The organism is Spirochaetota bacterium (assembly GCA_034190085.1).
In the GTDB taxonomy this organism is placed as follows: domain Bacteria; phylum Spirochaetota; class UBA4802; order UBA4802; family JAFGDQ01; genus JAXHTS01.
Window position 1 is genome coordinate 1 of sequence record JAXHTS010000030.1, and the last position, 57,671, is coordinate 57,671.

The 57,671-nt window shown below is 36.8% G+C and carries 47 protein-coding genes (1 of these 47 running past the window's edge); 7 read left to right on the forward strand and 40 right to left on the reverse strand.

Translation table 11 applies throughout. From position 1 onward, the window contains the following. Nucleotides 1-219: 219 nt before the first annotated feature. Both SVZ03_05440 and SVZ03_05445 read right to left on the reverse strand, forming a co-directional pair. Complete coding sequence (locus SVZ03_05440) at nucleotides 220-1,284, reverse strand: tetratricopeptide repeat protein (GenBank protein MDY6933653.1); 1,065 nt, start codon at nucleotides 1,282-1,284, stop codon at nucleotides 220-222. A 1-nt stretch (nucleotide 1,285) separates the two neighbouring features. Continuing rightward, the gene (locus tag SVZ03_05445) at nucleotides 1,286-2,431 is read right to left on the reverse strand and encodes a peptidoglycan DD-metalloendopeptidase family protein (protein MDY6933654.1); all 1,146 of its coding nucleotides are present in this window, start codon (nucleotides 2,429-2,431) and stop codon (nucleotides 1,286-1,288) included. Nucleotides 2,432-2,649: 218 nt separating this feature from the next. On the opposite strand from SVZ03_05445, the gene SVZ03_05450 reads away from it, so the two are divergent. Together SVZ03_05450 and SVZ03_05455 are read left to right on the forward strand one after the other, a co-directional pair. Continuing rightward, entirely contained in the window at nucleotides 2,650-3,660 is a 1,011-nt protein-coding gene (locus SVZ03_05450; protein MDY6933655.1) for an aspartate-semialdehyde dehydrogenase, read from the forward strand. Between the two features lie 336 nt (nucleotides 3,661-3,996). Beyond that, a complete protein-coding gene (locus tag SVZ03_05455) occupies nucleotides 3,997-5,721 on the forward strand; it encodes a FapA family protein (protein MDY6933656.1) in 1,725 nt (574 codons plus the stop codon). Between the two features lie 26 nt (nucleotides 5,722-5,747). On the opposite strand, the gene SVZ03_05460 is transcribed toward SVZ03_05455, so the two are convergent. From SVZ03_05460 to SVZ03_05525, 14 genes are all read right to left on the reverse strand, one after another. Further along, nucleotides 5,748-6,314 carry an ATP-binding protein gene (locus tag SVZ03_05460; GenBank protein MDY6933657.1) on the reverse strand — a complete coding sequence of 189 codons (567 nt, stop codon included), beginning with the start codon at nucleotides 6,312-6,314 and terminating at the stop codon, nucleotides 5,748-5,750. Next, nucleotides 6,283-7,059 carry a PHP domain-containing protein gene (locus SVZ03_05465; protein ID MDY6933658.1) on the reverse strand — a complete coding sequence of 259 codons (777 nt, stop codon included), beginning with the start codon at nucleotides 7,057-7,059 and terminating at the stop codon, nucleotides 6,283-6,285. The genes SVZ03_05460 and SVZ03_05465 overlap by 32 nt, the downstream gene beginning before the upstream one ends. 71 nt (nucleotides 7,060-7,130) lie before the next feature. After that, complete coding sequence (locus SVZ03_05470) at nucleotides 7,131-7,472, reverse strand: DRTGG domain-containing protein (protein ID MDY6933659.1); 342 nt, start codon at nucleotides 7,470-7,472, stop codon at nucleotides 7,131-7,133. Beyond that, nucleotides 7,450-8,385, reverse strand: coding sequence for a CBS domain-containing protein (locus SVZ03_05475; protein MDY6933660.1), 936 nt, complete (start codon nucleotides 8,383-8,385; stop codon nucleotides 7,450-7,452). The genes SVZ03_05470 and SVZ03_05475 overlap by 23 nt, the downstream gene beginning before the upstream one ends. Nucleotides 8,386-8,482: 97 nt before the next feature. Next, nucleotides 8,483-9,253, reverse strand: coding sequence for a carbon monoxide dehydrogenase accessory protein CooC (locus SVZ03_05480; protein MDY6933661.1), 771 nt, complete (start codon nucleotides 9,251-9,253; stop codon nucleotides 8,483-8,485). Nucleotides 9,254-9,523: 270 nt separating this feature from the next. Beyond that, the gene (locus SVZ03_05485; GenBank protein MDY6933662.1) at nucleotides 9,524-10,501 is read right to left on the reverse strand and encodes a dihydropteroate synthase; all 978 of its coding nucleotides are present in this window, start codon (nucleotides 10,499-10,501) and stop codon (nucleotides 9,524-9,526) included. Continuing rightward, complete coding sequence (gene acsC / locus SVZ03_05490; protein MDY6933663.1) at nucleotides 10,432-11,778, reverse strand: acetyl-CoA decarbonylase/synthase complex subunit gamma; 1,347 nt, start codon at nucleotides 11,776-11,778, stop codon at nucleotides 10,432-10,434. The genes SVZ03_05485 and acsC overlap by 70 nt, the downstream gene beginning before the upstream one ends. Before the next feature lie 125 nt (nucleotides 11,779-11,903). Continuing rightward, nucleotides 11,904-14,108 carry an acetyl-CoA decarbonylase/synthase complex subunit alpha/beta gene (gene acsB, locus SVZ03_05495; protein MDY6933664.1) on the reverse strand — a complete coding sequence of 735 codons (2,205 nt, stop codon included), beginning with the start codon at nucleotides 14,106-14,108 and terminating at the stop codon, nucleotides 11,904-11,906. A 58-nt stretch (nucleotides 14,109-14,166) separates the two neighbouring features. Further along, the gene (cooS, locus tag SVZ03_05500; GenBank protein MDY6933665.1) at nucleotides 14,167-16,110 is read right to left on the reverse strand and encodes an anaerobic carbon-monoxide dehydrogenase catalytic subunit; all 1,944 of its coding nucleotides are present in this window, start codon (nucleotides 16,108-16,110) and stop codon (nucleotides 14,167-14,169) included. A gap of 26 nt (nucleotides 16,111-16,136) precedes the next feature. Beyond that, nucleotides 16,137-17,084, reverse strand: a complete 948-nt coding sequence (locus tag SVZ03_05505; GenBank protein MDY6933666.1) for an acetyl-CoA decarbonylase/synthase complex subunit delta — start codon at nucleotides 17,082-17,084, stop codon at nucleotides 16,137-16,139. A 40-nt stretch (nucleotides 17,085-17,124) separates the two neighbouring features. Then, a complete protein-coding gene (locus SVZ03_05510) occupies nucleotides 17,125-17,343 on the reverse strand; it encodes a hypothetical protein (GenBank protein ID MDY6933667.1) in 219 nt (72 codons plus the stop codon). 69 nt (nucleotides 17,344-17,412) lie between these two features. Further along, entirely contained in the window at nucleotides 17,413-18,300 is an 888-nt protein-coding gene (gene folD, locus SVZ03_05515; protein ID MDY6933668.1) for a bifunctional methylenetetrahydrofolate dehydrogenase/methenyltetrahydrofolate cyclohydrolase FolD, read from the reverse strand. 57 nt (nucleotides 18,301-18,357) lie between these two features. Next, nucleotides 18,358-19,113 carry an AAA family ATPase gene (locus SVZ03_05520; protein MDY6933669.1) on the reverse strand — a complete coding sequence of 252 codons (756 nt, stop codon included), beginning with the start codon at nucleotides 19,111-19,113 and terminating at the stop codon, nucleotides 18,358-18,360. A gap of 383 nt (nucleotides 19,114-19,496) precedes the next feature. Continuing rightward, complete coding sequence (locus SVZ03_05525) at nucleotides 19,497-21,263, reverse strand: formate--tetrahydrofolate ligase (GenBank protein MDY6933670.1); 1,767 nt, start codon at nucleotides 21,261-21,263, stop codon at nucleotides 19,497-19,499. Nucleotides 21,264-21,809: 546 nt separating this feature from the next. On the opposite strand from SVZ03_05525, the gene SVZ03_05530 reads away from it, so the two are divergent. Further along, a complete protein-coding gene (locus SVZ03_05530; protein MDY6933671.1) occupies nucleotides 21,810-23,204 on the forward strand; it encodes a CoA-binding protein in 1,395 nt (464 codons plus the stop codon). A gap of 50 nt (nucleotides 23,205-23,254) precedes the next feature. Here the strand turns inward: SVZ03_05530 and SVZ03_05535 are convergent, their stop codons facing one another. The 7 genes from SVZ03_05535 to SVZ03_05565 all read right to left on the reverse strand — a co-directional run bounded on the left by SVZ03_05535 (nucleotide 23,255) and on the right by SVZ03_05565 (nucleotide 31,693). Continuing rightward, nucleotides 23,255-24,484 (reverse strand): CoA transferase, encoded by a 1,230-nt coding sequence (locus SVZ03_05535; GenBank protein ID MDY6933672.1) that lies wholly within the window; start codon nucleotides 24,482-24,484, stop codon nucleotides 23,255-23,257. Nucleotides 24,485-24,552: 68 nt separating this feature from the next. Further along, a complete protein-coding gene (locus SVZ03_05540; GenBank protein MDY6933673.1) occupies nucleotides 24,553-25,773 on the reverse strand; it encodes a CoA transferase in 1,221 nt (406 codons plus the stop codon). Between the two features lie 164 nt (nucleotides 25,774-25,937). After that, nucleotides 25,938-26,993, reverse strand: coding sequence for an OmpA family protein (locus tag SVZ03_05545; GenBank protein ID MDY6933674.1), 1,056 nt, complete (start codon nucleotides 26,991-26,993; stop codon nucleotides 25,938-25,940). After that, a complete protein-coding gene (locus tag SVZ03_05550) occupies nucleotides 26,990-27,655 on the reverse strand; it encodes a hypothetical protein (protein ID MDY6933675.1) in 666 nt (221 codons plus the stop codon). Before SVZ03_05550 ends, SVZ03_05545 begins: the two co-directional genes overlap by 4 nt. A gap of 238 nt (nucleotides 27,656-27,893) precedes the next feature. After that, nucleotides 27,894-29,342, reverse strand: coding sequence for a hypothetical protein (locus SVZ03_05555; protein ID MDY6933676.1), 1,449 nt, complete (start codon nucleotides 29,340-29,342; stop codon nucleotides 27,894-27,896). Between the two features lie 89 nt (nucleotides 29,343-29,431). After that, nucleotides 29,432-30,157: an outer-membrane lipoprotein carrier protein LolA gene (locus SVZ03_05560; GenBank protein ID MDY6933677.1), complete on the reverse strand. Its 726-nt coding sequence runs from the start codon at nucleotides 30,155-30,157 to the stop codon at nucleotides 29,432-29,434. A 141-nt stretch (nucleotides 30,158-30,298) separates the two neighbouring features. Next, nucleotides 30,299-31,693, reverse strand: a complete 1,395-nt coding sequence (locus SVZ03_05565) for an aspartate ammonia-lyase (GenBank protein MDY6933678.1) — start codon at nucleotides 31,691-31,693, stop codon at nucleotides 30,299-30,301. A gap of 921 nt (nucleotides 31,694-32,614) precedes the next feature. Between SVZ03_05565 and SVZ03_05570 the strand changes: the two genes are divergently transcribed. Then, nucleotides 32,615-33,613: an adenylate/guanylate cyclase domain-containing protein gene (locus SVZ03_05570; GenBank protein MDY6933679.1), complete on the forward strand. Its 999-nt coding sequence runs from the start codon at nucleotides 32,615-32,617 to the stop codon at nucleotides 33,611-33,613. A gap of 130 nt (nucleotides 33,614-33,743) precedes the next feature. On the opposite strand, the gene SVZ03_05575 is transcribed toward SVZ03_05570, so the two are convergent. After that, nucleotides 33,744-34,745 (reverse strand): hypothetical protein, encoded by a 1,002-nt coding sequence (locus SVZ03_05575; protein ID MDY6933680.1) that lies wholly within the window; start codon nucleotides 34,743-34,745, stop codon nucleotides 33,744-33,746. Nucleotides 34,746-34,987: 242 nt separating this feature from the next. Then, complete coding sequence (locus SVZ03_05580; protein MDY6933681.1) at nucleotides 34,988-35,239, reverse strand: acyl carrier protein; 252 nt, start codon at nucleotides 35,237-35,239, stop codon at nucleotides 34,988-34,990. A gap of 367 nt (nucleotides 35,240-35,606) precedes the next feature. On the opposite strand from SVZ03_05580, the gene SVZ03_05585 reads away from it, so the two are divergent. Next, complete coding sequence (locus SVZ03_05585; GenBank protein MDY6933682.1) at nucleotides 35,607-37,517, forward strand: nucleoside-diphosphate sugar epimerase/dehydratase; 1,911 nt, start codon at nucleotides 35,607-35,609, stop codon at nucleotides 37,515-37,517. Between the two features lie 24 nt (nucleotides 37,518-37,541). Here the strand turns inward: SVZ03_05585 and SVZ03_05590 are convergent, their stop codons facing one another. Further along, the gene (locus SVZ03_05590; GenBank protein MDY6933683.1) at nucleotides 37,542-37,814 is read right to left on the reverse strand and encodes a hypothetical protein; all 273 of its coding nucleotides are present in this window, start codon (nucleotides 37,812-37,814) and stop codon (nucleotides 37,542-37,544) included. A 482-nt stretch (nucleotides 37,815-38,296) separates the two neighbouring features. Here SVZ03_05590 and SVZ03_05595 point away from each other — a divergent pair, with 482 nt between their 5' ends. Next, nucleotides 38,297-39,361: a 3-isopropylmalate dehydrogenase gene (locus SVZ03_05595; protein MDY6933684.1), complete on the forward strand. Its 1,065-nt coding sequence runs from the start codon at nucleotides 38,297-38,299 to the stop codon at nucleotides 39,359-39,361. 150 nt (nucleotides 39,362-39,511) lie between these two features. Here SVZ03_05595 and SVZ03_05600 read toward each other — a convergent pair whose 3' ends face one another. Both SVZ03_05600 and SVZ03_05605 read right to left on the reverse strand, forming a co-directional pair. Beyond that, nucleotides 39,512-41,437 carry an aldehyde ferredoxin oxidoreductase N-terminal domain-containing protein gene (locus SVZ03_05600; protein MDY6933685.1) on the reverse strand — a complete coding sequence of 642 codons (1,926 nt, stop codon included), beginning with the start codon at nucleotides 41,435-41,437 and terminating at the stop codon, nucleotides 39,512-39,514. A gap of 345 nt (nucleotides 41,438-41,782) precedes the next feature. Continuing rightward, complete coding sequence (locus tag SVZ03_05605; protein ID MDY6933686.1) at nucleotides 41,783-42,988, reverse strand: hypothetical protein; 1,206 nt, start codon at nucleotides 42,986-42,988, stop codon at nucleotides 41,783-41,785. A gap of 459 nt (nucleotides 42,989-43,447) precedes the next feature. Here SVZ03_05605 and SVZ03_05610 point away from each other — a divergent pair, with 459 nt between their 5' ends. Then, nucleotides 43,448-45,145 (forward strand): methyl-accepting chemotaxis protein, encoded by a 1,698-nt coding sequence (locus SVZ03_05610; protein ID MDY6933687.1) that lies wholly within the window; start codon nucleotides 43,448-43,450, stop codon nucleotides 45,143-45,145. A gap of 21 nt (nucleotides 45,146-45,166) precedes the next feature. Here the strand turns inward: SVZ03_05610 and SVZ03_05615 are convergent, their stop codons facing one another. From SVZ03_05615 to SVZ03_05670, 12 genes are all read right to left on the reverse strand, one after another. Continuing rightward, entirely contained in the window at nucleotides 45,167-46,423 is a 1,257-nt protein-coding gene (locus tag SVZ03_05615; protein MDY6933688.1) for a glutamate-5-semialdehyde dehydrogenase, read from the reverse strand. Nucleotides 46,424-46,497: 74 nt separating this feature from the next. After that, nucleotides 46,498-47,649, reverse strand: coding sequence for a glutamate 5-kinase (gene proB, locus SVZ03_05620; GenBank protein MDY6933689.1), 1,152 nt, complete (start codon nucleotides 47,647-47,649; stop codon nucleotides 46,498-46,500). Nucleotides 47,650-47,884: 235 nt separating this feature from the next. Then, on the reverse strand, nucleotides 47,885-48,406 hold the full coding sequence (locus tag SVZ03_05625; GenBank protein ID MDY6933690.1) for an adenine phosphoribosyltransferase: 522 nt from the start codon (nucleotides 48,404-48,406) through the stop codon (nucleotides 47,885-47,887). A 21-nt stretch (nucleotides 48,407-48,427) separates the two neighbouring features. Continuing rightward, complete coding sequence (metK, locus tag SVZ03_05630) at nucleotides 48,428-49,582, reverse strand: methionine adenosyltransferase (GenBank protein MDY6933691.1); 1,155 nt, start codon at nucleotides 49,580-49,582, stop codon at nucleotides 48,428-48,430. Between the two features lie 344 nt (nucleotides 49,583-49,926). Next, nucleotides 49,927-51,120 (reverse strand): bifunctional glutamate N-acetyltransferase/amino-acid acetyltransferase ArgJ, encoded by a 1,194-nt coding sequence (argJ, locus tag SVZ03_05635; GenBank protein ID MDY6933692.1) that lies wholly within the window; start codon nucleotides 51,118-51,120, stop codon nucleotides 49,927-49,929. Between the two features lie 95 nt (nucleotides 51,121-51,215). Continuing rightward, nucleotides 51,216-51,746, reverse strand: a complete 531-nt coding sequence (locus SVZ03_05640; protein MDY6933693.1) for a molecular chaperone Tir — start codon at nucleotides 51,744-51,746, stop codon at nucleotides 51,216-51,218. A 411-nt stretch (nucleotides 51,747-52,157) separates the two neighbouring features. Then, nucleotides 52,158-53,681 (reverse strand): response regulator, encoded by a 1,524-nt coding sequence (locus tag SVZ03_05645; GenBank protein MDY6933694.1) that lies wholly within the window; start codon nucleotides 53,679-53,681, stop codon nucleotides 52,158-52,160. Between the two features lie 123 nt (nucleotides 53,682-53,804). Further along, the gene (locus SVZ03_05650; GenBank protein MDY6933695.1) at nucleotides 53,805-54,191 is read right to left on the reverse strand and encodes a response regulator; all 387 of its coding nucleotides are present in this window, start codon (nucleotides 54,189-54,191) and stop codon (nucleotides 53,805-53,807) included. A gap of 38 nt (nucleotides 54,192-54,229) precedes the next feature. After that, nucleotides 54,230-55,153 carry a methylenetetrahydrofolate reductase gene (locus SVZ03_05655; GenBank protein ID MDY6933696.1) on the reverse strand — a complete coding sequence of 308 codons (924 nt, stop codon included), beginning with the start codon at nucleotides 55,151-55,153 and terminating at the stop codon, nucleotides 54,230-54,232. Next, nucleotides 55,150-55,818 carry a methylenetetrahydrofolate reductase C-terminal domain-containing protein gene (locus SVZ03_05660; protein ID MDY6933697.1) on the reverse strand — a complete coding sequence of 223 codons (669 nt, stop codon included), beginning with the start codon at nucleotides 55,816-55,818 and terminating at the stop codon, nucleotides 55,150-55,152. The genes SVZ03_05655 and SVZ03_05660 overlap by 4 nt, the downstream gene beginning before the upstream one ends. Nucleotides 55,819-55,861: 43 nt before the next feature. Further along, nucleotides 55,862-56,317 (reverse strand): hydrogenase iron-sulfur subunit, encoded by a 456-nt coding sequence (locus SVZ03_05665; protein ID MDY6933698.1) that lies wholly within the window; start codon nucleotides 56,315-56,317, stop codon nucleotides 55,862-55,864. Then, nucleotides 56,310-57,671, reverse strand: partial view of an FAD-dependent oxidoreductase gene (locus SVZ03_05670; GenBank protein MDY6933699.1) — the end only. The gene runs 3,129 nt beyond the window's last position; 1,362 of the gene's 4,491 nt are visible here — the last part of the coding sequence; its start codon lies beyond the right edge, outside the window; it ends in the stop codon at nucleotides 56,310-56,312. The genes SVZ03_05665 and SVZ03_05670 overlap by 8 nt, the downstream gene beginning before the upstream one ends.

The following is a 57,671-nucleotide window of genomic DNA, read 5'->3' on the forward strand; positions in this document are numbered from 1 at the left end:
TGATTCGTCGGAGACTTCGGTGCATGAAGAAAAAGCGTATTTCGGTCAAAGACAACTTGAGAATCCCTAACAGATTCTTTCAAAAAAAAGGACTTGTCTCACTTTACTCATTTGTATCAAAGAACGAATATCAAGCGGTGGCGAAAGCCACTGTCTTACCCACTCATTACACTAATACTATCATTGTTTCTGAAATCACTTTGAGCTTGTTATAATTAATTATTCTGAGATGCTTATGATAAACTTAGCTCTTTTATTAAGAGGGTCAATTCTTAATGCCTGTTCTGCATATTGCCTAGCCTTTTTGTTGTTTCTATGCTTATAATACAATTCCGCCAGGGCAATATATGCATCAATGTTATTGGGATCGAGATCAATTACCTTAAGAAATTGATTCTTGGCATCAATATCATTGGGTTCAGGATTCTTATAATAAAACATCCCAAGATACAGGTTAACCTCCTTGGAATTGGGATATATTCTTAATGCCTCCTTAGAATATTTAATTCCATCATTTATATAGTTTAGTCTTATCTCTTTTGGAAGACTTTGGTAATAAACCTCTTTATATCTAGTCTCCACCAATCCCTTTAGCAATAAATATTTGTCCTCATTGTCGTATAATCTGCCTATCCACCTATAGGCCTCATGAAATTCTTTATAAGCAAAATTTAACATATTGTTATTAAGATAGATATACCCTAGTGAAAGATGAGCTTCCGGATTACCGCTGTCATGTTTCAATGTTTTATTATAATGACTAATGGCTTTTCCAGTTTGTCCAATATCTGAATAATAATCACCCCTGGCATTGTGTGCAAAAGCGTATTTAGAATAATCTGCTTCACGTCTATGGACGACTCTATCTCCAATATTCGCAAGAATTAGATTCCCATCTCCAACCAAAAGGAAACCAAAGGTTTTGCTATAAAATATAGATAAAACTGTTATTCTAGCGATAATAAGATTTTTTTCGTTAATAATGTACAAAATATCGTTTATCTTTATTCCTTCGGAAGAGTAAAGCCTTACTGTTGCTCTAGTATTCTCATGTATTTTACTCTGGGGCATCTTTTCTTTTGATTTCAAACTAGTGCCAATCATTATTACCTTTCCGATAAGAACAGAATTCCATCCTCGAATATCATCTTTAGTGTAAAATATTTTTAATTTACGATTATTGCCTTTGTCAATTAAAGCGGCAGCGTAGGATGTATTGATGTTAATTAAGCGCAATGCCAATAATGAAGATAGAGTTACAAGCAGCCATTTATATGAAACCATTTTATCTAAGAAACCTCAGAGGATTGAGTGGTGTAAGATATTTCCTTATTTCAAAATGTAGATGAGGTCCGGTTACGGCCCCGGATGCACCGGAAAATGCAATTGTTTCCCCCTTATATACTTTATCATTGGTTTTTACAATATTCTTTTTATTATGTGCATATACTGTAATATAATTATTATCGTGTCTCACAACAATAACCCTACCATATTTATTCTTCCACCCACTGAATATAACCTTTCCCATTGCAGAAGCCCTTACTGGTGTGCCAATTGGCGCTCTAATATCTATACCGCAATGAAATCTTTTTTTCTTGGTTATGGGATCCATCCTTTTGCCAAATGCTGAAGTAATTCTTCCATTTATTGGCCAATAAAATTTTTTTGGTTTGGCTCGTCGCTTATTTAAGTATCTTTCTGATCTCCTATTTTTATTGCTTAATAAAATTGGTTGAACAGCATCCGGTATAAAGATGGTTTGGCCGATCTTTATTATATTATTTTTGATTTTATTAGTATTTATTATCTTTTGAACATCTACCTTGTATTTTTTTGATATTTTAAGTAAATAATCACCCTTCTTTACTCTATATTTGAGACAATTTTTATTGGGTATAAGAAGGTTTTTGCCTGCAATTATTCTATTAGCATCCTTAATATTGTTAACCCTGATTATTAACCTGTGATCAGTTTTATATTTCCTCGATATCGACCAAAGATTCTCATCATTCTTTATTTTATGAGATGTCAGATGCCATTTTTTATCCTTTTTCCTTAATTGTTCAATCAGGTCTTTTCCTTTATCAATTTTACATTTTTTAACTCTTCTATAATTACGATCCTTTTTAATTTGCTTTTTCTGATTATATTTTTCTTCTTCATCTTGATCAATAAAGCTGTCATCAAATGTGTTATCATAGATTATTGAGCCTATTTGAATGTCAACCTTATCCCCATTATTTGATGATTCATTAGTCTTATGTAATCCATCAATTATTATAGAGTTTTCAACCCTTTCAATCTCCTCTTTTGGATAAAAAATTTTCAATTCATTAGGATTACCTGAAACCAGGCTATTATATATAGCTATTGTAACTATCAATACAAAAATGGTAATAGTTGATATGATGTATATTTTCTTCCCCATGTGTATTAAATCGGATAAAATATCCTTTATCTTTAATGGATGAGTTATGATCCGTCACAATCATAGAAGCATAAAATAATAAGTGCTTGACTTTTTTTGTGTATATCAGTGGTTTTATTTCTGAACTCATTCTAATATAAACAATGATGAATAGGTTGAGATGAGGTTATAATTATACCATATTTAATCAGATACAGTTGAAAGAAGTAGGTGAACTCATGAAAAAATATAATGTCGTTATTCTAGGTGCTACAGGGGCTGTAGGCATTGAGTTTAGAAAGATATTGATTGAGAGAAAATTTCCAATTAACAATATCCGCTTCCTTGGCTCATCATCAGTAGGGAAAGCGATTGATTTTGGCAATAGAAAGGTTGAGGTAGAACCTGTCAAAGATGACTCATTCAAGGGATTTGATATTGGGCTATTCTCCGCTGGGGCAACAATAAGTAAGCAGATAGCGAGAAATGCTGCTGACTCAGGTTGTGTTGTTGTGGATAATAGTTCAGCCTGGAGGATGGAACCTGATGTACCCTTGGTTGTCCCAGAAGTCAACCCAGATGATATTAAATGGCATAAGGGTATTATTGCGAATCCGAATTGCTCCACAATTCAGATGGTTTTGCCCCTTAAACCAATCCATGATGCAGTGAAGATTAAGAGAGTGGTAGTAAGCACCTATCAGGCTGTATCCGGTACTGGCGTTAAAGCTATTGATGAATTAACTAAACAGACTAAAGACATCCTTGAAGGCAAAGAACCACGGAAGTCAGTTTACCCTCATCAGATTGCCTTTAATGCCCTACCCTTCATTGATGTTTTTATGCCGAATGGTTATACAAAAGAAGAGATGAAGATGGTAGATGAAACAAAAAAGATTTTGGGAGATGACTCTATAAAAATTACTGCAACCACAGTAAGGGTACCTGTATATTATTGTCATTCCGAATCGGTAAACATTGAGACTGAAAGAAGATTGGAACCTGAATATGCCAAAGAGCTGTTGAGCAACACAAAGGGTATTTCGATCATTGATGATCCAGCCCATGATCATTACCCCCTAGCTGTCGACGCTGCAGGCAAGGATGATGTCTATGTAGGTAGAATCAGAAGGGATGACTCAATTCCTAATGGTATCAACATGTGGATAGTATCAGATAATATAAGGAAGGGCGCTGCGTTGAATACAATCCAAATCGCTGAGTTGATGATTGAGAAGGGAATCATTTAGGATCTACTTCTGCAAGATCAAAGTTATAGCAAACTACTATTATGCTTAAATATATACGCTTAATCTTTTTGGAATGAAAAGCGTTACTTATACAAGATTTCAATCCCCAATTATCACTTTCAAATTATAACATAAATCCCTTAGATTTCACTGAATTGATTCATTTACCTTTAGTCCTCTATTATACTATTATTTTCACTTGCTAATATCAAATCTTCATGTATAATTAATACAAACTGTCATTTATTTTGTTCCTCCTGTTTATAATAATGAAAATAAGATCGAGAGACTATTATTATGCCCTCTTTTATTATAAAAGTATAGGAATGTGCAAAATTGAAATTAATCATATTCTATTTTGATCCAAAGGTAACTAAAATCTTGGTTGAAAAAACTGATGAGGATGGAAACAAGTCTATAGTAATCTCATCACCCAATAATTTTGTAGCCAAGAATGAAATTATCGCTAAGGTTGTCAATGTTGATTCATCTGATGATGTTGTTCTTCATTTGGATGATGGCTATAACTACTATAACATTGAGAACTTTATCTCCATAAAAGCGGCCAATGGAATTATTTTTGATGAAATATCCTCGGTTTACAGGGCGTCTCAGTATGGTTTTGTTGTCTTTAACAGGAATAGTTCACAAATTGTATTACACTCTACTTTACAGATTACAAAGGATAAGCTTAAGGCCTACTATTTAATTTATCCTACAAAGTTTCAAAAGATACCGACCTATCAAGAGATTTGTGAGGTTTTATCCAAGAATCGCATTCTTGCTTCTCTAGATGAAAAGTCAATAATGGATCAAATGGAAAAAATTGATATTAACTCTACAAGGATCAATCGATTAGTAGTAGCTGCAGGGAAAGATCCGGTCAATGGGTATAATGAATATTACATTCCCATAGTAGAGATGAAGAAGAAGGCTGGAAAGATGTTGGATGATGGGAGTATTGACTATAGAGAGGTGAATTCAATTGTTAGCATACACAAAGGAGAAAAGATATTACAAAAGATACCACCAGTAGAACCTGTGGACGGATACAATATTTATGGAGAGACCGCAAAGGCAATTATTGAAAATAAGGAAGGGTACATAAGAGCGAAGAATATCATTCAATCTGCCGATGAGTTAATTTATGTATCAGCTATAGATGGATGTCTAGAGATAATTGGGAATAAGGTTTCAGTATCTCCTGTAGCTACTGTCAAGGGGAATGTTGACTATGAAACAGGAAATATCGATTTCAATGGATCAGTACATATTTTTGATTCAATCCTACCAGGTTTTTCAGTCAAGGCAAAGGGAGACATCAAAGTAGAGAATAATATTGATGATGCCACTGTTGAAGCTGGGGGTGATGTTATAGTTAATTCTGGCATCTCTGGCAAAGGATCAACCATTGTTAGAGCAATGGGCAGGGTGAAATCAAAATTTATATTGAATTCCACTATTGAAGCGGGTGACATTGAGGTAGAGGATTCAATTATCAATAGCTATATCTTTTCAAACGATAAAATAGAATTAACCCATAAGCATGGAAAGATCATTGGGGGAGAAGCATTAGCTTTACATGAGATCATCGTAAATGTCTCAGGTGTTCCTAAGGAAAACAAGACTATCCTCGCTGTGGGGCGAAGCCTATATATCGATAGAGATCTTATGAAAATAAAAGAGAGAATTGATCCTTTAAAGAGTGAGATTGAGGAGATTACAGAAAAGATAAGAACCAGCTATGGAGAGGAGTTGTTTCATAACCCTAAGGATTTTATTTCTATACTTCCGCCAATAAAGAAAAAGGCTTGCTTAAGCCTACTATCTGATCTTACCATACGCAACAAAGAACTCAAGGAGTTATCAGAACAATACAATGAAATAGAGGGAAAGCTAAAATTCGAAAGAGAACCCATTGTTGTAATAAAGAATGAGGTTTATCCTGGTACCCTAATTAAAATAAAAAAACAGGTAAGACTAATTGATGAGAAATTAGAGAATGTAAAATTCTATGAAGATTCTGAAAACAAAGAGATTCGCTATACCTCTGCAATATAATTCAAAGGCATAATAGATTCGATCTACTAAAATACAGGCATTTCTTCAAATAAATCCCTTATCAATTTTAATACCGCTGGGGTAGTGATGCTGACTCCTTCAAGTTCTGCTTTGATCTCTCTGGTATCGAGTTTCATTTCAACGCCATCATAATTGGTCTCATATATAAAATCTATATCTGGGTTTCCATGAATCAGTAAAATAATTGTAGACCCAATGTCGCCAAGGGGTCTGCGGTCAATATGGCTATTCTTGAAAGTCGCAATTATCTCAGTGCCCTTGCCTAACTCAGATGAAATGACAATATCTCCATCTGCTTCAAGTGCAGATTGTTCCAGCAAGGATATCCCTAAACCTACTCTCCTCGTTGTGCGCGTTGTGATGAATGGATCGCGCACATTATTCAACATATTTTTATCCATACCCTTGCCGTTATCTCTGATTGTGATCATAAGCTGATCGTTTTTAGTATCAACACAAATGATAATTTCAACGAGTGTTGCCCCGGCTGAGAGAGAATTTTCAACGATGTCTAGTATGTGTAGAGAAAGATCTTCCATATCAAAATAAACCTTGTCCCTCCTTAGGCTCACTTAAAACCTGACGCCCTCCCCTGCCCTCTAAGGCCATTCTAAACTCATTCATACATAGTTTTTCAAGAATTATAGAGGTTATACAGACTCCGATCTCATTTAAATTGTGAGCATCGGATGAGATAACAAATGGAAATTTAGTGTATTCCCTAAATTGAAATTTCGCCTTGTCAATGGTCAATCTTCTCGAAACCTCAATCCCATCAAGCTCCAAATTCTCTGGTATAAAGCCCAGTTGACCAATGAGGCTATAACTTTCACGATCAATATGTGCGGCCACTGCCAGACCCTGTAATTTATGTATTGTTTCAATGACCTCATCAACGCTCATTGTAGTTGCGCCAATTAGCAACCTATCATTTAATCCCTCAACCTCGTCGTGCTCATTTGCAATGACCTGTAATCCAAATAAATCCTCATCATTTTCACCAGGGAGCAGGTGATCAAAGACAATCTCCTGCATTGATACAGCATTATCTACCGATGTGAAGAGTGCGATAATATGCGCTTCCTCAGAGGTTGTAACTTCCATTCCAGGAATCACAAGTAGATCAGTTAGATCAGCATACCGGGCTGCCCTTATCACAGCTTCCACGTTCTCAGCGCTATTATGGTCTGTTATGGCAATTATTGATAATTTCTTACGAACAGCCTCACGGATAATCTTCTGTGGCGTCATGTCAAGGCTAGCGCAAGGCGAGAGGCAGGTATGTATATGTAGATCTGCATTAAATACACGCAACACTTTGATGTCTTCCCTCTTTCCACTCTTATCAATGGAAATGCTACAATATTAGATTATTATTTCATTTCACACTATCGACCAACAATTCCCATATTAAATAATCTTCCTATCAATTCAAAGGTCGACATCTTGGTAATCATAATAGGGATATTCTCATCCTCTGCTTTTGTCTTAGTTCCCTCTTCTGGCTCTCTTCCATTGACTAATACTATAGCAGCAAGGGATTTCATTACAGCTACTGCAACAATATTCTGATGTGTCTGTAATGTTACCCATAGATCACCCTCATTGGCATTGGCTATTACATCACTCAACAAATCGCTTGAGTAGCCCCTCGTTACATCAACATCCAGGTAATCAGCTGCAGTCCTAATCTCAAATTCGAGATCTTTAGCTATTTGACTCAATTTCATTGGAATCCTCGGTTAGTATTCTAATTATCAGAGTGGTACCCACACCTGGTATCGAATTGATTTCCATCTTATCAGCATTCTTTTTGATGTTACAAAGCCCCATTCCAGCGCCAAATCCGAGTTCTCTTATCCAGTCAGCAGCAGTAGAATAACCCGGCTCAAGGGCTTTATCAATGTCCTCAATCCCTGGACCTTGATCCTCAATCTTTAAATAGATTTCATCAGGTGTCACCCTGTATTCCATAATTCCGCCATTTGTATAAATAACTACATTCATTTCTGCCTCATATGAGGCAATGGCTAATCTATGAATAATATCTGGCCTGATGCCTAGGCGTTTGAAATTCCTTTTCATGCTGGTAGAAGCTAAACCAGCTCTTTCGAAATCTTGTCCAATAACACGATAGATAAGATTAATTTCCTTATAATCAGCAATAATATCCTCAAAGATATGACTCGCTCTGTATTGTCGAATCTCCTCTTCCTTATACTCATGTTCCAGTTTTCTCATTACACCTTCAATGATATCACCCTTAGTTAAAATTCCTACCATGCGCTTGCTCTTTCTGTCAAGAACCGGGAATCTGCCATAGCCTAATTCATCAAAAAGTCTCATTACCTGCATTAAGGGTTGATCTGCAAAAAAGCAATCAGGATTTCTCGTCATCTTATCGCTAACAGCATAGTCACCACCACCATCGCTTAACCACCGAATCAGGTCTTCAATACTGATTATTCCAACAAGTTCATCTCCATCAATAATCGGTACGCCTGATATGCGATAGCTTTTGAGTGTCTCACGTAAATGACTCATTTTATCATTTGGATGCAGGGTTATAACATCCTTGCGCATTACATCTGATATCCTTAACTCTAATAGAATAACCTGAGTTTTGGCATATTCAGAATCCATTACTCATAATCTCCCATTCTTGCCCTGATAATTATACATTGTATGTAAAACATATAACTTAATTTATATCCCATAGTAATAAAATTAATAAGGCAAATTATTGATCTTCAGTATTAGGATAAATAATCTTTTGTATAATGATTTCAATATTTTCAGAAAAGTAGGATGAAGCTGGAATTCCTTTCATGTCAGATTCTATTAAATTATCATCAAAAGGAATAAATCCTATAATATCAATCCCCTTAATATTCTCCTTGATAAAATCCTCATCACTCTTCTTCCGAATTTTATTCCCTACAATGGCCATGCGATTAATTCCTAGATCAGTTGATAAAGCCTTAATCTTATTGGATGTCTCTATGCTTCTCATACCAGGTTCAACCACAACAATCAGAGCATCTACAACAGAAGATGTACCCCTGCCAAGGTGTTCAATCCCGGCCTCCATATCCATTATCACGACATCATCTCTATGCAGCACGAGATGATTGATGAGGTTTTTTAATAGAACGCTCTCAGGGCATACACACCCACTCCCACCCTTTTTAACAGTACCCATCACCATTAAGCGAATATTATTCTTTACCTTAGATAATTTTTCGGGAAGATCATCAACTTTTGGATTGAGCTTAAAGAATGAACCGGATGAACCAGGTTTGGCTCCAGTTCTTTCCTCTATAAGGGAACTCATCTCAGAAATTGGAACAATATCTTCTGCATCGGAAAAGCCTAGCGCAGATGCTAAATTTGTATCTGGATCCGCATCAACCGCAATCACCCTCTTTCCCTTTTCTGCTAAATGATTGATAAGTAAAGCTGATAGGCTGGTTTTCCCTACTCCACCCTTCCCTGTAATCGCTATTTTCATTTTACATATATCCTTATTTACAAACTCATAATAATAATAAACTGTTTAACAATAATAGGTCAATAAATAATTGACTCTCAAATAAATATCTTGTTGTAACAATGTTAAATTAGGCTATATAAAATACAAGCCCCCTTAAAGGGGGCTTGTATTTACTCATTCAACATGTAAATATCGTTTTTGAATTAATTGATGCTTATTATTCTCTTTCATTAAAAGAATTTCTTAACTTTGATAAATTCATATTGTAAACAATTATTCATTAAAATATTAAACCTCAAGCCAAGAGTCAGAGAATAGTGATTCGCCCATCAAAACCTTTACGCTCTTTGCATATTTGACCTCATCTTCAGAAAGGGTATTCATGTCCACCTTCTCTCCATCCATTATGCTGTGAACCAGTTTGGTAAGATTCTCCCTCTCACCATTAACAACACTATTAAGATCATCATCAAAAGCATCAACAATAGCTGAATGAAGACCATTCTTCATAAGCATTATCAGATATGGTATATTTAACCAAGGACGCAACTCGTCGGGAACTCCGTTGGAGACATTGGACAATCCAACAGTTGACTTTGCTCCAGGGGCAATATCCTTCAGCATGCCCATGCATTCCACACAGGCCTTTACCTGATTTATTTCTACAGATATGGGAGAAACAATAGGGTCAACCCATAATTTTTCAATTGGTATATCCAACTCAGTTGCTTTCTGTACAAAATCAACAATATGCATAGCCCTCTCATTAGCATCTCTAGGCATTCCATCATCGCTCCATAATAGGGCAATGAGATCAGCATTGTATTGTTTAGCTAGTTTGAGTCCAGATTCAAATCGTGATGTTTGAATTGAAACAGAATTTATCAATGCTGGAATTTTGCATACTTTTAATCCAGCCTCAGTCGCAGCCATATTCGTTGTATCTAAGGCTAACGGTATATCAGTTGTAACCTCCTGGATCGTGTTAACAAGCCATTCCATCATCTCATCTCCACCCTTTCTAGCAGGTCCAATATTCACATCAATATAATCAACTCCTGCCTCAACCTCCTTTTCAACCATCTCCTGTATAGGGCGAGCGTTTCTCTCCTTCATTGCTGGTCCAAGAACCTTTGACATTACATTTAGATTTTCTCCTATGCGTATAAAAGACATTCCTTTATTCCTCCTTTTATCTATGCTGAGTATTCTTTTAAGAATGCTGGAATGTGAGCCGCCTCTCTTGGGCCAATTGTGATCTTCCAATCAGATAACTCCTCTTCCAATTCGCCGCTAATAGAGGCGGAATAACCTGGTATTATAAGTGTTTTATTGGAAATCTTATCCACAATTCCACTCTTCTTTACAAATGGACCAATAGCGTCTGCTACAAATTTTCCTGCTGCCCAGGCTGTGAGTACTGATAGTCCTTCTGTATCCATTACAAGTAGCCAAGTGGGAACCCTGCTTCCCTCAATCTCACCAGAAACGATAAAATATGTGAGTGAAAAATTGGTTGTAATGAGAACAGGTGATTTTTCATCAGGATTATTTATCTCATAGATGCCTTGCTCAGTAGCCATTGGCCTTTGAGGATCTGTATATATATTCATCCTCTCAACTAAGAGAGGGAATAGACTAAATCCTTCAAGATCGGAGAGTACTACTATCCCGCTATATTTTGCAATAAATGTAGATGCTATTAAAGTCTCTTCCATAAAATCATCAGTCATATCACAGGGAAAGGTGATAGTTGGAAATCCTAGAGGTCTAAAGGTATTCTTTATTGCAGCTCGTCTAATGATGATCTGATCTTCAAAGGCCTTCTTCATCTTCCTGGATCCTGAATCAATAACTATCTCCTTTAGTCCCATATCGGAAAGCTTGTTTGTCAGCTCTATGACTTCATCAATGCTGCTTCCCTTTACAGCAACCGAGCATTTGTTCTCCTTTGCCAGATTACCTACTTCCTCAACATTTTCTTTTGTCGCAGCATAAAGAAGCGGACGCCTATCCGCAGCAGCCTTAACACCGGTAGAAAGCACATCCACTTTATCGCTCATCAATATCAAGCCACAATCGACTGCCCCCTTAACCTTATTCACAAGCTGTTCAAATGCTGATGCATCTCCACTCTCAGATTTAATAGCTATCATATCTGACTTTAATATTAAACCTACTCTCTCATATTTGAGATCATTAAAACTTTTCAATCTTTTCTCAATGTCACCATCACTCATCTTGTCTGTAATTAAAACCGCAATCCCTGTAGGATTGACAAATGTCTTTTCATGTCTAAAGAGGACTGTCTCTCCCCCGGTTTTAAAAGCATTGTCTCCAGAACCGATTGTAACAGGCAATACCGGCGGGGCAGATGCTGAAGATAGTTTCTCTTTTGCTTCATCTGAGACATGAGGACATGAATCGAGCTCTGCCTGTCCCGCTGCCAGCTTCATAGCAAAAGCGAGGCATGTGGGAACACCACAATCTTTGCAATTTGTCTGCGGTAACATTTTATAGATTTCTACACCCGTAAGTCCCATTTTTTATCTCCTTTAATAAAAATAATTCATTATATCTATCAGAAATTTCATTAAAATTTACAATGCACATCATGATAATATTCAGGAAGTGCGCCGTAATTTAATAATGAAGAATCAATTGCCAGCTACAGAATAGAATCCATCTCTAAAGCAGGATGTCCCTTCTCAGTAATATAGACCAGCACCTCTTCCTCTGTTGTCGCTACTGTTTCATCTGCTATCTTATCTAGAAGATCGGGTATACCTATCTCTTTAGCTCGTGCATCAAAACGCTCCTTTATTTCCTCCTTCAATGCCTTTGGTAACCATACGAGGCGTTTCAATCCACCCTCAGCAGATATAAACTTTTTACTTGTGATGTAATATTTACTATGTCCCAGAAAACCGGGGGTTACATTTCCACCACCTACTGTTCCAGCAAGCGTTGTAAATTTCATGCCGCATGGCGTCTCCCCTGATGTATCCCTGTCTACAGTCATGATTCCATTACAAGTAGGTAGGAGAGCTGCAATGCACTCAAAACATCCACAGGAAGTCATTGGATTTCTCATAATGCTATATGCATCCACAGTGGTTACGTTGCCGCGTGATGCCTTTGAAACAAAGGCATCTGTCCCCTTCCAAGTGCCATGTACTTCATCAATCGCCTCTTCCTTGTATACTGGCTGGTTGGGTCCTGTAGGATTTATCTCATAGGATGCCTTGCAATCAAGCCAATTATATGCGCCACAGAGACCGGTTCTTTCCGGTGTTACTATGCATACGTGATTGGGAGCAAAGGACTGACATAGTGTACAAGAGTAAAAGGGATCTGTATCTTCATCCGTCATCCCTGCTATTCGGTCATCCCTCTTTTTATATATTGCCCTGGCCTTTTTAAGAATCTCGTCCACTTTGTCCTGTTCAGTATATAGTGTAATTTGAACCTTATCAAAAATTGTACCAAAATCCTGATGGAGTTTTGCATGTAAAATATCCCCAATATTGGATAGTGTAAATCCCTTTTCAACTGCCTGCTTGCTAACGCGTATCCAAGCTATATCCCTCTGCCCAATATGCATTATTCCCTGAGCATAATTTATAAGATGATGGATCTGTCTCTCAAGAATGGGCTCAAAGTCATCCTGCATCTCTCTACCTGCAACCTGAACATATATAGCTAAAGGCAGCTTTGTACCAGGTTCGATATCCTTAACATCAGGACCTATAACCTCTATCTTGCCATCTGTTACCTCGTTCAAATCAGCGGAGGTAACCAATTCAACAGCTGTAGTCCTTCCACCACCAGCTTCTAAATAGATATCATCACCTCTTACACGCTCGCCCTCAAATGCAGGACCATATGAAACAGGCACAGGGACCTTAGATACTGTCACCTTTAGTCCCCTAACCTCTATAGATTTTTGAACAATCTCATCATGCGGAATGTTTGAAACGACATGCTCGTAAGTACAGACACCCGTAGGTAGTATCTCTGGGATTGGAGTATCAGCGATAACAGGAAAACCATAATTAACACAAGCTAAACCATTTGCATACCATTCATCACTGACATACCCAAAGGTGATTGCAAAGGCAAATATTCTATCCTTGTTATATATAAGAATTTTTCTGTAATCACCTGGATCGATTCCACCAAAGGACATCGCAGCCCTGGTAGCAAAGCCTACGGCAAATACCGCAGCGCTTACTTCAGGACCAAATGAAACGAGCCTAGTGCCCCATCCGATCTGAACTCCCTCATCTACAAGCTGTTGTGACATTGTTCTGCCATCTGTGTCAGCAGCCATGAAAACATAAAGATTTTTCTCTTGTAACTCTAATGCAATCTTTGCGGCAACCTTAGGGTCTTCTGGGGCTCCGAGCATTGCGGCAAAACCGGGGGCTGTACCATCTACAAACTCAACTCCCCTCTTTCTCATAATGATATCATCTGCAGCGCCCAACCAGATATTGCTATCTGTAACGTCCTCACCCTGTACATAAATATTTGGGTCCTCAATATATTTTATCGCCTCAATCAACTCTTCGGCAAAGGCAGTGGCCATACCAGCATCAAGCGCTGGCCCAAGATAGGGTAGATGATGCTTTTCCTTTACCAAAGGAGGCAGTAATGAACGACATACTTTAATTGTTGTTTCCATATCGGTCAGTTTTTCAACCTTCTGTCCTGATATACCATAAATAATTGGAAGGTAATAACCGGTATTTGGGAAGGCGACTTCCTGGTTAGGCCCAAATTTATCTATCGCTTCTTTGACTTTCTTGTCAGCCCTGTCAATTATATTGTATGCGCCTCTTATTCCAGCTGAAGCTATAATTTTAGACACTTTCTTTTCCTCCTATAATAATCATAGAATTATCATAAACGTGATTTGCATACTCATTTTATGCAAGCTCTCTACGCGCTTCCATATCAAAGAGTATTCTCTCTCTTTTCTTATCAATCCCAAGTTCTTTGCGTTTTTTGTCAATATGCGCTATCATCTTTTTCGCATGCTCAATAGGATCAGGCTCATAATCCCACATCCCACCATACTGTTCTTCCAAGTCTTTAAACAGATAATCAGTAAATATTTTGCTTCCTGTAGTTGGGAAGGTGGTACCAAAGACTGTGTAAACACCTGATGTGACAAAATAGTGACCTATTGAAATTGCCTTTTCGCTCATCCATTCAGGGGCGGAACCAGCAGCAGGCAGGTCGCTGATATCATCACCTAATCCACCATCCTTAACAACCGCTGTCGCTGCGATTAAGATTCTGCTATTGTCAACACAAGAACCCATATGAAGAACTGGAGGGATGCCTACTGTTTCACAAACCTCAGCAAGACCTGGTCCTGCGTATTTCGCTCCCTCTGGAGTGAGAAGTCCTTCTTTACCACAGGCTATTGCGCAACACCCAGTAGTGAGAACAATAACATCATTTTTTATGAGTTCCTTAACTACAGTCAAATGATCATTATCATGTGTCGTTCTGGCATTATTACATCCGACGACACCACCAATACCTCGAATTCTACCATTTATTATATTATCGTTTAGGGGACGGTATGAGGCTCTGAAGGTGCCCCCAAGCAGATAATTTATTGTTTCATGACTGAAGCCAGCGATCATTCCGGATTTTTCATTGGGAATAAGAATTTCTCCCTTTCTGTTTGAATAATTATCAATTGCAGCCTTAACAATTGCCTTTGCAGAATTGATGGCATCATGCTCATGAAATTCCATTCTCGTTGCGCCAGTAATATCAGCCTTTGGGTTTGTAGTAATCACCTTTGTATGATAGCATGTAGCGACGTTAACTAGAGACTGCATTATACATTGAACATCGACTATCATAGCATCAACAGCGCCCGTTGTTATTGCAAGCTCCTGCTGTAGGAAATTTCCAGCTATTGGAATACCATGCCTCATCAATATCTCGTTTGCCGTGCAACATATCCCTCCGAGTTGTATTCCTTTTGCGCCTTTAGATTCTGCCATTTTGAGAATTTCCGGATCCTGTGCCGCTACAACTATCATCTCGGAGAGTAGTGGTTCATGTCCATGAACAATAATATTTACATGATCTTCTTTCAGGATTCCGAGATTTGCTTCAGAATAGAGTGGAACAGGAGTGCCAAACATGATATCCTGAAGTTCAGTCGCCAACATAGATCCTCCCCATCCATCACCAAGGGCAGCTCTAGTCCCCTGTTGCATCAGAGATTTATAATCCTGATCAACACCCATGTGAGTTCTATGCATTATCTCTACGATTTCTCTATCAATACCTCTTGGCCATACACCCTGCTTTCTCCATATTTCCTGTCTCTTCTCTGGGGCTTTCTTTAAATAGAGCACTTCGCCTTCCTGTTTGCCCCATTCAGCAAGGGCCTTTTCGCCAATTTCAATAGCGATGTCTTTTACTTCCTTCTCATTAATATCTATCTCAAGGTCTTGAGCCACTTGGTATAGTTTCTGCTCATCCTTAATCTCATAACCAGCAATCTCTCCCTTGGCAGTAGCTAGAAATGTTTCTGCTACGCCTCTACCGTGATCAGAATGCGCTGCAGCACCGCCAGCTATCATTCTAATAAAATTTCTCGCTGAAATGGTCTCAGCCGTTGCACCACAAAGCCCAACCTTTCTTTCAGCGTCTTCTTTCTTAGGAGCCGGAACTCTACAGGGACCCATTGAGCAATTCTTGCAGCAACTACCCTCAGAACCTATTGGGCAGGGTTTCATATCACTAGCTCTGTCAAAAACCGTGTTGACATTATCCTTTTTAGCCTTTTCGTAGAGGTCCAGCGTTACCTTATCAACGCTAATAGCTTTATCTTCTGCCATCTTAATTTCTCCTTACATATTAGTTGTTACTCACTCGATAGATTTGATATCATTTTATCTATTAATTTTACTGAATCAGGATGACGCAAAATAACTATACTTGCACCGGCAAGAAGCATGGTCATAGCTGTGATACACTCAATAATGATACCGCGCTTTTCGGCATTCCCTAAAGTTGGTTCTTCATCAGCTGATAATTTTGCCTCTTTTGTCTTCCATGTCTCAATCCCGACATTACAGATGATGGGATTTTGTAGCTTTTCATCCTCCTGAGTAAGAGCAGCCATCATATCTCTCTCCATTACTGAATAAGAATATTCAAGCCCATAACCAAGAGCACCTGTAGTTGGATCAACTATAATTTTATTATCAGGCACACCGAGGTTTCCCAGTAATATATTAAGCTGTTTGGCCAGGTTGATATCTATTGGTGTTGACGCAATAACTGTGTGCTTATAGGCTATAGCACCTGCGCCAATCTGCTTATGATCTGCCTCTTCAACAGGACCAATAATTAAATTTTTCCCTTCGCACTGTTCACTCAGTATTCTCAATACCTCAGTGTCCTTCTCAGCATTAGCGACTCCCCAGAGAATAACAGGAACATTAACAGCATCAATTACGGATTTGGCAACCTTTGCAGCCTCATCCGCACTTCTGTTCAATCCGTTTGGATCAATACTCTTTAGCTGAAGAGCAATCATCTCAGCGCCATATTCTTCAACATTCTTTTTTGCCCATTGGACAGGATCTCCAAGAACATCCTTAAACGGCTCAACTGCAGCCTCAGCCCAGTCATCAGGTTCATAATCATAAACCTCCATAGCTATTCTGGGTTTATGAGGCATATCTCCCTCAAATAGATAAAAGGGATAAGATGTCTGTCCTCCAACAGTTACAACATTATCCCCAGCTCCGAGGGCAATCTCCCTTATCTTTCCTGAATAGTCTATTGTTGGTATTTCAAAAGCCATTGCTTATCTCCTCCTTAATGCCAAATAATATTATAAAAAGTTATCTTCTTTTCTCACTTCCGAACCAATCATCGCTGTACCAATAGCGTTCTGCTGATTTAATATATTTCAGCTTTTCCTCCTTGGTTTTTAGGATACCTCTCCAACCAAGCTCTTTCCCACAACCAATAGTCTCCGGTATTCCAGATTCATAGGTTTCATCAAGAAGCTTAACCTTTTTGCCTTTATGATCTTCCTTCTCAACATGTTTATAATCCATAAGGTATAGTCCTCCATAATATTAGTATTTATTAAGCTTAAAAAAGCTTTGAAGAAATATAAGCCTAATCTATAAAACACCTGCTGCATGCTTAGCAGCATTAACAGTATTTAACATCAACATAGTAATCGTCATGGGCCCAACACCACCAGGAACAGGTGTTATTGCGCTTGCCTTTTCCTTAACAGCATCAAAATCCACATCACCCTTTAGCTTTGCCTTTCCTTCTGGTGTCATGCCTACACGATTTACACCAACGTCTATTACTACAGCTCCATCCTTTACCATATCTGCAGTAACTGCATCTGGTTTCCCTGCTGCAACAATCAATATATCTGCCCTTAGTGTATGACTTTTCATATCCTTTGTTCTGGTATGGCACATCGTTACTGTTGCGTTTGCTCCCTCCTGTTTCTGAACAAGCATCATTGAGATAGGTTTTCCAACAATATTGCTCCTTCCAACAACAACTACCTCAGCGCCCTCTATCTTAACGCCGGTGCGGATCAACATCTGCTGCACACCATAGGGAGTGCATGGATAGAATTTTGCCTCTCCAATCATAAGTCTTCCAACATTTACAGGATGAAATCCGTCAACATCCTTATCAGGATCAATTGCATAGAGTACCTTATTTTCGTTAATATGCTTAGGTAGTGGCAGTTGAACCAGTATACCATGAATTTTCGGATCCTTGTTATACTTGTCAATCAGCTTTAGGAGATCCTCTTCCGAAAGATCCTCAGGTTGATCATCCTGTATTGAGAAAAAACCAAGCTCCTTTGCTGTTCTTCCCTTTGCTGTGACATAGCTTATTGAAGCTGGATTCTGTCCTACTAGAATAGTGACTAAACCAGGCTGTACATTCTTTTCCTTTTTCAATTTTTCAACTTCTACTTTTAATTCTTCTCGAATCTGGGCAGCAATCTCCTTCCCGCTAATTATTTTTGCAGCCATACTGACCTCCTTATATTGAATTTGTTACATGACTGTAATTTTCTATATTAGTTGTTATTAGATCTTTACTTTCTCTAAAATTTTGTCAATACATTGTACTGCTATTGAGTCATCTTTAAGTTCTGTTATAGGTATTCCCCTTATTTCAGAATCTTCTATTATCTTATCAGATATAACATTACCAAGATAGGGCAAATCAATTTTTCTAATTTCATCATTAAAATCTTCATCTAACTTTTCTGGTGTTCTATTAATCAACAAATATCTCTCTTTTACCTCAAGCTTCAGATCATCCACTAGATTAGATAGCCTTTTGGCAGTTCTCAATCCTTTTAATGAATAATTTGAACACAGTAGAAGTAGATCGATATTTGCATTTGTCTTTCTGCTAAAATGCTCCATACCTGCTTCATTATCAAAGACTATATAGTTATAATTATTTATTAAATTCTCAAAGTAACCCTTGAGAATCGCGTTTGCTGAGCAATAACATCCTGGGCCTTCAGGACATCCCATTACTAAAACATCTACATCCTTACCTTCCTGTAAAATCTGATGCAATTTCAGGTCTAAAAAAGACTGCCTGGTCATTCCTTGAGGAACACTTCCCCTATCCCTTAAAAAAGAGGCGAGAACACTTCCAATACTCTCTTCAATTTCAATACCTAACGATTCAGCTAGATTAGAATTGGGATCAGCATCAACTGCTAAAATTGGGATTTTATTCCTTTTCAACAAATGACGAACAATCAACGCAGAAGTAGTAGTCTTTCCTGTACCACCCTTACCAGCAACTGCAATTACGTAGCTCATTTTATATTCCTAAATCTTTCCTTTTCCAATTCTAAAATATAAAGATCTCGACATATTATCCATTATACTAAGCATTATAAATTTAGGGTTTGTATCCTTTTAGTTGAAGTTAAAAAGTAAGTAGTATCATTAAATCTTACACCTGAAGGAATTTCATCAATTTGTTGTATGCTAAAATTCAACCTTTATATGCTGCCATATAAATCAATTAAGTAAATATGTGAGTTTATTTGTAGAATTATAAATAACATCAGCAATTGACAGACTATATACATAAAGTTTTCTTCCCGTCAAGGCTTATATTTGTCTAAACGGGAAGAAAACATGAATGTATGCTACTATATCTAAATCCAGATATTTAACAATTAGTCAGGATAACGGAATTAGAATAAACCCGTTACCTCTCCAGTGTTTACATCTACATCAACCTTTTTGTATGCTGGCGAAGAGGAAGTTCCTGGCATCAGACTTATAGTACCTGCCATTGGGCAGAGAAATTTAGCGCCTGAGAAAAGAAGAATATCGCGTATGGGTAGCTCCCAACCTTTAGGAACACCCTTCAAGTTCGGATCATGAGAAAGGCTTAGATGTGTCTTTACCATCATAGTATAATAATCCTTAAAGGCAGGATCAGCCTCAAATTTTTTTGCCTTCTCCTCAGCCTCTGCTGACCAACTTACGCCATCTGCGCCATATACCTCCTTGGCAATTTTTGCTACCCGCTCTCGCAATGGCAATTCTAGAGGATAGAGATAATCGAAATTGACCTTTTCCTCACTTGCATCGATAACAGCATCAGTCAACTCCAGGGCTCCATCACCGCCCTTTAACCAGTGCTCACTTAATGCACATCTTGCGCCAGCTTGTTCAACTAAACGTTTAATCAGAGCAATCTCATCCTTAGTGTCAGTATGGAATGCATTGATACAAACAACCGGTTTAATACCAGATTTTTGAACAACGCTGATATGATGAAGAAGATTTTGGATTCCCTTTTCTAATAAACCAAGGTTTTCCTTGGAATACTCTTCAGGCAATGGTCTTCCTGGTCTTACTGTAGGGCCTCCGCCATGCATTTTAAGGGCTCTGATTGTGGCAGTTACAACGGAGACATTTGGTTGCAACCTACTAAGACGGCATTTGACGTTCCAGAATTTTTCAAAACCGATATCTGCACCAAAACCACTCTCGGTTATATGATAATCAAACATCTTTAAACCAACTCGGTCTGCAATAATTGAAGACTGACCCACAGCGATATTGGCAAAGGGGCCGGCATGGACCATACATGGCTGATACTCTATGGTGCAGGCTAAGGTCGGATTTATAGTATTTCGCATCCAAGCACACATGGCTCCATCAACACCAAGGTCCTTTGTGGTAACAGGGTTACCCTTCTTATCATATACTACTGTCATTTGGCCGATTCGTTCCCTTAAATCCTTCAGATCCCTTGCTATGGATAATATTGCCATCAATTCAGAGCTAACAGTGATCTGAAAACCAGATTGCATCATAAAACCATCCATCTTACCACCAAGACCGATAATGATATTCCTCATAGCTTGAGCACAGAAATCGATTGCCCATTTCATCTCCACTCTATTGGGATCCATATTCAATCTTCTTCCCAGATTTCGATTTTTCAACTCTTCATCATCATAATTAAACTCATGTTGCATCCTTGAGGTTAAGGCGATCATGGCCAGGTTGTGTGAATTTGTAATATCATTAATGTCACCTGTAAGTCCCATAGAGAACTCGGTCATTGGGATAAGGAGTGAATTTCCTCCTCCAGCAGCCGTTCCCTTAATGTTCATGGTGGGACCGCCGGAAGGCTGACGAATTGCTCCGCCAACATTCTTTCCTCTCTTACCTAATCCTTCGATCAATCCCATTGATGTTGTAGTTTTACCCTCTCCAAGGGGTGTAGGAGTGATAGCTGTAACCTCAATGTATTTTCCATCAGGCTTATCCTTTAATCGATCTATGATTTTCAAGAAATCGAGTTTACAGATCCTTCCATAAGTAATAACCTCATCTTTTTCCAAACCTAACTTTTGCCGCCAGTCCTCTGGCATTGGCATATTCTTCTCTGCCTCCGCAGCGATCTGCCAATCGGCAAACTTCGTTGGGTCAAGCTGTGCCATTTATTAGCCTCCTGAATATATTTTTATGATATATTATTATAATTATGGGCTATTTTTGTAATTGTAATTTCATCCATATTTAATGTTTGTAATCCAGTAATCATTAAAAAAGCTTCATTACGATAAAATATATAATATAATACAGATGAATATCTAATCACACTTAGGCCAAAATATTTATTCTTATGAACAGTGTCAAGATTTTTAATAATATATTTAATATTAAATATTAGAATATCTTAAAAAGACGCGAGTTAGTCCGCTCATTCATATCTATAAATCTTAATAATCTCCTATAATTAGTGATAATCGTTTATGTATTTCATTAATGCATAAACTTGTAAATAGTAACATTAGATTGTAACCAATATAATAAATAAAGTAAATTATCTTCAATCAATTGTGCATGAGCACTCTTCATTTGTTAAATCGTTATTTTATATTTATCAATAAAATCAGTTTTTTATTGATTTTTTTTGTTTGATTGCATAGATGACTCAAAATCACTCATACCGGCTAATAATAGAATTTAATTTAGGAGGGACTATGAATAATGAAATTATTACCACACTCAATGCTATTTTTTATCCAAAAACATTAGCTGTAATTGGCGCTTCAAATCGTGAGGGGAATTTTGGACTTATGTTCACCCGTGGATTTATAGAGATGGGATTTAAAAGACTTTATATTGTCCATCCAAAAGAAGAGGATGTTTTGGGTATAAATGCATATCCCAGGGTGGTAGATATACCAGATGAGATAGACCTTGCGGTAGTGACAACACCATTGAAAACAGTGACTCAGGTAATAAGGGAGTGTGTAGATAAGGGTGTTAAGGGAGTAATAATCTTTACATCAGGATTTCGTGAATATAGCCCAGAGGGCAAGGTGCATGAAAATGAGATACTAAATATTGCTAGGCAGGGAAAGATGAGAATCATTGGTCCAAATTGTATGGGTATTTATTGTCCTGCATCGAGATTGTCAATCTTTTCAGGAATGCCCAAGGATGGTGGATCGGTTGGCATGATCTCACACAGCGGCTCCCTCAGCATGATGTTGACTTTGGCTATGATACGCTATGGTATTGGATTTAGCAAGGTAGTAAGCTGCGGTAATGAGTGTGATCTCAATGCTATTGATTTTCTTGAATACTATGGCCAGGATACAGATACTAAAATAATTATAGCATATTTAGAGTCAATTAAAGATGGAGCTAGGTTCTGTAGACTGGCTAAAGATATAACAAAAAAAAAGCCCATTATCATTTGGAAGGGAGGAACTACTGAACGTGGAGCAATGGCAGCATCATCCCACACAGGGGCTATGGCTATTTCTGGAGACATATGGAGGGCGGTTGTAAACCAATCTGGCATAATTCCCGCGCAAAGCATTGAAGATATAGTGGACTACCTTCAGACCTTCTATTATCTGCCTTTACCAAATGGGAATAGGGTAGTAATTATTTCAGGTCCTGGAGGACCTGCTGTCGGCACTACTGATGCCTGTATTGATGCAGGACTCGAACTCGCAAAGATATCATCAGATACTCAAAAGAGGATATCTGAAACTATTCCTTCAGTTGGGACAAGTATTAAAAATCCCATTGACTTGGGTATGGGATCAGGGTTCTTCCCAGAGTGGTATACTAAATCTATTAAGGCGCTGGTAGAAGATGATTCAGTTGATATACTGCTCTTAATTGGTAGTAGGTTAGACAATAGTTTTTGTGAAGAGGTGTCGAATTTAGTGAAGAAGAGTGGTAAGCCGGTTGCCCTTATCACCATGCCAGGATTGGATGAGATGTCAAGACATAACAAACCAGTAGATGGACTCGCTATCTATTCTGATGGCAGACGTGCCGCAATGGCTTTAGGCAAACTGGTTAGTTATGCAGCTTCGTTAGAGAAGATAAATACCTACAGCAGAAAGCATTCTTAGTAATGAAATAATAGGGGTCATATTATCTGAGACCCCTATTATGTTTCAGATTATTTTTTTGCCTTACGTTCCTGCATCCTCCAGACACCTAACTTATTTTCCTCCACTATATTCTGGATCATATCATCAGAGTAATTCAATAATTCTTTTAATATCTCTTCAGTATGCTGTCCATGATCTGGTGCTGGTTCCGGTGTCCCTTCAATCACGCCAGGCATCTTGAATACTGAAGCTATAGTCTTATATTTTTTCCCCTTTAACTCTATTTCTGTTATCATTTCATTTTTTAAGACCTGAGGATCATTAGCAACCTGATCATAATCCAATACAGGTCCGGAAGCCATATTATTTTCATCACGTATTACCTTAAGCCAATCATCAGTGGTCCTCTGGCGCAGGGCCTCCTCGAAGTGTTTGGTAAATTCTTCTACATTTGCTAATCTATCAAGCATATTACTAAATTTTGGATCCTCCAACATCCATTCAAGACCTACTATCTTTAAGAGCAAACTATCATCAGTTGGTCCTAGTGTAATGAAACTATCCTTGGTTTCAAATATTCCATAGGTAGGTAGCATGTGATGTCTTCTGCCTTGAAGCCCGGGTTTCTCTCCAGTGGTAAAATAGTTTTGAAAAATAACCTTTTGCATAATTAATAAAGAATTTAAGAGACTTGATTCAACCTTTGCGCCCCTTCCCTCCCTGTCTCTGTTTACTAATGCTGCTAATACTGACATAACAGCAAAAATGCCACCCATCATATCCGCCATTGCTATACCACCTGGTATTATGGGATGGCTCCCTGGTTCTCCGGATATGCTTAGTATTCCACTATGGCCACAGGCAATAATATCAAAAGCTGGATATTTTACATATGGTCCTGTCTCTCCATATCCTGAGATATTACTACGGATGATTCTTGGATTGATCTTCTTCAGGGTTTCATAGTCTGTCCCTTGCCTTTTGGGAACATCCGATCTGAAATTGGAAAAAACAACATCGGAAATTTTTACAAGCTCATCAAAGGCCTTCCTCCCATGTTCAGCAGTAATATCTAATATTATACTCCTTTTGTTTCTATTCAGGGTTAATATATAAAAGAATAATGGATTTACTTCTATTGTTGGCATACCAAATCTCATCAAGTCACCAGTTGGTGGTTCTAATTTAATGATTTCAGCTCCAAGATCACTTAAAAGCATTGTGCCGAATGGACCAGCATGGGCATGACTCATATCAATAATTCTTATCCCGCTCAACGGGCCTTTTGTAATTGCCATTTATAATCCTCCCTTCATATAGATAATATTGGAAATATTTTTCACTTCAATCTCAATCTAATTTACTTTTATAGATCCTTTAACATCGGATTTGAGCTTTCATTTTCTGTCTGAATCTTCTTAATCAGCTCATCAGAATATCCAAGCACCCTCCTCAATACCTCTACAGTATGCTGATTGAGATCTGGAGGTGGGTCAGGTTCACCTTCTATTAGATCAGTTTCATCGGATAACCTGAATACTGTTCCTACTGTCTTGTATTTTTCACCCTTTAGTTCCATATCAATAATCATTTTATTGTGAAGCACCTGTGGATCATTCATTATTTGATCATAATCAAAAACTGGGCCACAAGCCATATCATTTTCATCACGAAAGATTTTTACCCACTCATCAGTAGTCTTTTCGATCAATTTTTTCTCAACTACCTTATCAAGTTCATCTTTATTCGCTAGTCTATCCACAACATTTTTAAATCTAGGATCCTCTAATTCTGACTCAAGCCCCATAAGTCTTAATGCTTTATCCTGGTCTAATGGAGCCATTGTAATATATCCATCCTTCGTATCATATATACCGTATCCAGCTCCTAAGGGGTGTCTCCTACCCTGTAGTCCGAGTTTATTGCCGGACAAGAAATAATTCTGAAACATGGTTTGTTGCATAACCAATAGACCATCTAAAAGGTTAACGTTTAATTCCATCCCTTTGCTATCTCTATTTCTCTTTATCAGGGCTGCTAGTATCGACATAGTTCCAAAGATACCACCCATCATATCAGCAAAGGCGATACCTCCAGGTATGACTGGCACACTTCCAGGCTCGCCTGAAATACTCAATATACCGCTATGTCCACAGGCGATAATATCAAAGGATGGATAACCTGTATAGGGGCCTTCCTTCCCATAGCCAGATATGTTACAGCGGATGATCTTTGGATTAATTGCTTTAAGTGTATCAAAATCAGTTCCCTGCCTCTTCATTACATCAGCACGATAATTGGAATAGACTATATCAGATTCCTTTACGAGATCATAAAAAGCCTTTTTCCCATACTCTGACTTTAAATCTAATACTATCCCCTTCTTGTTCCGATTTAGACCAATTAAATAACTATCTTGAATTGATACTTTGGGATTCCCCATTCTCAATGGTTCCCCATTAGGTGGCTCAATCTTGATGATCTCAGCTCCCAAATCCCCCAAAAGCATGGTGCCAAATGGACCGGCATGAAAATGAGTTAAATCTAAAACTCTTATACCGCTTAAAGGTCCCTTCGTAATTGACATTTAAGATTCTCCTTATATAAATTTTTTTGTTATAGTTTTTATCCTAATACTATTTATTATATTCTAATCTAATGAAATTTTTTCTTATTCAGTTGATACTATTCAATAAACCTATTAAAATCCAATTAAATAGATAAGGGTAATAATTCTCAAAATCAATTATATCATTTGGTTGATTTAAGTCTGGGAACAACCACAATGTCAACACGTCGGTTAAGGGCTCTATTTTCCGAAGTGTCATTTGAAACAATAGGTTGATATTCACCATAACCCATGGATGTAAATCTACCTGGATCCAATTTTGTATTTTTTAGGAGGTAGTTTAATACTGCTAGAGAACGCTCAGTAGATAACTGCCAGTTATCTCGGAACTGTTTATTGCTGATTGGTACATTATCAGTATGCCCCTCAATATGAATTCGATTCTCCGGATAATCGGAAAGAATTGCTGAGATTTTATCTAATGCATGCAGTATTTCTTTCTTTAATACAGCCCGTCCAGTATCAAAACAGATTTTATCATCGATGTTGATGATAATCTTCTCGTGCAGCCTCTTTAATCGGATCTCGCCCTTCTCTATCTCCACTGAAAGTTGTTTTTCCAAATCATTGGCTTGTGTGGCCATTCTATCCAATTCATGCCTTTGGGATTTAGTCAGTTTTTTTATGCTTTCAAGTTCATCCGAAAGATTAGCTACTAAGGATTGCATCTTAGTCCTATCTTTTTCATTTTGCTCCTTAAGCCTTGCGATCTCCTCAAGATGAGCCTCTCTCTCTTTTTGAAAGTCATCACGCAGTTTATCTATTGTTTCTTTACACTGGTTCTGCAATCTCTTATTCTCGTTAATGAGTTCTTTCTCACGATCACTGCTCTTTCTCTTTAGAATATCCCTCACCTTTTCCAGTTCTTTTATTCTCCTTTCGGATAATCTGTTATCTTCATCCCTCCCCTTCTGAAGGAGTTCAATTTTGTTATTTAAATTGTCTATATTGTTTTCTAAATCCCTGATCCTTGCTTCTAAGCTGGACACCTCATTTTTAAATTGCTTTTTCAAAGATTTCAGCTCTAGCTCCAATGCAATTTTTTCATTATATAATGAATTATACTCCCATGAATAATAGAATATATCAGCTTTCAAAGCAGAAGCGCTGTATAATAACAACCCTAGGAAAAGCAATAATAATAAAAATTTTTTAATATTAAGAAATATACCTTTCATTGTTCAACCTCATATCCGGTATTTTTCAGTTCATCTTCTGCTTTATTTAATAGTTCTATTGTCTCTTTATGTTTTTCTTGTTTTTCGTTCAGTTTTTCTGTCTGATCATTGAGGAAATCTTCATATTTGATATCATCAATAATATCATCCCCAAATTTTTCTGGTCGTTTGGATTGATATTTTTTCGCAATCTTGGCCTTCTCATAATCAAGCTTAGCAACCTTTACCGCTAATTCTGAATTTTTAACGTCCAGAAGCGCTTTGATTTCATTTCGTTTTGCCATGTTATATTTCAAATTGGCTTTGGCCTGCGTCTCTCTCCCCATGCATTCTTTTATTTTATTTTGTACTTCATTTAACTTCTCTGTATTATCAGAGAGTGTGTATAATTTCTCCTCTTCCTGTAAAAGTATCTTTGTAGATTGGATTTGAGAAACTGAAGCCTTACACACTCTTATCTTCTGTTCCCCAATGGATAAGTTTTTCTCCGTTATGTCCTTATCCTTTTTCTGTGATATTATTTCCCCTTCCATCTTCTCCAACTTAGCTGCCTCATCACTAGTCATCTCGCTTAAATAGACATCATCTATTGGCTTCTGCATCGTAATGCAACCGCTCAATATAAGAGAAATCGTAATTATAGATAGGATGTAATATCTCATTGTTATAGCCCCTTGAATGTATATTAAATTTGATAAATAAACATTTCCTGCCTGATATTCATAATATCAGGTCAAGTGGTCAAGTAAAAATCTTAATATTATCACGATTATTTAACAACATATCAAACAAAATGATCTATTATCTCTGCTTATCTGGGAGGGATTGACTATCACAACTAATTTAAATATCAGATACCAAATCTATTACAAATATTGATTATTTCCTGTTCCCATTGATCTAAAATTTACCACCACCGAGAATATAGACTCCTCCCTCTGAAGGGCTATGAGACAGGTCCCAAGCATAGTAAATCTCAAGCAACAGTTTCCTATACAAAATCTTACACTTAAATCCACCCCCTGTTTCTGCCATCCATTTATCTGATTCATCCTTGAAATATCCGCTATTTATAAAGGGGCCAACATACACAAACTCCGGTGATATTTCTAACTCCTGGTCAATCCCTCCTATATTCTTCCATTTTGAGGATGTAAAGTCATTAGAAAAACCGAGAAGGTTTTCGTCATATACATAACTCCAAAAGAATCTCTCATTAGAGGTAGTATAATAGAAATTGATTCTTGGAATAAATCTCAACCATGAAAACAAAAGAACTGAAGTCTTGGCAGATAATGATGATATCATATAACCATCACATTCAACATTGCTCGTTCCACCAGAAAGAAGGAGTCTTATATCTGAGGACTCCTCATGAAATAGCAGATGATATCTGTTCGATAAACCGAGATCCAATGTCAACCTAGTATCATAATCAACGAATATATCCTCTCTATATTTATCCAATTGAGTTATTTTCTCTTGTGCATATATATCAAAGGTTATAAAGCGATGAATATACCTGATACCAATAACTGGAGTAATGGACAAACACCTATATTGAGAGTCAAGGGACTCCCATTCTTCAAGCAATCTCGAGGTGTTGACACCTATATAATATCCTATATTTGTATGATCATTAAATAAGAAATATTTAAGGTCTACCTCAACCCTTCTAAAATAACTATCCCGATAACCAATTCTCGAAAAAATATCTATAGCAGAATCATTAAGTTGATAAAAATAACCGAGTTTTGGAGATAAACCATAAATCGGCCCAATTCCAATTCCACCGTAGAAGTTACCTCTTCTCTTTTCGGCTTTAACAGAGAGGAATACGTCACCGGAGTCCTCATAGTTGATCGGATACATGCTGATTGAGTCAAAATTATAGATTTTTTTTACCCTTTCTATCCTTTTCCCTAATGTATATCTATTATATACCTCACCCTTCACTGGTACAATCATCGACTCAATATTCTTAACCATTTGATCACTAACACCGGAGATACTTATCCCTAAAATCCTGGATTCATTTATGTGTATTTCTAAAATACTATTTTCTCTCAGTATAAGTCTCGTCACATAGCTGGTTGTATATCCCCAATTATGATATTCATTCGTTACCTTTACACCTAAGGACTCAATATCCGATCTTGTTAAAGTGCCCTTCTTATCCTTTATTATATCCTCAATATCAATATCTACTGTATTTCCTATAAAAACAATATCCCTGATCTCTATAGCAAATATTGAGCCCTCAATGAGCAATACTCCAATTATGATAATGCAACCTAAAATTATTTTACTGCTTAATAGGGTTCGTAGTTGAATAATATATTTATACATTAAAAGATTTGATCTTGGTAGGTTGAGTAATCGCATAGATCAAACACGTTGTTTATGAGCTAATGTAGAAAAGCATGAATATTCTGCTGTTAATGTAAATATTTAATTCTAATATCTTTAGGAAAATCGATATGAAATACCTGATCTGTTATAGCATAATTCAACTGTACATTATTGTACTCAGTTATATTACTGGTTATTCCGTTAGCTGTTCTTGCATAAACCTCTATCCTTGAAGGAAAGTATATATTCCCTATCTTTTTATATCCATGATATTGTTCCTTCATTATCTCAATTCCATCTCTACCCTTCACAATCTTTGTGAGAATAACCATCTTCTTTGTATCTACCTTTATGTCTGTGATAAGTCCTCTCTTTTTATCCCTGATAACAAATTGATGCGCCATTTTAAAAAAACCGTATAGATTCCTCCCACGATAATTAACCTCATATTGTTTGTCAAAATTTTTCTCATATTCCCTTAGTGGATTTATATTCGACTGATGAGAAATGCTATCCCCTTTCGAGACCCTATATAATATCTTTTCTGTAGGATAATACCAGATAAGCCGACCTCCATTATTCATAATGATCTGTTTTTGTGGAAATGTATAATCAATCCTAAACCTATAATTGCTGTCTGCCCTATATCTCCCCTTAAATATCTCCCTGTAGTGCTCCGGTGTGTAGATATATTGAACAATCTCTGCATCAATCGTATTAATCTTCGAGTTCTCCTCTACTATTTTCTTAAAAAGGGGGATATCATCCCCAAAAGCAGGGGTTACGAGAAACAAGAGCAAACAGCATATCATTTGAGATATTTTCTCAATAAATTTTTGGTATAAGGATTGTAGCAAATCTTATTCCCCAGGAGATTGTAATAAAATAGATATGCGCTGATTATTATATGTAATATTTTGTGAAATTATCTATTCTTGTAATGATTATAATATTCATTTTTGCTTTCCCTTGTTATGAGTGTATATCATGGGATCGAAGAGTTCAGAAGCCTCTTCAGGCGTCAAGATACCCTTGTGTACGGCAAGCTCAGGCACGGAAACCCTTTGTTTTATGGATTCCTTAGCAAGCTCAGAAGCAGCAAGATATCCAATCTTCGGGGAGAGTAGCGTTGCCAAAGAAGGATTCATCTCTATATGAAAGCGGCAGACATCCTCGTTTGCCTTAATTCCCTTTATGCAACGCAAACAGAATACAGGCAGGTAGTTGGTAAATATTTCAATAGATTGTAAAATATTGTATACAATAATAGGAGTCATTATATTCAAATCGATTTGTCCGGCTTGTGCGGCTAATGCAACAACCATATCATTACCTACAACCTGGAAGCATATCATATCAAGACATTCGGCCATAACAGGGTTTACCTTACCAGGCATTATGGAGGAACCGGGTTGGACAGGAGGGAACTCAATTTCAGCAAGCCCTGTTGTTGGCCCGGAGCCAAGAAGCCTAAGATCATTAGCTATGCGAATTAACTCAAGCGCCAATTCCTTTAAAGAACTCGAAAATGCAGACAACTGAGAACGACTCTGTAACGCTTCGAAACTGTTATGAGCTGGAATATATTCTTCATCACATAATTCTGAGATATAAGCAATTACCTTTTTCATATAGTCAGGATGGGTATTTGCTCCAGTGCCAGTAGCTGTACCTCCAATGGCTAGTTCAAAGAGATCATTCCGCCGTTGAGAAATGCGTTCTATAGATCGTTCTATAGCTGAAGCATAGGCTGCAAACTCTGCACCAAGAGTAAGGGGCATTGCATCCATCAAGTGAGTGCGTCCTGATTTAGGAATATGTAAAAATTCCTTCTCTTTTTCAAGAAATGAATCTGCAAGATTATGCAAAACTGCAATTAGCTTTCCTGAAAAAGTCGCCACAGCGATATGAGAAGCAGAGGGGAAGGTATCATTTGTTGATTGTGACATATTCACATGATCATTCGGATTCAAATAGTCATATTCGCCCTTTGGATAACCGAGAATCTCTAAGGCCCTGTTCGCTATCACCTCGTTCACATTCATATTGAAGGAAGTGCCAGCTCCAGCCTGAAATACGTCAACAACAAACTGATCTATAAATTCTCCTGAAAGGATTTCACTTGCTGCCTCTACTATGGCTTTGCCCTTCCTTCGATCTAATAATTTAAGTTCCATATTTGTTAGGGCAGCAGATTTCTTGATAATGGTATAGGCATTTATAAACACTGGATGTGCATGGATGCCACTAACTGGAAAGTTGTAGAGTGCTCGCGCTGTCTGAATGCCATAATATACATCCTGTGGTAACTTAAGTGTTCCCAGTGAATCCTTTTCGATTCTTTTCATTAAAATCGCATTCCTTAAATATTGCTAATTAGAATTTCTTCACTTCACACTTGGCTTATTTGAGTTGCTTTACTTTTTACTTCTTACGGTGTGATAGATATTGTTAAAGTATTATTTATATTGAATAGTATAATGCTAAATATAATTTATAATAGCAATTTATGATGAAGAGTCAATATTTTTTTAGTAGCATTTTTTCGATATACTATGCTAATCATAACATACTACACATTAAATATAAAAAATTACCTCCATTTTGAAATCACTACAGCAATATTATAAATCTCCAGACAATAAATATTTTTTCTATGATCCAAAAACTGCCACTAGCCCTAGTTTCAAAAAGAAAATTTCTTGCATTTTTATAATTTATCCTATTAACCTTATCTGTTTGAGGATCGTAAATCTATTCCAAGAGTACTCATTTAATGATAACGTAAATTATTTCATTGACAAAACCATATGACATGTAATTATAAATATTATTTTAATAATCAAAAATTTTATCATGACTATATTCATTATATCTTTAATTTACTATTATTAAGATATTAATCTTATCGAGATACATTGTTATGATGAATTTGTGAGTGCTACAACAATTATTAATTTCATTAAAATCAAAATATAGGAATATCTCTGATCACCGATCGACACAGGATCTGCTATTATCAACCTCCATGAGAATAGAATAATATATGTAACAATACTTTTCCCTTTAATGAGTTATTAGAAAATATTCCACCCAGTAGATAAGGATGCAGGAAGTGGAATAACAATAGACATTGATGGAGAAAACCAGCGTTTTCATGAATATAAACTACTATCAACAACAAACGGAGTGATGGACAGAATGGAAATAATTGATGGAAGGAAGATTTATTCATATAAGCAATAATTAATTATCTCCAGGAGAAGAATATGTATTCAAAGTTTGAGTTTAAGAGATTATTATCAGGCAATATTAAATATAAGTCAGAGCATAGTGTAATTATTAGCTTTGACATCAGAGGATTCTCCTCATTTAGCGAAAAAGAAACTCTAAATAACATCGCCATGTTTATATACAAGACCTTTATGAAAATAATTTCCGATTATTTCTTTTTTAAAGGCACATTTTTTAAGCCAATGGGCGATGGATTGATTGCTATAATTCCATATAATGAAAGCAATGTTAAGGATGTAATTAAAGACGCAATTGTCATGTGTTGGAGACTACTTATAGAATTCCCTTCCTTTTTTGAAAAAGATCCAATGATAACCTTTTCAGTGCCTAGCAAGATTGGGATTGGTTTAACAAGGGGGGAAGTGCTGCGTGTTATCTCAAACAACGAAACAATAGACTGTTTTGGAAGGGTGATCAATTTAGCATGTAGATTAGCTGATTATGCCCTACCCTTAGGTATTATATTCCATGAAAGCTTTGGCAAAGATCTCCTACCAAAAAATATTAAATCGGAATTTAAGAAAGTAAGTTTATATATAGATGGCATAGCAGAATTGAAACCTACCAACGTGTACTACACTAAGAATTATACCAATATTCCATCCTTTGCTCTAAAACAACCCTGGAAACACTTAATAGAACCGTTGCAGATCCAAGAGTTGGGATATAAAATTGATAGAATTAAACAGATTATGGTTGAATTTGCATTGACTACAGGATTAACTGGAGGTTCAAGCATCAGGAGGGAGTATAAAGAATTATACGATGAGATTTCTCTTACAATTGAAGATTTGAAGAAAAAAGGACTTCGTCTATCGCATTCAAATAGACTTGCCAGATTTGAAAATTGGACAGAATATATTCATGAACGATCTCTTCGTCGTGAGGATAGGGAGCTAATAGTAGATGATTGGTATAGGTCAATATTAAAATCAATAAAGAAGTATATGCGTGAATATCCAATGGAGGCTTGATGTGGCTAAAAATTAAATTGCTGATAATAACATTAATCTTCACTGTAGGAATTGTCTATATTCAACTGATATGATATAAATAATCAAATTAGTTTATAATGTTGACATTAAACCTATCTAAAACTGCTTACTAATCGGATATTTCAATATTCAGCTTATCGGCTGCATATTTTACCATGTTCATATCCTCTTCCTGATTGGTCTTGATAATGCCTTCTTCCCGATGCATATTACCACCCCTTACGATCCCTGCTATCTCCCATGCATAAGGGTGAAACCCAAACCTCTTTTTGTGTAAATAATTGGCCAAGGCATTTAAAAGACAATTAGTTGAATTTGGATCAGTATCAGAGGGCTTTTTCCACCCTAGGGATTGAATTACCTTCAATATCTCCTCTTCATTATAATCAACAAATGCTAATGGGTGGATATTTTTAGGCCATCTCTCCTTATCGATATCAAGTTCAGCATCTGTAACAAAATAGGTGCTTAATTCTGGTCCCACCTGTTTGAGAAAAGGCTCCTTTATAGTTTTATGTGTCATACGTTGAAGTCGAGGGCTGGTCTGCATTATTGCTGAGCTTATGGGAGCCTGACCAGGTGACCAACCATATGCTACTAAGGGAATATTCATATGCAATGCTGTTTTTAAAACTAATGCTTTAACAAGTCCAATACAGGTAGTACAGATAGAGCTTGCCCTATCCAATGTTTTTGCGCTATAGATATCATTGATTGCAGCGAATCGAAAGGCTTTCTTCATAATATCAAATGGTGGTCTTACGATCATACTGGTTGCACCTATTTTATCTGTCATATTAATAATATTGATTTTAGCCTGATCTGATAAAAAACCATTATCAAAAGTCCATGCTAAGACATTAAGGCCATATTTGCTTATTAAAAAATGAAGTGTGTAAGTTGAATCCTTACCTCCACTATAGGCAACAATTGCATCATAGTCGTTTTTACCCTTTTTGCTATTCAATAGGTCTTCAAACTCATTTAAATAATCCTTTTTTTTACCTTCATCAGGTATTGGTGTATGTAAGCAATAATTGCAAATACCCTTTTCTTCAAAATTTATACCTGGGAATGTCTCTGGCAATACACATTTAGAACAAAATACCATCTTTTATCTCCTTATTATGTTTATTAATAATTCAATTTGTCTCAGAAGTATTCATTTAACAATATAAACTATTGAATAAAGCGATTTCAAGTTGAGATGCAGTAGGTCAGATTACTCACGGTAATGATATCACAATAGGTGATATTGAAGTTAATTGACAGCTTATAGCTGTACTTCAAATAGTATAGAATTGTATTCCTTAAGAATATATGACAACAATCTCGAGGATTTATAATGATTATTCATTCAATTCCTTTTCCCTTTAAAAAAGAAATGAGATTATTTATACTATCCAGATTTTCTGGAATTAACTCCTCATCATCAATCTCAATAGAAAATCTCTCCTCTAAAAACATAACTAATTCCAATATGCCCGTAGAATCCATTATACCGCTATCAATCAATGACTCATCAGGCACTATTTCTGCATCGCTCCGTCCAGCGATGAAATTTTCTTTTATAAAACCAAATAATTCATCTTGTATACTTGCCATTAATTCTCCTCAAAAATATCAATATATTGCTATTGAAAGCCTATTTTAGCATTAACTTAATCTTGTGTTGGTTGCTTTTTATTGATTAGAACAATAATTGACCGAATTAAGTGTGATTGATATAGTAAAATATATATTTTACTCATATACATTATTAAATATAGATTTTTTTAAAGTAAAAGTCAAGATAAAATAATAGGATTAAGGTTTTCTATACTATTAGTATGTTCATGCACAATATTTGATTGACAATTAATTATTATTGTACACTATTAAGTAGTATATTGGCTATTAAAAATATTTTATTGCAATCATCAAAAGAGCCGATCAAATAACAGATAAATAGTCAATAATATGAGGTATCACAATGTCTATACTATATATGATAAGAGGAAAGAGGTTACTATATATATTAATTGATAGTATAATAATAACATCAGCATATATTCTTTCCTTCTTCATCGAATTCTATTCAGTAAAGAGTACAATAAATATTCAATACCTCTTGATAAATCTGTTTCTATTACTTGGATCTTTCTATATTCTTCAAATATATCGGATAATGTGGGAATACTCCAGTATTAAAGATATTTATAGACTCCTCCTCTCGAATATGGTCGGATTCTTAGCATTAATTATCATATATTTTTTCCTAAATTTAGAGCATTACAGAATGATTATTGTTCTTTCCTTTCTAATAACAGCTAGCCTAACAGTCTTTTATCGAATGGCATTTATAAATCTCAATTTTAAAATGAGTTCAAGCGTTCCCTATCGCTATGAAAATATTTTGAAAGAAGGCAAGTCTCGAAAAAGAGATAAGGGAATATTGATTGTAGGAGCTGGTGAGGCTGGCTCAATGATTATGAATGAATTCTACCATAAGGGATTGGATAAGAGAGTGGCAGGTTTTATTGATGATGATACAACAAAAATCGGAAAGATTGTAAATGGTAAGATGGTTTTAGCCCCGACCTCAAAGATAAATGATATAATATTGAAATATAATATAAATATGATAGCCATTGCCATGCCATCTGTAGATGTGAGGCATATTAATAGAATTGTATCAATAATAAAGACAAGTAATCCGGATATAACAATTAGGATTCTTCCGCCATTTACAAGTTCTTTTGATAGGAAGCCGTTGATCTTTGCTTTAAGAGACATTGGAGTTGAGGATTTAATTGGGAGAGAGGAATTCAATGTTGACTGTAGCGCTATTGAATTCGATTTTACTGGAAAGACAATACTTATTACTGGTGCTGGAGGTAGTATAGGTTCCGAAATTTGCAGGCAGATATTGAAATTTAGGATAAAAAGACTAATTGCTGTGGGCAAAGGGGAGCACTCAATATATAATCTAATAAACAATCTTCAGGATCATGTTGATCTGTTAGACTATAAACTTGATATCATATATAAAATTGCTGATATTAGGGATCAAAGTCTAATGAATCAAATATTTGAAGAATATAAACCCGAAGTGATTTTTCACACTGCAGCTCATAAGCATGTCCCTTTAATGGAACACAACGAAATAGAGGCAATTCATAACAACATATTGGGAACAAAGATATTGTTAGACCTTTCTAAAAAGTATTTAATAGGAAAGTTTATATTCATCTCAACGGACAAGGCTGTTAATCCAGTGAATATTATGGGAGCCACAAAGAGAATAGCTGAATTATTGATTCTCTATTATTATAGGGAGATAGGATTAAATGCATCATGTGTCAGATTTGGCAATGTAATTGGTAGCCGCGGCTCAGTGATTCCGCATTTCTGTAAACAGATAGAAAGGGGTGGGCCAGTTACAATAACTCATCCTGAAATGAGAAGATTCTTTATGACTATTACTGAAGCTTCGCTTTTAGTAATAAATGCAGCGGCCTATTCCAAGGGGGGGGAAATATTTATTCTTGATATGGGAGAGCAATATAAAATCCTGGACATTGCAAAGAAGATAATAAGGTTATATGGATATGAACCTGAAAAGGATATTAGAATAATATTTACTGGATTAAGACCTGGAGAGAAGCTGAATGAAGAGCTGATTTCCAAACGGGAAGATAATTGTACAACAGATAATGAAAAAATATTCGTATTAAATTCAAAAGATGAGATTTATAATAAAGAGGTAATTGAAAATTTTATGAATTATGAAATTTTTAATATTTTTGATTATGATTCTGATCAAATCAGGAATATTATAGTTAATATTGTTCCAGAATATCGTAATTTAGTTCTTCAATTGCAAGAAATAAAGATTTCATGATTTACACTTAAATGTCAATACACTTCATGCGACCACTCTTCTCTCCGATATCCTTCTGTCACTTTCTCTTCTTTCTCTCTGCCTTCTCTCATTGAAATTGGTATATATTTTCCCGCTATATCTTCTCTCACAGACTCTTCTATCAGTGACTCGTCTATTGGCAAATCTGCGATTAAAAATCATCCTATTTATTCTAATAACCTTCTCATATCTAATCAAATAGAATAAAATAAATAAAATTGTAACCGCTAAACCTGCTGAAGTAATTAATAAATACCCCATGGGTGTGTAATCCATTATGATACCTCCATGTATTTAGCCAATAGGTAAAATAATTTGATATTTGTTCTACCCAACCTACAATTATTGAGATCTTAAGATCTACTGGAGTAAGTATTTCAACAATTAAATAAAAATATGAAGATAAATGAAGAATTTACTCAAAATATAATATAATAAAATAATTATATTACGGCAAATATACAAATATCAGCATAATATTGTCAATAATTCTATTGTACAATTTGTATAATACTATATAAAAATAAAAAATTATCATTTCATAATCTATGGATATAAATTTTTACATTTAGAAGAATGCTTCACATTGGTTACCTTTCTGTGATGTTAGATGAACAACCATTTTTTACTAAAAAGGCTTGATATACAATCCTAACTTAGGTTTTATTGATATTCTAGTCCTTCCAAAGAAGGCCGAATAAATATTTATAGTATTTGGAAAGTATTATATCTCACAATAATAGAAAAGGTTAGCAAGTATGAGAACATATAGAATTGCTGTCATTGGCGGTGACGGAACTGGACCTGAAGTCGTTTCTGAAGGATTAAAGGTCATTAAAGCTGTAGCAAATCGTGAAGGATTCAAACTTGAATTAAACGAATATGATTTTGGAGGAGAGCGTTATCTTCGCACTGGTGAGGTGCTTCCAGATTCGGCTATTGGTGAGATGAAACATTACGATGCAATTTATCTAGGCGCAATAGGTCATCCTGATGTGAGACCAGGTATTCTCGAGAAGGGGATTCTTCTTCGACTCAGGTTTGAGTTAGATCAGTATATTAACCTACGACCAGTTAAGCTTTATGAAAACATACCAACACCATTAAAGGGCAAGGGGCCAAACGAGATCGATTATGTAGTGGTTCGTGAAAACACAGGTGGGATCTACACAGGTATTGGTGGGATATCAATGAAGGGCACGCCGAATGAGGTTGCTGTGCAATCAATGGTATACAACCGCTTTCAAGTTGATCGCTGCTTGAGATGGGCATTCAAATATACAAAAAATCGCAACAAGAATAATACACTTGCCCTTTGTGGGAAGACCAATGTGTTAACATACGTATATGATCTATGGGAGAGGGCCTTTAATGATATCGGAGATAGGGAATATCCAGGGATTAGGCGTGAATACTATCATGTTGATGCAACCTGTATGTGGATGATTAAGAATCCAGAGTGGTTTGATGTTATTGTTACAGGAAATATGTTTGGGGATATTATAACTGACTTAGGCGCTATAACACAAGGGGGTATGGGCATCGCTGCTGGAGGGAATATCAACCCAGATGGTGTTTCCATGTTTGAACCGATTGGTGGCAGCGCTCCAAAATATACCGGTAAAAATGTAATAAATCCAATAGCCGCAATTGGAGCTGCTCAGATGATGCTGGAAATACTTGGTGAACAAAAAGCCTCAAAAATGGTGGAAGAAGCGATGAAGAAGACAATCATTAAAATGGATGATATGGGCGCTGGTAAGATGGGGATGTCCACCAGCGAGGTTGGTGATGATGTGGCAAACAATGTATCGATAATATAATGAATTATAAACTCACCATTCGTTAGCAAGCAATGGTAGAGCAAAGAGTAGAAGATGATAGATGCTGGTTAATAGCTATTGCGATACAATTAGTAGTAGGGATTTTAGAGATGACCACATTCAATTATAGTAGTAAATAATCAAAGGAGCCTACTTCACCAGTCCTCCCTTTCTAAGTCCCATCACAATATCGGACATGTCTATTTGCTCAAGTGTTTGAGCCTTCTGGAGACCAGTTTCAGTATCCCATCCCCTCAATTGGTAGAATTCTTCTCGCATCTTTTCATATTTCCCCCGATCAAGGATATTGTCTTTAAAGGATACGGGCGCTTCAGTTGGGCCAGGAACTATCATATTAGGATTAAGGGCTGATGTTTCAATCGGAGTTGTAAAATTATAATCTGGCGGATTGTCATCCTCCTTGGCCTTCCACCCCTCACGGAGGAGAACGCTCCTTTGAAGATTAAAAATCCTTTCTCCATATATATTCAGATTCTCATCATCGGTTTTAATGCCCGTAACCGCTGAAAATATTTTACTCTCCAATGCAGGATCTCCTAAATGATCAGGGGTATTGAAGGAGTCCATTATTGGCCAGGCAGCCTCACATAGTAAAAGGCTATCCTTAATAAAAACTCGATCCTGAATTTTTGCAGCAGCTATTGCCTTGCCTTCATAGCTGGTGAGATCCCAGGCCTTGTCGCTTCCCCAGAATAATGAGGCTGAAGCTCGAAAGACCTCAGCCGTTGTTGGGGACAACTCTGGTCTAATCTGATGAAGAAGCCAACGTGCTATAGGATAACTTACCTCATGGAGTTGAGCTATCGGCGGTCTTGGCTCAAATGCATAGAGCAAGGCTGTGATAATGTATTCACGTGGAGAATAAGCCCCACCTAATCCAACATCAACGACCATTTCTGAAAAATGAGACTTGGCTTCATTTCCAAGGATTTCTCCAGCCCGTACAAGACCCTCAGCAAGGATATCACCTATACCCTCTCTATGAACGATTAAGTGAGCGAGTTGTTCGAAAAACTTTCGTGTTCCGATTTCTGACATGTCCAAACCAGTCTCTAATTTATTAAAGTAACCGGATTTGTAACATTCTTCAAGCCACATTATTATATTGCTCATCTCCATAGTGCAGAGTGAGACATCATTACAAATTTCAGTAGCATCTAAGGCTGTCTCAAAATGTTCACCCTGTCTGGATAAAACATAGGGCATATATAAGATCATTGATTGACATTTGCGAACAACCTCCCTTCCAGAAGTAGTACGGTAAAGGCCACGAAAACAGTCTAAACCACATTGATAACATGAAGCAGTTTTTTTAAATCGCATATGCTGCTTGGGAACCGGAATCCTTAACGTTCCTCGTTTACTCAGATGGATGGTATAGCGGTTAAGCTCTCTCAACTCATCTCGTTTTGCTACATCTGGAATCCCTGTTCCGAATACAGAGATGGCTTTAAGATTCTTCGAACCCATAATGGCGCCGAATCCGCCTGTTGCGCTCCCTTCATGATCAGTCATCATAGTAGCGCTACGACATTTATTTTCTCCTGCAATTCCGGTTGTGACAAAACGAATCCTCTCTCCATGCTTTTCTCTTAATAAATCCCGCACTTCCTTGACACCCTTACCCCATAACCAAGACGCGTCCAGAATCTGTGCTCTTCCGTCACAGATCCAGATATATACTGGTTTCTCGGCACACCCAACGACAATAATGCCATCATAACCCGCCTTCTTCAGGAATGGTCCAAAGAATCCACCAAGATTTCCATAGCAGAATCCTTCCGGCATCCTCATCGGAGATTTTCCTACAACTACAAATCGCGAAGCTCCATGGACACCTGTCGCGGCAAGCGGTCCACTCATCAAAATCAAGCAATTCTCCTCATCATAAGCCCTAATCTCAGGTTTTACCTCTTCCCAATATATTCTTGTAGCAACTCCGCGTCCACCTATAAAACGATCAGCATAATCCATGGTCTCCAACTCTGTTATTCTATAATTACTGAGATCTACCTTGAGTATTTTCCCACACCATCCATAAATATGTTTTTCCATTTTTTACCTCCCAAATAAACCTATAGCCATATTTGTATTGAACCATTAGAATCATATGCAGTATCAATAATAATCAACATCCTGGACCAGTATAGGTAATTTTCAAGATGTTTATTATATTCTAATGTAAATCATTGTTATTATTAATGAATCTAAAAGTGTAGAATTCAAATTGAGGAATGATTAGGTATGCTATTAAGTTCCTATGTGAATGTTGAGTCTGTTTTATTGTATTGCTTTTCACATATGCTTATTCTATTGGTAGGCATGTTCATTATTACATGTGGTGGTAGTATTTCATTTCAAAATACTACCACCACATGTTAGTGATCGTTTACAATTGCGTTATTGAATAAGTATTGCTAAGAGTAGATTGAGCCAATCCTCATCTACCGGGACGGGTATTCCATTTATTATAAAAGTACCACTGGGATCCGGTTCATCTGCAAAATCAAACTTGCAAAGATCATAATACAATGCAACATCATCAAAACCGACTGTTTGATCAAACAATCCTCCAGTTATTACCAATGGCGCGCCAGGTTCAGTATTGAGAAGCATTTTCACTATCAATTCACATGGAAATATACTATAGGAATGCAGCGTCATCAGCATAGTCATTTCTCCGCTGATAGCTAAATTCGAATATTCTTCTAGCTGGAATTCTGTGAATGTTAAGTAAAATATTATACCTGGGTCCTCAGTATCTGTAATGATCTGCATTTCTATTTTCAATCCATCATAGTCCCTGATTATTAGACTCTCAAAATCTTGAGCTGGATCAGAAACAAGGGATAAAAATTGCTCCTGAATCAAGTTCCAATCAATTTGATTCATAGCTACTGCTAAAACGTTCATAATTTTTTCAAGAGGAACAAAATCACTGGGGTCACACTCCAGTAAATCGTCTAGTGTATACTCTGTACCATCGATGATAATCTTGCCATTAAAACTATATTTCATTATAACATATTCATAGAGAACCATAAGATCCTCTAATTCAATGGTTGTTCCATCGAATTCACCCCCGGCTAATGTCAAGGGTGTATCATCATCAGTATTCATTACCATCAGTATCGCTTTATCCTGGATGTTGTGTTCTATCCGTGCAGTCATAATACCACTGATCGTTGAATCTATACAATTTAGTCCAAATTCATCAAAGGTAAATGTTAATTTAAGCTTAAAAGGGTCATAACTAGTATATATATCAACCGTTAATCCCTCTTTAATGTTTATAGTTCCATTGAATAAGCTTTCAATCAAATCCCATATCCCAATCTGCCCAACATCTCCGAAGGTGGAATTCAAGGCCTCCTCAATTATCTTCTTAATATGTTCAGGTTTGGCAGTAGCCTTATCGACTGTGCTTTCATCTGTTGCCTCATCGGTTGCACTTTCTTCAGTTATTGGGATATCGATAATGACATCATCATTTGGTTGTGAATCATTGACTGGATTATAACTGAAGTCATTACCATCGCCAGAACATGATGTAAATAGTATTGCAGCAAATAATGTTAGTAAGAGACTTCGAATTGAAGATTTCATAAGATCCTCCCCATTTTTTAATTAGTTTGATTGATATATTTGAAATCTATTCCCCAGTTTATTGTAAGGTGTATGTATCAAATATATTTATCTATCTAGAATATATATATATTACTCATCATCGTCAAAAAAAATGCAAGCTTTAACAATAAAAAATTTTTAATTTTCATGCCAACTTACTTAATGACTTAGCCTAGATAATAATATGATTACTAGCTGATATTGTATTAGCATAAATCATTATATTATTTAATAATGAAATATTTCATAATGCTGTAATTTTGGATAAATCAATGTGAATATAGTACTCATGATAATACTAATATATTTTACTTGATTACTATCAAAATACTACTTATAATTATTTGTATTTAAATTTATGAATGATCTATAATATAGGACATTAAAGTAAGATAATATTGAGTTGAAATAAGTATAGTAGCGATACGATACATAAACATGTTATCTGGATTTGTTAATATTAGATTTAGGACTAAGCTCATTTTATCAGTAATTATTCTCATAGGTCTATTCCTTTCCATGGGATTATGGGTATATATTAAGATAGACAAAAGTCAACAAACACGTCAGCAATATCGGGAATTGGTTACTGAACTTCTACTATTTCAGAAAACAACTGCGATTTTAACAAAGATAATAGACCTTCCAAAGGATACAGATACTCCCAAAACAGTTCATTCTCATATCCAGGAAACAGCAATCAGCAATATATTATCATCATTCAAGGAACTACTTGAGAAACTAAATAAAATATATAATGAAACGACTCTTCAAAATGACGTTTCTTCCAGACTAAAAGGGTGTATTGAATCTCTAAAGGAAAACTCAACAAGGATGCACAATTTGCAGAATCCCAATATCAAGGGGGGAATTGGTCAGGAATATAACAATTCCATTCAAATTATAAATAATGAGACCGATGTTCTCATTAGAGTCCTTCAAGGTTTAATTGATACCATAAATTCATCTATGTTACATTATTTCAACCTCCCTATCCTAATAATGTCCTTGTTAGTGATTTTATTGTCGATAATCTCCTATAAAAGGTATATAAGTAGGATTATACAGCCTCTAAAACACACAACATATAGAATTAGCCAAATAATACATGACAATAATATCACAGAGACAAGGGATAAAGTTGAAGATATTACTGTATATAAGTTCTGTGATCGAATATCATCCCTCATTAAATATAATGCTGATGCTGTAACTGAAATCCAAGAGAAGACCACTACCCTTATTGAGTATATCAACGACATGTGTGAAGTTTTGGACTTTCTATCCAATAAGGCTGACGAACAGCATTTGGCTGCTGAAGAGGATCTCGTGTCAATAAATAATATCTCTGCAATGATGAGTGAGATATCAAATGGCTCAGAGGATCAGCAGATGAATCTCGGTATTCTCATCGTCAGGATAATCGACTTTACAAAGATAGTTGAAACCATAAATAATAATCTTAGCAATCAGATATCGATGATTAATAATATTTCCACAATCTCAGAATCTGGAAATGAATGTCTAAAACAGATGACTGAAAGCATGACTAAGATTAGCGCAAGCTCAATAAGAATGACTGATGTTATTAAATTGATACATGATATTTCCGATCAGATCAATCTACTTTCCCTGAATGCAGCAATCGAATCTGCCCGTGCAGGTGAGCATGGAAGGGGTTTTGCAGTTGTTGCTGATGAGATATCAAATTTAGCGGAAGAAACAGCAAATAGCATACAGGAGATTGACTCACTAATACGAGAGAATGAAATTGAAATAAAGAATGGTCTTGCGCGGGTTACCAAAACAGTAGAATCAATAACATCTGTCAACAGGGAGATTGGTTTGGTAAAAGAGATAATGGTAGGATCCTATGATAAGATGGAAGATCAAATAAAGAACAATTATGTAGTAAGCAATGAATCAGAGAAGGTAAAGCACGATGCAAATATCATTTTTGAGGCCATAGATAATCAGAAAAACGCAATTGATATATTACTGAATTCAATTTCGAGTATAAAAGAGATGTCCCAGTATTTTTCATTTCTAACTAAACGAATTTTGAATAATGTTCAGGAATTAAAGGAGAATGCACTCACACTCGAATCAAAGACTAATTTGTTCAAAACCGACTGATAATTTCATTACTGCTATACGTCACTCCCTTACTTGGCCATCTCCATATACAACAAATTTAGTTGTAGTAAGTTCCTCAAGACCCATTGGGCCAAAGGCATGCAACTTGGAAGTGCTGATGCCGATCTCAGCGCCTAAACCGAGTTGATTGCCATCACTAAAACGCGTTGATGCATTGACTAAAACAACTGAAGAATCTACTTCGCGCAGAAATCTTCTGGATCTTTGGTAATCTGAAGAGACAATTGTCTCAGTATGATTGGAACCGTATTTCGCTATATGATCCATGGCTTCATCAATGTCACCGACTACTTTAACGGCTATAATAAGATCAAGGTATTCAGCAGACCAGTCCTCTTCAAAGGCTTTGTGAGCATCAGGCAGTATTTTCTGTGTTTCAACACACCCTCGTATCTCTACACCAGCCCTGATAAGACTATCAGCGATACTGGGCAAAAAGGTATTAGCAACAGATCTATGAACAAGAAGTGTCTCCATAGCATTGCAGACACCGGGACGATTGACCTTTGAATTATAACAGATATCCATTGCTGTAGGCAAATCGGCTCCTTGGTCTACATATACATGGCATACTCCTTTATAGTGCTTTAATACAGGTATCTTGGAGTTCTCCACTACAAAATGAATCAGCCCCTCCCCTCCTCGTGGAATAATCAAATCGATATATTCCGATTGAGCCAACAGAACGTTTACTGCAGATCGTTCTTTAATAGGCAATACCTGAACCGTCTTTTCCGGAAGACCGACATCAAATAATGAACGATTAATAATAGAGGCCAATGCCTGATTAGAATGAAATGCCTCTGATCCACCGCGAAGTATTACCGCATTCCCGGCTTTAATACATAAGCCAGCGGCATCAATGGTTACATTTGGTCTAGATTCATAAATGATGCCAATTACACCAAGGGGAACGCGCATGCGCGATACCTGAAGGCCATTGGGTCGATGCCATGTCTTGCTTATGGAACCTACAGGATCATCCAACATCGTTATCTCTCTCAATCCATCAGACATGGATTTTATTGTTTTATCTGTAATTGTAAGCCGATCAATCATCGCTTTAGTAAGTCCTTCATCAATCGCGTAATCAATATCCTTTTTATTTTCGTCTTTAATGAATGAGGAATTTTTCTCAATTTTATCCGCAATTTTATAAAGAACTTCATTCTTTTTATTTGACGAACATCTATTCATATATCTGGAAGCGACCTTTGCTGCTTTCGCAATCTCAATTATTGTATTCTCAATGGACATCCTTCACCTCACAATTATACTATATCATACATTCCAATCATATAACATTAGTCTTGAGATATTTTATTGGGAAACTATGTACATGGATCTGCACATTCAGCTGTTATGACGAGATTATCCCTATGAATAATCTCGTCATAGGGTTTGTATCCTAAACAATTGATGATCTCCTTTGATTTTAGTCCCCTGATTTTACTAATATCACGAGAGCTGTAGTTGACAAGGCCAATACCCAGGGCCTCGTTGTGAGTATTACGAAACTCGACAGGCGCACCCACATCAAATTCTCCATTTATACTGATAATTCCGCTGGGAAGCAGGCTTTTGCCCCTCTCCAGAATCGCACTCGCAGCCCCATCATCAATAATAATATTACCCCTTGGCTTAAGGGTATAGGCTATCCAGCATTTACGGCTCGCTAATTTCCTCTCTTTTGGGATAAAGAAGGTACCATATTCTTTTCCTATAAGTAGACTATTTAGAATATCTCTCCTCCCGCCCTTTGCGATGATCATGGGTATTCCTACAGATGTGACCTTTTTGGCTGCTCTTATCTTGCTTCGCATTCCACCGGTTCCTAAAACTCCCGGGTTGTGTAATGCGATCTTTTCAATATTGCTATTTATTTCAGGGATGAATGAAATTAATTCAGCATCCTTATTTTCACCTGGGTCTGTAGTGTAAAGGCCCTCCTTGTCAGTCAATATTATTAATAAATCTGCATCCATAAGTAGGGTAATCATGGCAGCAAGATTATCATTATCTCCAAATTGTATCTCTTCCACCATAACAGTATCATTTTCATTTATTATAGGAACCACTTTCCAGGATAAGAGGGTGTAGAGAGTATTTCGAGCATTTAGATACCTTCTCCTGTTATGAAGATCATCACTTGTGAGGAGAATCTGGGCTACTTGTTTTTGATATCTCCTAAATCCCTTTTCATATTCCATTATTAAACCTGCCTGACCAATAGCTGCAACAGCCTGCCGCCTAGGGATATCCTCTGGTCGGCATTCAAGTCCAATTTTTCTAATCCCTGCAGACATTGCACCAGATGATACTAGGATGACTTCCATCCCCTTATCAATAAGGTTGGATATTTGCATTGAAATTGAGCGGATAATCCCTAAATTTAATCCTTTATCCCCTGTTAAAACTCCACTCCCAATCTTTATTACGATGCGTTTTACTGATTGAAAATAAATTTTTCTCTTCTGACTCATTAGCTTAATAATTATTGGTAAGATTAGGACCAAATTGGATAAGAACAAACTATAAGTTAATTAACAATAGTTGTAGGGACAGAGATGGGCTGAATATCAAATGCTTGTAAGGATTGTATCGTAAATATGTATTTAAAATTATGAGTTATTGAACGGATAATATGTTATATAATACAATTGATGATTATTATCTCATCCTTATAAAAATAACATAATCAATAATTGTGAATACTATCTAATATTCTATAAGGGAGAAAAGATTTCTCCCTCCTAATTTTTCCCTGCCCTTTAGAAAGGTTAGTTCAATCATAAAAATAATTAACTCCACCTCTCCACCAATCTTCTCAACCAATGTGCTCGCTGCCTTAGCTGTCCCCCCTGTTGCTAATAGGTCGTCAATGATTATCACCTTCTCGCCAGGGTTAATTGCATCCCTGTGCATTTCAATTGAATCGGTTCCATATTCCAAGTCGTAGGTCTCGGAAATTGTATCAGCTGGGAGTTTCCCTGGCTTTCTTATTGGGACAAAGCCTGCATTAAGCTCAAGCGCAATTGGCACTCCTAATATAAATCCCCTGGATTCAATACCAACAACCTTACTCACAGAATATTTCTTGCATTCTTCTGTTAACAGGATGATTGAACTTCGAAGCGCCGCAGCATCATTTAATAATGTTGTAATATCCTTAAATATTATCCCTTCTTTCGGAAAATCTGGTATATCACGAATGATTTTTTTCAGTCCTTCTCTATCCATTCTACTTGCTCCTGGAGGTGATTATTTCAATTCATTGGCCTTATCAATCCTTTCCCAAGTGAAATCCTCTTCTTCCCTACCGAAGTGTCCGTAAGATGCGGTTTGAAGATAGATAGGTCGTAGTAGATTTAATCCCTCAATTATCTCAGTAGGTTTTACTCCGAATACTTCTCTAACTTTTTTCGATATCTTCTCTTCTTCAATCGTACCAGTGCCAAAGGTGTCTACCATTATTGAGACAGGCTCAGCAACACCTATAGCATATGCTAATTGAACCTCACACCTCTGAGCAAGCTTAGCTGCAATGATGTTCTTCGCAATATATCTCGCCATGTAGGTTGCAGATCTATCTACTTTAGATGGGTCCTTTCCGGAAAAGGCCCCCCCGCCGTGCCTACCCCAGCCCCCATATGTATCTACAATAATCTTCCTCCCTGTAAGTCCTGTGTCCCCATTAGGGCCGCCAATCTCAAACCTGCCAGTTGGATTTACATATATTTGAGTATTATTGCTCATGTATTTCGATGGAATTACCTTTTTTATTACCTCTTCAATAACCCCATCTTTGATTTGTTCATATGAAGCGTCAGGGGAATGTTGAGTAGAAATAACAACAGTATCAATATGTACAGGTCTAAAATTCTCATATTGTACAGTTACCTGAGATTTTGAATCAGGGCGTATGAATGCTAGAGTCTTATCCCTCCGCACCTCTGCTAAACGCCTTACGAGTCGATGAGAATAAATGATTGGCATGGGCATCAATACATCGGTTTCATCTGATGAATATCCAAACATCATTCCCTGATCCCCTGCTCCCTGTTCTTTAAATAATCCCTCCCCTGAGGTAACGCCTTGGGAGATATCTGGAGATTGAGGGTGGATATATAGCCTAACCTCGCAAGTCTTTGCATCAAAACCCAGTTCAGGATCATTATATCCTATGTCAGAGACAACCTTTCTAGCAATAGATTCACAATCTATACGCGCTGTTGATGTCACCTCTCCAGAAACGATAATAAGATTAGTAGTAACGAGGGTCTCGCATGCAATGCGTGACTTTGGGTCTTTTGAAAGATAAGCATCAACAATAGCGTCTGATATTTGATCACAAACCTTATCAGGATGGCCTTCGGAAACGGATTCGGATGTAAATACAAAGTCTTTCATAGTCATATTACTTCTCCCAGTGTAAATATAATAGTCCTACATAAAAATACTATGTGGTAAAACAAGGTTAATTTCGAAAAATAACATCCTTTTAATATAAATAAATTCAGATTTATGGATGATTTATATCAATATTAACCACAATATTCCCTGATTTCTTTTCTATTGGGATTATTGAGTATATTCAAATAATTTGAAATGGTATTTTATGCTGGTTGGACTATTTTTACATTTAGAAATAAAATCAGTCAAGAATAAATATTTCACACTCATGGAAAATGCCAGGTCATTTATTTAGAGGTAAATTTGAGAAATAATATTAAATAATAGAATTCAATCATTCTGTATATTTATGTCGAATATTCAGAATTAATCTTTATATAATCATAGGATAGGTCAGTTGTTAAATATTTGGCCTGAGCATTTCCCATTCCAAGATCAATATTAATTGTGATCTCCCTTCTTGATAGGACATCTTCAAGGTAATTAGGATCATAGTCAGCTGGTTTACCCCTTAGGAGCAATGGGATTTTTTCAAAATAAATAGAGAGCCTATTCTCATCAACCTGGGCACCCGAATAGCCCACAGCACAGGCTATTCTTCCCCAATTAGGATCCTGCCCAAATAAAGCTGTTTTAACCAGTAATGATTCAGAGATTGACCTAGCAGCCTTCTTTGCATCATCTTCATCCATTGCGCCATTAACGCTGATTCTCAATAGTTTTGTTGCGCCTTCGCCATCCCTAACAATCATCTCTGAAAGTCTATCGAGTAAATGCATAAGCGCATCTTCAAAATTTTGGAGATCATTTTCCAGTGTTATATATTTCTTGGATATAGGCGATAAGATTATTGCTGTATCGCTTGTAGACATGTCACCATCAATTGTAATCGAATTTAGGCTTTTCATTATAGATCTGGTGAATATTCTTTTTAACATATTTTTTTCAATTGGAAAATCTGTAAGTATAAAGGCTAGTAGGGTAGCCATATTTGGAGCAATCATTCCAGATCCCTTAGCTGTACCTGCTATCCTATATTCTCCTAAGGAACTAGAAAAGGATACAGCAATCTCCTTAGGCGATGTATCAGTAGTCATTATAGCACTGGGTATTAAATCGGCATTCTCTCTATCCAAATTACCTATGAGAGATGGAATAGCGTTCTTCATCTGTTCTAATGGTAGCTGAACGCCGATGATCCCGGTTGATGCCATAAGTATAGAATTGCTATCAACATCCATTTGTCTTGCCACTTCTTGAGTAAGTGTTATAGAATTGTGATATCCCTCATCCCCAGTACATGCATTTGCATTTGTTGAATTGATAAGGATCCCATGAATGGGATTATCTATCCTCTCTCTGCATATACTTACAGCAGAAGAAGGCAATCTGTTCGTTGTAAATAGACCGGATGCATTACAGGGATTCTGTGAGAATATCATGGCAAAATCCAGCCTCCCTTTATATCGTATTCCGCATTCAATAGCTGAAAAGCTAAATCCATTAACCTCTTTGAGACCTCCACTTAGTACTTTCACCATATTGTCCTCGTAAATATATTTACCTGGATTATTAGCATAGAAAAAATGAATATTCAAGGGATTTGAAAAAATTGCGAGAATGTGAAGATATTTTGCTACTGTCCAATTAGTACACCATTGACATACTCACCTGTTAATGTCTTTCCATCAGGGTAGGTTATTGTCCCATGCCCATGCATTTTATTGTTTTTAAATTCACCAGTATATTCTGATCCATTGGGCCATGAGAATACACCTTGGCCCTCGGCTAAACCATTCTTGAAATCTCCCTTATATTTTGTGCCATCAGGATAATTGATTGTTCCTTTACCTTGCATTTTGTTGTTAATAAATTGACCGGTATATCTTTTACCACTAGGCCAAGTGTATTCTCCATTACCATGCTTTTCCCCTTTGATAAATTCACCAATATATTTTGTGCCATCAGGATATAGGAATGTCCCTTGCCCATGCATTTTATTGTTCTTGAATCCACCTGTATATTTTGAGCCATCATCCCATATATATGTTCCTATGCCGCTTGTGCAATTACCCCTCATACAGCCTGTCTTTTTAGGGACAGTCCTGCATCCATAGCTAATAAGTATTAATATTATTAAAACAGAAAAGATCAATATTGTCCTCATCTCTCCTCCAATCACTTAATATCTTTAATTTGATGGCATCCCCTAATAACATCTTATCCACACTTCTAAATTTCATCAGGATATACTATTAGTATACCGAGGATATTCTAAATATACTATATTGTATCTGGTTATAAATTTTTGATGAATTATTATGTAATTCATTTATTGAATTGTAAATTCTTTTTCTATAAACACCCCCTTATTTTTTCAGGATGTGATCTTCAATCTAAAGTTTTTATTTAAATAGTATTAATTTCTGGAGAGGCAACAATTCTGTTGCTAGCGCCTTCCGATATAAAAATTTAGAATTCGGTGATATTGATTTTGGATGTTGTTTAGGTGGTAGGTTAAACAATATTTGATGCTATCATCAACAATAATGATACTCTTCCAGATCACTTAACTCGGTTATTCAATCTTCATCGGTAATAACACCTTAAATGTGCTGCCCTTCCCTTCATCGCTCTTAACCTCTATTGAGCCCAAGTGAGCATCGATTATGTCTTTCACAATTGGAAGCCCCAGACCGGTTCCAACTATATGGCGAGTCTTGCTGTTTTTAACGCGGAAGAATCTTTCAAAGATAAATGGAAGATTCTGTTTACTAATGCCTATTCCGTTATCTGAAATAGAAAATATAAAGTAATCCTTATCCATACTGCCATCAATCTCAATTTTTCCTCCATCATTAGTATATTTTATTCCATTGCTAATAAGATTAGTAAAAACTTCCCTCATGCCATCCTTATCAGCATTGATCAAGGGCAAGTTGTCATCAATATGCAGATTCAATGAAATTCCCTTCTTATCTGCCTGGGGTTTAAGGAGATCCACCACATCCTCCATTATCTCTCTTATGTTTAGGGGAATCATTCTTTGAATTGATAAACCCGATTCAATCTTGGATATGTCCAGAAGATCTGAGATGAGTTCTAGGAGTCCTTCTCCCCTCAATTTTGCCCTTTCAATTAACTCCAGTTGTTTTCCTTCAAGCTCTCCAACCACTCCTGCTTCAATTGCCATAAGCAACTGATTCATAGTAGCCACTGGAGCCTTTAGTTCATGTGTTACCTTGGCGATAAAATCAGCCTTCATCTTATCAATAGCCTTCTGTTCGCTGATATCCTGTACAATGACTACCACTCCCAATACTTCGCCATCTTCCATTACAATGGGCGCATTATGTGCCATAAGCGATAAGGGATTATCAGCCGATATCTCTCCTGAGATATATGTATTTTCAATATAATCTCTGTTTAATACCTCAGAGATCATGTCAGAAAGATCCTTGCAGTACACACATTCATCAATCAATTTTCCAATTGAATCCTCTTCTCGAATATTCAGAAGCTTACCGGCAATTGGATTGTAAAGAATGAGCCTTTTCTCATTATCAAGAACAAGGACGCCATTGGGCATGCAGTTTAGGATTGTCTTTATTTTGCTCTTTTCATGAGAAATTGCCTGTAGTCCCTTTTCCTGTTCCCTTCTTAAAAACTCAGCCTCTAAAAGGAGAGCCTTTTTCTCAAGGGTCCTTCTAATTACCACTCTGAGCTGATCAGGGGTAAATGGTTTAGATATATAATCATATGCCCCCTCTTTCATCGCCTCTACTGCGGTTTCTACTGTAGCATACCCTGTTATTACGATAATATCTATATGCTGGGCTATTCTGTTCACTTCATGGATTACCTCTAAGCCATTCATGCCAGGCATCATTAGATCAAGGAGTAGTATATCAAATTCCTTACTTTTGATTAATTCAATTCCATCCATACCATTTTCAACTGCCTCTACACTCCACCCCTCTTTGGATAGAATTTTTACGCAACCCTCTCTAATAACAGCCTCATCATCAACCACTAATATTCTGGCTTTTTTTATCATATTCTGTGGCTTCTCATTTAATCCATTAACTAATATATTACTCATTGGAAATATTATTATATAATCTTTATACTACTTTTCTGCCATTAATATTTAAAAAGATATCTCTTCAACCTAAGGTTGGAGAGATATCAATTATATTTTATTTTAATTATTATTCTTCATCTTTTATCCTAAAAGCTTTCGTACCCTCTCTAATATTTCCTTGGGCTCCGCTGGCTTATCCAAATAATCCTCAGCTTCAGTCTCCATCCCCATCCTGGGTGTATATTTAGTTTCTGATATATGCGAAGCAACTGCAGTTAATAGTAAAATAGGTATTTCATTATACTCAGGATCGGACTTCAACTCAGAGCATAAGGTATAACCATCCTTATGAGGCATCATTACATCAAGCACCATAACATCCGGCCTATATGCTTTTACCTTTTCATATCCCTCATTGCCATCATATGCGACTTGTACATCATATCCGCCCTTTTCAATTATTAATCTTGTTGCTTCAACAAAATCAGGATCGTCATCGACAAGCAAAACCTTTTTTTTATCAGCCATTGTATCTCCTCCTAAATATTGTAAATTGTAAATAAAAATTAGGCTTTGGGCCGCGGCAAAAGACCAGATTTCTCAACAATTTCTGGAACCCTCTGCTCCCATTCAATTGCCATCAAATGAATTCCGCTGACACCTTCGATATTTTTCAATTTCTCAATTGTTTCAATACATATTGCTATTCCTTCTTCAGCCTGTTTCTCTTTCTCTACACCTTTTAATCTTTCGATCATATGATCAGGAACATCCATTCCCGGAACTTTATTTTTCATATATTTTGCCATACCTACAGATTTAAAAGGTGTCACGCCCGCAAGTATATGAACCTTTTTATGCAGTCCCCTCTCTCTAACCCCATTCATCCATTTTTCAAATTTTTCCAGATTATAGATACACTGAGTTTGAATAAACTCAACACCCGCTGCTATCTTTTTAGCAAGTCTTGGAACTCTTATCTCAAATGGATCTGCAAAGGGATTTGCAGCTGCGCCAATAAACATAGATGGAGTTCCATCCAGCTCATCACCCCCAATGAATTTACCTTCATCCCTTAAATGTTTTACAGTCTGAATAAGCTGTACTGAATCAAGATCATAGACATTTTTTGCTGTGGAGTGATCTCCAAAATGCTGATGATCACCTGACAGACAGAGGATGTTATTTATTCCATGAGCCGATGCTCCAAGAATATCACTCTGTATAGCAATTCGATTTCTATCACGCGTCACCATCTGCATAATCGGCTCTAACCCCATCTGCTTTAAAAGAATGCTAGCAGAGATACTTGAAAGCCTCACAACTGATGTCTGATTATCAGTGATATTGACTGCATCAACCGCATCCCTGAGCATCTCACCCTTCTTCTTTATTACTTCAGTGTTCACTCCTCTTGGTGGTCCGCATTCAGAGGTTATAACAAATTCACCCCTATCTAATAAGCTCTGCAATTTGCTCTGGGTTTTCATACCTTTAGATCCTCCCTTACAATCCTTCTCGGCCCACCGTCACGGCTTACGGACCAATCCTTTATTGGGATAACCTCTTCAAACAAATCCAGAGCATCCAACTCCTTTAATCTATCGTAAATAAGCTGCCAACCACAATCCACCTCTGAATCAATCTCACACTTCCCATCACTCGAGCCTCCGCAGGGACCATTTAACAGGCTTTTAGAGCATCGGGTTATTGGGCATATGCCTCCTGTCGTATCCAATACACAATTTCCGCATGCCTGACATCTCTCAGTCCATACCCCCTGCTCCTCTGTGACGCCAATAAAATTAGTATTTATTGCTGGGCTAACGTGTATCCTCCTGTATTTTTCTGCAAGAAACTGTACTCCAGCTCCACAGGCCATAGATAATACAGCCTCATAATCATCAATATAACCACGGAGTTCCTCCAAATATTCGGGATCACACTGCCTTTCAAGTGTGACTTCCTTGATCTCTATCGGATTACCCTCCTTCTCTCTTGCAATATTAATTGAAGAAGAAAGAATTTCCACCTCCTTCTGGCCACCAGCTGAACAGACGGTAACACATCCCCTGCATCCGACTAGTAATATTTTTTTTTTGTCGGATATAGTGTTAAGGATTTCATCTAATGGCTTACTTTCACCAATTATCATTTTATTCCTCCCTATCGATTGTACTCCTGAAATGAAAATATTTCTATATAGACATCTCATCTAGGTTAGCTTTATTAGCCTTTACCTCTTTGGGTCTTATTGGACTTGGACCGATTTCTCTAATCTTATCAACCATCTCCTTTGCATAAGCGACAAATTTTGGACCATCTCCAGCGCCTAAATTTTTCATCTCAACCCTTCCACTCTCAATACCTATATCCTCTAATATCCTCTTAACTCTCTCTACCCTTCTTCTTGCTCGTAAATTTCCTGTTTGAAAGTTGCAATTTCCCTCTTCACATCCAACCACATAAACCCCATCCACACCAGACTCAAAAGCCTTTAATATATGAATAACATCTACCTTGCCTGTGCATGGTACCCTTATAATTCTAATATTGGTAGAATATTGTGCTCTCATTGAACCTGCCAGGTCCGCTGCTGAATACCCTCAAAAACTACAACAGAAAGCCAGAATAATAGGTTCGAACTCATCCATAAGCTACCTCCTTTACTTCTTGAATTTCTTTAATATATTCTATGGATTCTTCGCATTTTGCAATTAACTGTGCATCTCTAAAATGCTGGAGTTCAATAGCCTTGCCTGGACAATCACTTGCGCATGATCCGCATCCACGACATAGCGCTGGATTTATCTCTGCAACACCATCATTGTTGATAAAAGGAACCTTATTTGAGCAGACTCTAACACATGTGAGACAGGCTGCGCATAACTCAGGATTAACCTGCGCTATTACAGCATCAGCCTGTAGCTTATCCTTTGATAAGACGATCGCGGCGCGAGCCGCTGCTGCCGCAGCCTGTGATATAGTTTCATCAATCAATTTAGGATTATGAGCCATTCCGCACATATAGATCCCATCATTAGCAAAGTCAACAGGACGAAGTTTCATATGCGCCTCAAGATAAAAATCATCTCTTGTTCGGTCTATCTTCAACATTGTTGATAATTCTTCATTTTCTCTTGGTATGGTAGCACTGCTTAATATCAATATATCAGGATTAATTTCAATTCTTAACCCCAACACTGGATCATTGACAGATACGCTAAGTGTTCCATGGGCATCAGTTACCTCAGGCATATTATCCAAATCATATCTTATAAAGATAACCCCCATCTCTCTTGCTTTTGTATAGTATTCCTCTAAGAGCCCGTATGTTCGAATATCCCTGTATAATATGTATACCCTCGCGTCAGGATTCATCCCCTTGATCTTTAATGCATTCTTAATGGCAACAGAACAGCAGACTCTGCTGCAATAGGGACGCTCTTCATTCCTCGATCCCACACATTGAATCATTACAAATTCTTTGCTATCCTTGATAGAGTCTTTATTATTTACTATCCTGTTTTCAAACTCCATCTGCGTTAAGACACGATCATTCTCGCCATATAGATACTCCTTTGGCTTAGACTCCTCTGCTCCGGTTGCCACAATCGTTATTCCGTGTTCAACCCTCATTGTGCGCATCGCAGGCCCAATAAGCAGACTTGTAACAAAGTTGCCCTTATAACCCTCGAAATTATCTATAACAGCATTTTTCACAACGATTATCCTCTCATGAGATTCAACACTTTTGACCAATGTATCGAGATATGCCTGAACATCATCTCCATGTATTGTATAATAGATATCCTTCAGGTTGCCCCCAAGCTCAGATTCCTTTTCAACCAATGTCACATCAAAACCCTGTTCAGCTAATCTCAATGCAGCATGCATACCAGCAAGGCCACCCCCTATAACTAATCCCTTATGTGTGACATCGAGAAACTGCTCCTGCAGAGGCGATAATAATCTAGCGTTTGCTACTGCCATTCTTACTAGGTCCCT

Excerpts from the sequence above, each read along its gene's own strand:
- SVZ03_05440 (MDY6933653.1), bottom strand. The coding sequence starts at position 1,284 with ATGGTTTCATATAAATGGCTGCTTGTAACTCTATCTTCATTATTGGCA.
- SVZ03_05445 (MDY6933654.1), bottom strand. The coding sequence starts at position 2,431 with ATGGGGAAGAAAATATACATCATATCAACTATTACCATTTTTGTATTG.
- SVZ03_05450 (MDY6933655.1), top strand. The coding sequence starts at position 2,650 with ATGAAAAAATATAATGTCGTTATTCTAGGTGCTACAGGGGCTGTAGGC.
- SVZ03_05470 (MDY6933659.1), bottom strand. The coding sequence starts at position 7,472 with ATGAAATTGAGTCAAATAGCTAAAGATCTCGAATTTGAGATTAGGACT.
- SVZ03_05475 (MDY6933660.1), bottom strand. The coding sequence starts at position 8,385 with ATGGATTCTGAATATGCCAAAACTCAGGTTATTCTATTAGAGTTAAGG.
- SVZ03_05480 (MDY6933661.1), bottom strand. The coding sequence starts at position 9,253 with ATGAAAATAGCGATTACAGGGAAGGGTGGAGTAGGGAAAACCAGCCTA.
- acsC (MDY6933663.1), bottom strand. The coding sequence starts at position 11,778 with ATGGGACTTACGGGTGTAGAAATCTATAAAATGTTACCGCAGACAAAT.
- cooS (MDY6933665.1), bottom strand. The coding sequence starts at position 16,110 with ATGGCAGAAGATAAAGCTATTAGCGTTGATAAGGTAACGCTGGACCTC.
- SVZ03_05505 (MDY6933666.1), bottom strand. The coding sequence starts at position 17,084 with ATGGCTTTTGAAATACCAACAATAGACTATTCAGGAAAGATAAGGGAG.
- SVZ03_05510 (MDY6933667.1), bottom strand. The coding sequence starts at position 17,343 with ATGGATTATAAACATGTTGAGAAGGAAGATCATAAAGGCAAAAAGGTT.
- folD (MDY6933668.1), bottom strand. The coding sequence starts at position 18,300 with ATGGCTGCAAAAATAATTAGCGGGAAGGAGATTGCTGCCCAGATTCGA.
- SVZ03_05520 (MDY6933669.1), bottom strand. The coding sequence starts at position 19,113 with ATGAGCTACGTAATTGCAGTTGCTGGTAAGGGTGGTACAGGAAAGACT.
- SVZ03_05525 (MDY6933670.1), bottom strand. The coding sequence starts at position 21,263 with ATGGCACAGCTTGACCCAACGAAGTTTGCCGATTGGCAGATCGCTGCG.
- SVZ03_05530 (MDY6933671.1), top strand. The coding sequence starts at position 21,810 with ATGAATAATGAAATTATTACCACACTCAATGCTATTTTTTATCCAAAA.
- SVZ03_05535 (MDY6933672.1), bottom strand. The coding sequence starts at position 24,484 with ATGGCAATTACAAAAGGCCCGTTGAGCGGGATAAGAATTATTGATATG.
- SVZ03_05540 (MDY6933673.1), bottom strand. The coding sequence starts at position 25,773 with ATGTCAATTACGAAGGGACCTTTAAGCGGTATAAGAGTTTTAGATTTA.
- SVZ03_05545 (MDY6933674.1), bottom strand. The coding sequence starts at position 26,993 with ATGAAAGGTATATTTCTTAATATTAAAAAATTTTTATTATTATTGCTT.
- SVZ03_05550 (MDY6933675.1), bottom strand. The coding sequence starts at position 27,655 with ATGAGATATTACATCCTATCTATAATTACGATTTCTCTTATATTGAGC.
- SVZ03_05555 (MDY6933676.1), bottom strand. The coding sequence starts at position 29,342 with ATGTATAAATATATTATTCAACTACGAACCCTATTAAGCAGTAAAATA.
- SVZ03_05560 (MDY6933677.1), bottom strand. The coding sequence starts at position 30,157 with ATGATATGCTGTTTGCTCTTGTTTCTCGTAACCCCTGCTTTTGGGGAT.
- SVZ03_05565 (MDY6933678.1), bottom strand. The coding sequence starts at position 31,693 with ATGAAAAGAATCGAAAAGGATTCACTGGGAACACTTAAGTTACCACAG.
- SVZ03_05570 (MDY6933679.1), top strand. The coding sequence starts at position 32,615 with ATGTATTCAAAGTTTGAGTTTAAGAGATTATTATCAGGCAATATTAAA.
- SVZ03_05575 (MDY6933680.1), bottom strand. The coding sequence starts at position 34,745 with ATGGTATTTTGTTCTAAATGTGTATTGCCAGAGACATTCCCAGGTATA.
- SVZ03_05580 (MDY6933681.1), bottom strand. The coding sequence starts at position 35,239 with ATGGCAAGTATACAAGATGAATTATTTGGTTTTATAAAAGAAAATTTC.
- SVZ03_05585 (MDY6933682.1), top strand. The coding sequence starts at position 35,607 with ATGTCTATACTATATATGATAAGAGGAAAGAGGTTACTATATATATTA.
- SVZ03_05590 (MDY6933683.1), bottom strand. The coding sequence starts at position 37,814 with ATGGATTACACACCCATGGGGTATTTATTAATTACTTCAGCAGGTTTA.
- SVZ03_05595 (MDY6933684.1), top strand. The coding sequence starts at position 38,297 with ATGAGAACATATAGAATTGCTGTCATTGGCGGTGACGGAACTGGACCT.
- SVZ03_05600 (MDY6933685.1), bottom strand. The coding sequence starts at position 41,437 with ATGGAAAAACATATTTATGGATGGTGTGGGAAAATACTCAAGGTAGAT.
- SVZ03_05605 (MDY6933686.1), bottom strand. The coding sequence starts at position 42,988 with ATGAAATCTTCAATTCGAAGTCTCTTACTAACATTATTTGCTGCAATA.
- SVZ03_05610 (MDY6933687.1), top strand. The coding sequence starts at position 43,448 with ATGTTATCTGGATTTGTTAATATTAGATTTAGGACTAAGCTCATTTTA.
- SVZ03_05615 (MDY6933688.1), bottom strand. The coding sequence starts at position 46,423 with ATGTCCATTGAGAATACAATAATTGAGATTGCGAAAGCAGCAAAGGTC.
- proB (MDY6933689.1), bottom strand. The coding sequence starts at position 47,649 with ATGAGTCAGAAGAGAAAAATTTATTTTCAATCAGTAAAACGCATCGTA.
- SVZ03_05625 (MDY6933690.1), bottom strand. The coding sequence starts at position 48,406 with ATGGATAGAGAAGGACTGAAAAAAATCATTCGTGATATACCAGATTTT.
- metK (MDY6933691.1), bottom strand. The coding sequence starts at position 49,582 with ATGACTATGAAAGACTTTGTATTTACATCCGAATCCGTTTCCGAAGGC.
- argJ (MDY6933692.1), bottom strand. The coding sequence starts at position 51,120 with ATGGTGAAAGTACTAAGTGGAGGTCTCAAAGAGGTTAATGGATTTAGC.
- SVZ03_05640 (MDY6933693.1), bottom strand. The coding sequence starts at position 51,746 with ATGAGGACAATATTGATCTTTTCTGTTTTAATAATATTAATACTTATT.
- SVZ03_05645 (MDY6933694.1), bottom strand. The coding sequence starts at position 53,681 with ATGAGTAATATATTAGTTAATGGATTAAATGAGAAGCCACAGAATATG.
- SVZ03_05650 (MDY6933695.1), bottom strand. The coding sequence starts at position 54,191 with ATGGCTGATAAAAAAAAGGTTTTGCTTGTCGATGACGATCCTGATTTT.
- SVZ03_05655 (MDY6933696.1), bottom strand. The coding sequence starts at position 55,153 with ATGAAAACCCAGAGCAAATTGCAGAGCTTATTAGATAGGGGTGAATTT.
- SVZ03_05660 (MDY6933697.1), bottom strand. The coding sequence starts at position 55,818 with ATGATAATTGGTGAAAGTAAGCCATTAGATGAAATCCTTAACACTATA.